Source organism: Arthrobacter sp. NPDC080082, assembly GCF_040686595.1.
Taxonomy (GTDB): Bacteria; Actinomycetota; Actinomycetes; order Actinomycetales; family Micrococcaceae; genus Arthrobacter.
Map to the genome: position 1 here is coordinate 89,365 of NZ_JBFBKQ010000002.1, position 57,671 is coordinate 147,035.

The following is a 57,671-nucleotide window of genomic DNA, read 5'->3' on the forward strand; positions in this document are numbered from 1 at the left end:
GGCCTCGCAGTTCATCAAGTACGAGCGCCCGCACGCCTGGCTGAACTCCGGCGGCGCCGGCACCATGGGCTACGCCGTGCCCGCGGCGATGGGCGCCAAGGTGGGCAACCCGGACCGCGTGGTCTGGGCGATCGACGGCGACGGCTGCTTCCAGATGACCAACCAGGAACTGGCCACCTGCGCGATCAACAACATCCCCATCAAGGTCGCCGTCATCAACAACTCCTCCCTGGGCATGGTCCGCCAGTGGCAGACCCTGTTCTACGAGGGCCGTTACTCCAACACGGATCTCAACACCGGCCACGACACCGTCCGCATCCCGGACTTCGTCAAGCTCGCCGACGCCTACGGCTGCGCGGCCCTGCGCTGCGAACGCGACGAGGACATCGACGCGACCATCCAGAAGGCCCTGGAAATCAACGACCGTCCCGTGGTGATCGACTTCGTCGTCAGCCCCAACTCCATGGTCTGGCCGATGGTGCCCGCCGGAGTGAGCAACGACCAGATCCAGGTTGCCCGGAACATGACCCCGGACTGGGAAGAAGAGGACTGACCATGACCCGCCACACACTCTCCGTCCTGGTCGAGGACAAGCCCGGCGTGCTGACCCGCGTGGCCAGCCTCTTCGCCCGGCGCGCCTTCAACATCAACTCCCTGGCCGTCGGCCCGACCGAGGTCGCCGGCATCTCCCGGATGACCGTCGTCGTCGACGCCGACGGCGAGCTGATCGAACAGGTCACCAAGCAGCTGAATAAGCTGGTCAACGTGATCAAGATCGTCGAGCTCACCCCAGAATCTTCCGTACAGCGCGACCACATCCTGGTCAAGGTACGGGCGGACGCCGCAACCCGGCTGCAGGTAACCCAGGCAGCCGACCTCTTCCGCGCATCGGTGGTCGACGTCTCCACAGAGTCGGTCGTCATCGAGGCCACCGGCCACCCCGACAAGCTCACGGCATTGCTCTCGGTGCTGGAGCCCTTTGGCATCCGCGAAATCGTGCAGTCCGGCACCCTGGCCGTCGGCCGCGGGTCCCGCTCGATGAGCGACCGGGCCCTGCGCTCCGCGTAGGCCGCGCCGCACCTGCAGCACAGCGCCACACGAATTCACAGACAACACCCCACGAATCCATTAATAAGGAGACACCCCAGTGACTGAAATGTTTTACGACGACGACGCCGACCTGTCGATCATCCAGGGCCGCACCGTCGCCGTGATCGGTTACGGATCCCAGGGCCACGCCCACGCCCTCAGCCTGCGCGATTCCGGTGTTGACGTCCGCGTCGGACTCAAGGAAGGTTCGAAGTCCCGCGCCAAGGCCGAGGCGGAGGGCCTGCGCGTCCTCAACGTCGCCGACGCCGTCGCAGAGGCCGACCTGATCATGGTCCTTACCCCGGACCAGGTCCAGCGCCACGTCTACGCCGAGGACATCGCCCCGAACCTGCAGGCCGGTGACGCCCTGTTCTTTGGCCACGGCTTCAACATCCGCTACGGCTACATCCAGCCGCCGGCCGATGTCGACGTCGCCCTGGTCGCCCCGAAGGGCCCGGGCCACATCGTCCGCCGCGAATTCGAGGCCGGCCGCGGCGTGCCGGACCTGATCGCCGTCGAGCAGAACCCGTCCGGCAAGGCCAAGGAACTGGCCCTGTCCTACGCCAAGGCCATCGGCGGCACCCGCGCAGGCGTCATCGAGACCACCTTCACCGAAGAGACCGAAACCGACCTCTTCGGCGAGCAGGCGGTCCTCTGCGGCGGCGCCTCGCAGCTGATCATGTACGGCTTCGAGACCCTGACCGAGGCCGGCTACAAGCCCGAGGTCGCCTACTTCGAGGTGCTGCACGAGCTCAAGCTGATCGTCGACCTGATGGTCGAGGGCGGCATCGCCAAGCAGCGCTGGAGCGTCTCCGACACCGCCGAGTACGGCGACTACGTCTCCGGCCCGCGGGTCATCACTCCCGAGGTGAAGGAGAACATGAAGGCCGTCCTCAAGGACATCCAGGACGGCACCTTCGCCAAGCGGTTCATCGATGACCAGGACGCCGGCGCACCGGAGTTCAAGGAACTTCGCAAGAAGGGTGAGGACCACCCGATCGAGGCCACCGGCCGGGAACTGCGCAAGCTCTTCTCCTGGATCAAGAACGAAGACGACTACACCGAAGGATCAGTCGCCCGCTAGGGAACTGACCGGCAGGGGGAGCCGGACACCCGCAACGGGGGTCCGGCTTTCCCTGTGTTTACCTGCACCATCTGTTTACCCGCACCATCGATTCACCAAAATCCCCACCTGAATACAAGAGAGCTAAAGAGGTCACCGGTGACAAGCACCAAACCTGTCGTACTCCTCGCCGAGGAACTTTCGCCCGCCACAGTCGAGGCCCTCGGCCCGGACTTCGAGATCCGCCAGACCGACGGCGCCGACCGTTCCCAGCTGCTCTCGGCGATCGCCGACGTGGACGCGATCCTGATCCGCTCGGCCACCCAGGTCGACGCCGAGGCCATCGCCGCGGCAAAGAACCTCAAGGTCATCGCCCGCGCCGGCGTCGGACTCGACAACGTGGACATTAAGGCCGCCACCCAGGCCGGCGTCATGGTGGTCAACGCCCCGACGTCAAACATCGTCTCCGCCGCGGAACTGACCGTCGGCCACATCCTGAGCCTGGCCCGCCACATCCCGCAGGCCTCCGCGGCGCTCAAGAACGGCGAGTGGAAGCGCTCCAAGTACACAGGTACCGAACTGTTCGAGAAGAAGATCGGCATCATAGGCCTCGGCCGCATCGGCGCCCTGGTCGCGGCCCGGCTGAAGGGCTTCGACACCAAGATCCTCGCCTACGACCCCTACATCACCTCCGCCCGGGCCGCCCAGCTCGGCGTGCAGCTGGTGACCCTGGACGAGCTGCTGGCCCAGTCCGACTTCATCACCATCCACATGCCCAAGACCCCGGAGACCGTCGGCATGCTCGGCGCCGACGCGTTCCGGAAGATGAAGCCCACCGCGTACGTCGTCAACGTCGCCCGCGGCGGCCTGGTGGACGAGGAAGCCCTTTACACCGCGCTGGAGTCCGGCGAGATCGCCGGCGCCGGCGTCGACGTATTCGTCAAGGAGCCAAGCACCGACCTGCCGTTCTTCAAGCTCGACAACGTGGTGGTCACCCCGCACCTGGGCGCCTCCACCGACGAGGCCCAGGAGAAGGCCGGCGTCTCGGTGGCCAAGTCCGTCCGCCAGGCCCTGGCCGGCGAGCTGGTCCCGGATGCCGTGAACGTCGCCGGCGGCGTGATCGCCCCCGACGTGCGCCCCGGCATCCCGCTGATCGAGAAGCTCGGCCGGATCTTCACCGCCATGACCCACGCGTCGCTGACCCAGTTCGACGTGGAGGTCGCCGGCGAGATCTCCGAACTGGACGTCAAGGTCCTCGAACTCGCCGCGCTCAAGGGCATCTTCGCCGACGTCGTCACCGAGCAGGTCTCCTACGTCAACGCCCCGGTGATCGCCGAGCAGCGCGGCATCAACGTCCGGTTGATCACCACCCCGGACACCGAGTCCTACCGCAACGTCCTGACCCTGCGCGGGGCGCTCAGCGACGGCAGCCAGATCTCCGTGGCCGGCACCCTGACCGGACCCAAGCAGATCGAGAAGCTGGTCGGCATCAACGGCTTCGAGGTCGAAATCCCGATCAGCGAGCACCTCGTGGTGGTCGCCTACTCGGACCGCCCCGGCGTGATCGGCACCATCGGCCACATCCTCGGCATGAACAACATCAACATCGCCGGCATGCAGGTGGCCCGGCAGGCCGAGGGCGGCCAGGTGCTCGCCCTGCTGACCATCGACAGCTCCGTGCCCCAGCAGGTCCTCGACGCCATCAAGGCCGGCATCGGCGCCGAGATGGTGCGCGAAGTGGACCTCGAGGACTAAGCACCCTTACCGGTTTGCCTGCGGCGGCGCGTCCGCCGCAGGCGTCCGGGAACCACCGGCCGGTCTGCGTACAATAGCTACGTCCGATTCCAGGATGTGGCCGGCAGACCGGCCTTTACTTTTGCACGCCCGGCAGGGGAAGCCTTCTCATCCGCGCCGAGAACCCGCGGACACGAACAGCGGCGTGTGCACGCAATCCAGCTTTCAGGAGCCCAATGAACGCCGTCCAAAGGTTCATCAGAAGCAGAGTGCTTTTGCTGACCGCGTCCATTTTGATCGTCGCCATGTGCCTGTCCGTCCTCGTGCAGGGACAGTCCCAGGCGGCGCTCAACCGCACCGTCGACCAGAACTCGCGCGGCCTCTACGACATCCTGGTCCAGGCCAAGCCCAGCTCGTCCGGAGCGCTGATGCAGCCGGACATCGCCACCGGCCAGGGCGGCATCGGCTTCGACCAGCTCGACGCCATCCGGAAGCTCTCCGGCACCTCCGTCGCCGCGCCGATCAGCCTGGTCTCGCGCGTCTCGCAGAACCTGGAGGCACCCCGCCTCGACGCCACCGACTACCTGGGCTACAACGCCGGCCTCGCCGGCACCGCCGGTGACCCCACCGCCACGGACCCCTCCAAGTGGCCCGCCGCGCAGTCCGTCTTGAGCGACACCCCCAAGAAGTACCGCCTGACCGCCAGCGCCGTCAGCTCCAACGGCTCCAGCGAACAGACGCTGTTCAAGACCACCGCCGAGGGCACCCTCGGCAAGGGCAAACTGGTCGAGGAACAGGTCGCCGGCGGCAAGAACGTCCGGATCGCGGGCCCGGCGGGGGAGACCGGCATCAAGTTCCCGGCCCCGGCCGGCGGCTCCGAACACACCCTCTTCAACCTCTCCGTGGCGCTGCCCCTGGCGCCGCAGGTCACCGAGTCCGTTGTCGCCGTCGACCCCGTCGCCGAACGCGCCCTGCTGGGTGGTGCCGGCGACTTCCTGGCACCCCTGGAGAAGGCCCCGCCCGCCGACGCCCGCGACGCCGGCGCGATCGGCCGCCACTTCGAGAGCCTCTTCACCAGCGGCATCACCATGGACCAGCTCAAGGAAGGCCCCGACTTCCTGGGCGTGAAGCTCAAGTACTGGGCGCCCCTGATGACCCAGTACCAGCAGGCCAAGAACGCCGGCCAGCTCACCGCCGACTCGCAGGCCATCCCGCTGATCGTCCGCTCCGGCACCTCCCTGGACCTGAAGTACTCGGTCAAGATCGAGGAAATCGACAACGCCGGCAACGTCACCAAGGACGTCGGCACCGTGACCCGGTCGCTGGACAAGGACTACCTGCCGTTCGTCTCGAAGGCCCCGTTCGACCTGGCCTGGCCCGGCTCCAAGGACCTCAGCTCGCTGATGGGGGACACCGGCGGCTTCGGCCAGGGCCTCTACAACCCCGCCATCTGGAGCACCGACTTCGCCACCGCGCCCAAGTACAAGGACGGCCAGACCGCCGGCAACGGCGCCGTCGAAAAGTCCGCCGTCCCCGGTGAATGGGTCACCGTGAACCGGCTCCCCGAGAAGGGCGCCAACGGTGCCGCCGTCGACCAGACCCAGCGCACCCCGGTGGACGAGCGCTCCTACCGGGAGAACCTGCAGACGGGCAAGAAGCCGGCGACGCCGCTGCCCATGGTCTACGGCACCTTTGATCCGGCCAAGGTCCAGGAGGCCGCCGGCGACGTCAACCGCCTCCCGCTGGGCGGCTACGACCCGACGCCGATGACCCTGACCAAGGACGGCTCCGGCAAGGACACCACCCCCACCGCCCTGAAGCCCTCGCTCAGCGCCACGGGCCTGGTGAGCCAGTCCGCCGGCGCCATCACCGACTACTACGGCCTGGCCGCCGCCCGCGGCTACGATAAGAACGCCTCCGTCATCGACGCCGTGCGGGTCCGCGCCCAGGTCGACGGCACCTGGAAGCAGGCGCAGCCCGAGGTCGAGAAGCTCGCCAACCAGATCCGGGACATGGGCCTGGAGGCCACCGTGGTGGCAGGCTCCGCCCGCGAGGACGCCAGTATCTTCGTGCCCGGTTACTCCAAGGACGACGCCGGCAAGGAATCCCCGCTGGGCACCGTCACCCAGTCGTGGGTGCGGCAGAACGCGGCCGACGCCGTGACCGGCTCGCTCTCGGGCACCAACCTCACCCTGCTGTTCCTGACCCTCTGCGGGGCCGCCCTGCTGACCGGCGCCTCCACCGTCAGCTACGTCCGCAAGCGCCGCCGCGAGGCCGGAACCCTGCGCGCCATGGGCTGGACCCAGCGCCGGATCCGCACCTGGGTGCTGGCCGAGTTCGGAGTCGGCGCCGCGGCGCTGGCCGCCGCCGGGATCATCCTGAGCCTGGTCAGCTGGAACCCCGCCACCGCGATCGTCTCCGCCTCGGTCCTGGTGCTCTACTGCGCCGCGGCCTTCTTCGCCGCCCAGCAGCTGCGCCACCGCGAGGTGATCGACCAGGAACCCCAGCATGACGAGCGGCTCATCCCGGTCGACTCCCCGCTGACCTTCGCCAGCCGGCAGCTGAGCACTAACAAGTTCAACACCGGCTCCCTGGCGATCGCCGTCGGCGTCTTCGGCGCCGCGGTGGGCGGCCTCGCCGCCCTGCTGATCGACATCCCGCGCGCCGCCGGCGCCAGCGCCCTCAGCGGCGTGGCCGCCGCCAGCATCGCCCTGCCCAGCATCATCCTGGGCATCTCCGGGGTTGCCGTGGGCCTGCTGCTGACCATGGTCACCGGCCGGTTCGAGCTCGCCGCCAAGCGCCAGTACCTGGGCACGCTGCAGGCGATGGGCTGGAACCCGGACATGCTGGGCCAGGTCCGCTTCTTCGAAAATGCCATGGTGGGAACCATCGCCCTGCCCCTGGGCGTCCTCGGTGCCCTGGGCGTGGGCCTCATCCTCGCCCCCTACGCCGCACTCTGGGCCGCCGTCGCCGGCCTGGTCGCGGTCCTCTGCTGGATCCCGATTGCAACGAAAGTAGTCCAATGACCAACGAGCTGAACCTTGACCGGGAAGCACACGACCGGATGACCACCAGCACCCGCCGTGCGGCGGCGCAGAAGACCCGCGCCAACACGATCGTGCGGCCGACGGACCACGCCACGCCGCTGGAGCTGAGCAACATCACCATCCACTACGGCGGCGGCAAGAACGGCGCCGAAGCGGTCAACGTCGTGGACGACTTCAACATGACCCTGCACGCCGGCGAGATGCACTGCGTCGCCGGCCGCTCCGGCTCCGGCAAGACCAGCATCCTCACCGTCGGCGCGGGCCTGACCCTGCCGACGTCGGGCCGGGTCTTCTGGGAAGGCGACTCGCTGGAGACCATGGGCGACGACGAGATCGCCGACCGCCGCCGCGCGCTGATCGGCTACGTGGACCAGGGCGGCGCCCTGATCGACGGCATGAGCGCGCTGGAAAACGTCCTGCTGCCGGCCGTCCCCGACGGAGAGGTCGAACAGCGCCGCGACATGGCCAAGGACCTCCTGGACCTGGTGGGCCTGGGCCGGCGCATGCGCCACCGCCCCGCCCAGCTCTCCGGCGGTGAACGCCAGCGCGTGGCGATTGCCCGTGCGCTGATCCTGGGCACGCGCGTGCTCGTGGTGGACGAACCGACCGCCAGCCTGGACCGGGCCTCGGCCAACCGCATCATCAGCATCCTCAAGGACACCACCTCGGACGGCATCGCCGTGCTGGTCGCTTCACATGACCACGAACTTGTCCGCCAGAGCGATACCCTCACCGAACTGATTTAGGTTTAACCCGTGACGCCTTCCGAAAAGCCCCCGTTCTACATCACCACCGCCATCACCTACCCGAACGGCGTGCCGCACATCGGCCACGCCTACGAATACATCGCCACCGATGCGATGGCACGGTTCAAGCGGCTGGACGGCTACGACGTCTTCTTCCTTACCGGGACCGACGAGCACGGGATGAAGATCGCCCAGGCTGCCGAGAAGGAAGGCATTTCGCCCAAGGAACTGGTCGACCGGAACGCGGAGATCTACCAGGCCGCCCATGCGGCCCTCGGCATTTCCTACGACCGCTTCATCCGGACCACGGACGCCGACCACTACGCCGCGTCGCAGGCCATCTGGAAGAAGATGGAAGCGAACGGGGACATTTACCTGTCCAACTATGAGGGCTGGTATTCGGTCCGCGACGAGGCCTACTACGGCGAAGACGAGACCGTGGTCAAGGATGACGGCCTCCGCTACTCGCGGGAGACGGACACGCCGGTCACCTGGACCGCCGAGGAGAGCTACTTCTTCCGGCTCTCGGCCTACCAGGACAAGCTGCTGGCCCTGTACGAGGCACACCCCGAGTTCGGGGCGCCGCAGTCCCGGTTCAACGAGGTCATCAGCTTCGTCAAGCGCGGCCTGGAGGACCTCTCCATCAGCCGGACCACCTTCGACTGGGGCGTCCCCGTCCCGGGCAGCGACGGGCACGTCATGTACGTGTGGGTGGACGCGCTCACCAACTACCTCACCGGCGTCGGCTACCCGGACCTCGACTCCGAATCCTTTAAGAAGTACTGGCCGGCCGACGTGCACGTGATCGGCAAGGACATCTCCCGGTTCCACGCCATCTACTGGCCAGCCTTCCTGATGTCCGCCGGGTTGGAGCTGCCCAAGCGCATCATGATTCACGGCTTCCTGCACAACAACGGCGTCAAGATGTCCAAGTCGCTCGGCAACGTGGTGGCGCCGGCGGACTTCGTCGCTCAGTACGGCCTGGACCAGGTCCGGTACTTCTTCCTGCGGGAAGTCCCCTTCGGGGCGGACGGGAACTACAACCACGAGGCGATCGTGGGCCGGATGAACGCGGACCTGGCCAACAATTTCGGCAACCTGGCCCAGCGGTCCCTGTCCATGGTCGCCAAGAACTGCGAGGGCAAGGTCCCCGTCCCGGCCGCCTTCAGCGCCGAGGACTCCGCCCTGCTGGGGCAGGCCGGGGCCCTGCTGGCGACCGCCCGGGCCGCGTTCGAGAAGCAGGAATTCAGCCGCGCGCTGGAGGCCATCTGGAATGTCCTGGGCGACACCAACGCCTACTTCGCCGAGCAGGCTCCGTGGGTGCTGCGGAAGACCGACGTCGAACGGATGAACACGGTCCTCTACGTCACCCTCGAGGTGCTGCGCAACGTCGCCATCCTGGCGCAGCCGGTGATGCCGACGGGGGCCGGCGCCATCCTGGACAGCCTGGGCCAGCCCGAGGGGGAGGCCCGCAGCTTCGCCGCGCTGGCCACGCCGATCGAGGCCGGTACCGCCCTGCCCGCGCCGGCTCCGGTCTTCCCGAAGTACGAGGAGCCCGCGGAGGCCTGAGCCACGGGCCCGAACTCCGCGAACACCCCCGGCACGCCGCCGGGGGTGTTCGTATTTTGAGACGGATTGCCCAGCATGCGGATGCCGTCACTACCCTGAAGGTATGAGCGAATCCACGATCGACCTGGCCGTTATCCCCGGCGACGGCATCGGCCCCGAGGTCGTAGCCGAAGCCCTCAAGGTGCTCGAGAAGGCCGCCTCGGCCGAGGGCATCGTGCTGCAGCAGACCCACTACGACCTCGGTGCCGCGCACTGGCTGGCCACGGGGGAGACCCTGCCCGAAGAGACCCTGGCGGACCTGCGCGGCCGCGACGCCATCCTCTTCGGCGCCGTCGGCGCCGCTCCCGGGGACACCCGGATCCCGTCCGGCATCATCGAGCGCGAACTGCTGCTCAAGCTCCGCTTCAGCCTGGACCACTACGTGAACCTGCGCCCCTCCAAGCTGTACGCCGGCGTCGGCAGCCCGCTGGCCAACCCCGGCGAGGTTGACTTCATCGTGGTCCGCGAGGGCACCGAGGGTCCGTACGTCGGCAACGGCGGCACCCTGCGCAGCGGCACCCCGCATGAGGTCGCCACCGAGGTCTCGCTGAACACCGCCCACGGCGTCGAGCGCGTGGTACGGGACGCCTTCCGCCGCGCCAACGAGCGCCCGCGCAAGAAGCTGACCCTGGTGCACAAGCACAACGTGCTGGTCTACGCCGGCCACCTCTGGAAGCGCACCGTGGAGGCCGTCGCCCAGGAGTTCCCCGAGGTCAGCCACGATTACCTGCACGTGGACGCCGCCACCATCTTCATGGTCACGGACCCTGCCCGCTTCGACGTGATCGTCACCGACAACCTCTTCGGCGACATCCTCACCGACCTCGCCGCGGCCATCACCGGCGGCATCGGCCTGGCCGCGTCCGGCAACATCAACATGGACCGCACCGCGCCGTCGATGTTCGAACCCGTCCACGGCTCCGCCCCGGACATCGCCGGCCAGCAGAAGGCCGACCCGAGCGCCGCGATCCTCTCCGCCGCCCTGCTGCTGGACCACCTCGGTTACGGCGCGGCAGCGCGGCGGATCGAGGCGGCCGTGACCGCCGACGTCGAGGCCCGCGACGGGAGCTTCCGCAGCACGGCGGCGATCGGCGACGCCATCGCGGCCGCCCTCTGACGCCCGGGCGTAAGCTAGTTTCGACTCACCAATTTGCTGCCGTGGTCCGAGGATGAACCACGTTCACACCGCCAGGCAGCCGACCATGGAGGAACCATGACCCAGACTGCCCATGGCGTCGAATTCGCGCAGCGGCTCTCGGCGACCCCGAAGTCCGCGGAAGAGCGCGCAGCCATCCTGGCGAACCCGGGATTCGGCGACTACTTCACCGACCACACCGCGATCGTCGACTATAGCGTCGACGCCGAGGGCAAAGGCGGCTGGCACGACGCCCGGATCGAACCCTACGGTCCGATCATGCTGGACCCCTCCGCCGCGGTCCTGCACTACGGCCAGGAAATCTTCGAGGGCCTGAAGGCCTACCGCCACGCGGACGGCTCCGTCTGGACGTTCCGGCCCGAGGCCAACGCCGCCCGGCTGAACAAGTCCGCCCGCCGGCTCGCACTGCCGGAACTGCCCGAGGAATACTTCCTCGCCGCCATCCGCGAACTGGTCTCCGTCGACCGTGACTGGGTTCCCTCCGGCGACGGCGAGGCCCTGTACCTGCGGCCGTTCATGATCGCCACCGAGGCGTTCCTGGGCGTCCGGGCGGCCCGCGAGGTCTCCTTCCGCGTGATCGCCTCCCCGGCCGGCAACTACTTCGGCGGCGAGCTCAAGCCGGTTTCCATCTGGATCTCCCGCGAATACGCCCGCGCCGGCCGCGGCGGCACCGGTGCCGCCAAGTGCGGCGGCAACTACGCCGCGTCGCTGATCGCCCAGCAGGAGGCCGAGGCCAACGGCTGCAAGCAGGTGCTCTTCCTGGACCAGTTCAACGACAACGCCGTCGAGGAGCTCGGCGGCATGAACGTCTTCTTCGTGATGAAGGACGGCTCCCTGGTCACCCCGGCGCTCTCCGGCACCATCCTCGAGGGCGTCACCCGCTCCTCGGTGATCCAGGTGGGCCGCGACATGGGCCGTGAGGTCACCGAACGGAAGATCACCCTGGACGAGTGGCGCGACGGCGTGGCCTCCGGTGAGATCGCCGAGGTCTTCGCTTGCGGCACCGCCGCCGTGATCACCCCGATCGGCGTGCTCAAGGACGCCACCGAGTTCATCGGCTCCGAGGACGCCAAGGCCGGCGAGACCACTATGGCCATCCGCGAACAGCTGCTCGGCATTCAGACCGGCACGGTCGAGGACACCCACGGCTGGCTGACCCGCCTGGCGTAAGCACTCCGGCCCTGCCCTCCGGGCGGGCGCGGTGGGAAGATGGGACTGTGATCCATGACGACGTCCGGGCCCCGGTCCGGAGTACCGACCTGACCGCCTTCCATCTGGCGCCCAACCCGGGGCCGATGAGCCTGCACGGGACCAACTCGTACGTGCTCTCGGCCCCGGGGGCCTCCGCCGTCGTGGTGGTGGACCCGGGCCCGCTGGATGAGGAGCACCTGGCCGCGCTCGGCCGGGCCGGGACGGTGGAACTGATCCTGATCACCCACCGCCACGCCGACCACACGGCCGCGGCCGCCCGGTTCGCGGAGCTGACCGGTGCCCCCGTGCGGGCCGCCGACCCCGCGCACTGCCACGGCGCCGAACCGCTGGCCGACGGTGAGGTGCTGCACGCCGCCGGCGTCGAGATCCGGGTGCTGGCGACGCCGGGCCACACCTCCGACTCCGTCTGCTTCCATCTCCCCGGCGACGGCGAGCACGGTTCTGTCCTCACCGGCGACACCGTCCTTGGCGTCGGGACCACGGTGCTGGACTACCCCGACGGGCGGCTGGGGGACTATCTCGACTCGCTCGACCGGCTGGAGCGGATCGGCCCGGCGACGGTCCTGCCGGCCCACGGGCCCATCCTCCCCGCGCTGGACACGATCGTCCGGGCCTACCGCGACCACCGCCAGGACCGGCTCTCCCAGATCCGGTCCGCCCTGGCCGAACTCGGCGGGGACGCCGGCGTCGTGGAGGTGGCCGACGCGGTCTACGCCGCCGTCGACCCCTCCGTCCGGCCCGCCGCCGAACTGTCCGTCGCCGCGCAGCTGGACTACCTGCGCGGACGGTAGGCTAGGGCGCATGCGTATCGCCCGGTTTGTAGTTGATTCTGATCCCCTTTACGGCATCGTCGAAGGCGAGCCCGGCAGTGAGGTCATCACTGTCATCCACGGCGACCCCTTCTTCAACGGCGTCGAACGGACCTCCGTGAAGCACCAGCTGGAGGACGTCCGCCTGCTCGCGCCGATCATCCCGCGCAGCAAGGTCGTCGGCGTCGGCCGCAACTTCGTGGAGCACGCCCACGAACTCGGCAACGAGGTGCCCGCCCAGCCGCTGCTGTTCCTCAAGCCCAACACCTCCGTGGTGGGCCCGAACGACCCCGTGGTCCTGCCCGAGTTCTCCGAGGAGATCTCCTTCGAGGCCGAACTGTGCGTCGTGATCGGCCGGATCTGCAAGGACGTCCCCGAGGAGCGTGTGGACGACGTCGTCTTCGGCTACACCTGCGGCAACGACCTCACCGCCCGGGACGTCCAGAAGACCGACCTGCAGTGGGCCCGTGCCAAGGGCTTCGACACCTCCGCCCCGCTGGGCCCCTGGATCGAAACCGAACTGGACACCGAGGACCTGCAGATCCAGGGCCGCCTGAACGGCGAACTGCGCCAGGACGGCAACACCAACCAGATGATCCGCGGTGTCCGCGAGCTGGTCTCGATCGTCTCGCACGCCTTCACCCTGCTGCCCGGCGACGTCATCATGACCGGCACCCCGGCCGGCGTCGGCCTCGTCCAGGCCGGGGACCGCTACGAGGTGGAGATCGAGGGCATCGGACGCCTCTCCAACCCGATCGTCCGCCGGTAGGAAACCGCGCCGATTTCGGACAGCCGCACCGTGGAGCCACGGTGCGGCTGTCCGTTTTCACAGCGGGAACGGGTACCGGGCACGCGGTAAAGTTGGTACCACTATGACTACTCCCACCGCGCCCGACGCCGTCTCCAGCTCTGCCACCACGGACCCGAACCGTGAAGCCTCCCGCGAAGTCACCGCGGACACCCCGGTCCGGGTCCGGTTCTGCCCCTCGCCCACCGGAACCCCGCACGTCGGCCTGATCCGCACCGCCCTGTTCAACTGGGCCCACGCGAAGCACACCAAGGGCACGTTCGTCTTCCGGATCGAGGACACGGACGCGGCGCGCGACTCGGAGGAGAGCTACCAGCAGCTGCTGGAGGCGCTGAAGTGGCTCGGCATCAGCTGGGAAGAGGGCGTCGAGGTGGGCGGCCCGCACGAACCCTACCGCCAGTCGCAGCGCCTGGACCTCTACAAGGACGTGGTGGCCAAGCTCGTCGCAGGCGGCTACGCCTACGAGTGCTACTCCTCCCCGGAGGAAGTCGAGGCACGCCACCGCGCCGCCGGCCGCGACCCGAAGCTTGGCTACGACAACTTCGACCGGAACCTCTCCGAGGAACAGCTCGCCGCGTTCCAGGCCGAGGGCCGGCAGCCGGTGTTGCGGATGCGGATGCCCGACGAGGATGTCACCTTCACCGACATGGTCCGCGGCGAGATCACCTTCAAGGCCGGCAGCATCCCGGACTACGTGATCGTCCGCGCCGACGGTTCGCCGCTCTACACCCTGGTCAACCCGGTGGACGACGCGCTGATGGGCATCACCCACGTCCTCCGCGGCGAGGACCTGCTCTCCTCCACGCCCCGCCAGGTGGTGCTGTTCCGGGCGCTGATGGAGATCGGCGTCGCCAGCTACCTGCCCGAGTTCGGCCACCTGCCCTACGTCATGGGCGAGGGCAACAAGAAGCTCTCCAAGCGCGATCCGCAGTCCAACCTCTTTCTGCTGCGCGACCGCGGCTTCATCCCCGAGGGCCTGCTTAACTACCTCTCGCTGCTGGGCTGGAGCCTCTCCGCGGACGAGGACATCTTCACCGTGGAGCAGTTGATCGAGAACTTCGACGTCCACGACGTGCTGGCCAACCCGGCCCGCTTCGACCTCAAGAAGGCCGAGGCCATCAACGGCACGCACATCCGCATGCTCGACGCCGAGGACTTCCGCGGCCGGCTGGTCCCGTACCTGCAGGCCGCCGGCCTGGTGGGGGAGACGCTTACCGCGCGCGAAGAAGAGATCCTCGCCGAGGCTGCGCCGCTGATCCAGGAGCGCATCTCGCTCCTCGGCGAAGCGCCCGAGATGCTCGCCTTCCTCTTCAAGGCCGACGACGCGGTGGACGTGGCCGACGACGCCCGCAAGGGACTCCCGGAGAACCTCACCGAGGTCCTCGACGCCGCCCTGGCCTCGCTGGAACCGCTGCAGGACTGGACCGCGGAGAGCATCCAGGCCGCCCTGAAGGAGTCGCTGGTCGAGGGCCTCGGCGTCAAGCCCCGGCTGGCGTTCGGCCCGGTCCGCACGGCCATATCCGGCCGCCGGATCTCCCCGCCGCTGTTCGAGTCCATGGTCATCCTGGGCCGGGACTCGTCCCTGGCCCGCCTGCGCGCCTTCCGCGGCTGATGATGGATGCCGCCACGCGGGGCGGGGACCGGGCGGCCGACGTGCTGGCGCCCGGTCTCACCGCCGTCACCGGGGTGCTCTTCGATATCGACGACACGCTGGTGGACCTGGAGTTCGCCATGACGGCGGCCCTGCGCGGCGTCAGCGAGCATCTGCTCCCGGGCCTGGATGAGGCCTCCTGGGAGAAGTTTGGCCGCATCTTCACGAAGGAAACCACGCACTACTACGACCGCTACCTGGCCGGCGAGCTGACGTTCAACGAGCAGCGCCTGCTCCGCGGCCGCGCCGCACTGGGGCACTTCGGCGTCGAGCTCGCCGAGGGGGAGCAGGCCCATCACTGGGTCAGCTCCTACGCTAGCCTGCAGCACAGCTACATCCGCGCCTTCGACGACGTGGTTCCGCTGCTGAACGCCCTGGACGCCGCGGGGATCCCGTACGGTGCCGTGAGCAACAACGTCCACGACTACCAGCGTGTGAAGCTCGACGCCGCCGGGCTGGAGCGGATCGGCGTGCTGGTCGGCACGGACACCGTGGGCGTCCCGAAGCCGGACCCCGCCATCTACCTCGAGGGTGTGCGCCTGCTTGGTACCGGCCCGGGCGAGACGCTCTATGTCGGCGACAACCGGCTGCTCGACGCGGACGGCGCGACGGCGGCCGGACTGCTGGGCGTGTGGCTTAACCGCGGAGGAGACCCCGCGCCGGAGTTCACCGGACGCGAGGTCTCCTCGCTGCTGGACCTGCTCGCCTGAGCTGATTCGCCTGACGTTTCGCCTGCGCGGTTAGGCAGGAGCCTTCCGTTAAGCCGGAGCCTGGGCGATCCGCCGGTTCCGCAGCGCCAGGTAGGCGCCGACGGCGCCGAGCGCCAGCAGAGTCACCAATCCCAGGGCCACGGCCACGTCGTTCTTGATCATGCTCGACGGCGACACCGCAGAGGCGCTGGAGAAGAGCGTGCCGGTTCCGGCGGCGATCTGCGCGTTGCCGTCGGCCAGCTTGTCGGCGCCGGTGGCGAGCTGTGTGGACCCCGCTGCGAGCTTACTGTTGCCGGTGTGAAGGTCGGAGGCGCCGGTGGCCAGTGCGGTGGATCCATTCAGCAGGCCCGGGTTTGCCGGGTCCGCGGGATCGCCCTTGATGCCCGTGTTCAGTGCCAGGGTTCCGTCCGCGAGCCGGGAGCTGCCGTCGGTCATCTTGGCCGTGGCCTTCAGCAGGCCCGGGTGCTCCGGATCGCCGGGTACGCCGTCCATGCCCACCCGGATTTTCGAGGTGCCGTCCGCCAGCAGTCGGGTGCCCAGGACGACGCCGGGGTTGTTCGGGTCCTGGCTGTTGAGCTTGGCCGCCAGGGTAGCGAAGCCGGCGGTGAGCTTCCCGGTTCCGGCGTGGAGCTGCCCGGCGCCGGTGTTCAACTGGGCGGCGCCGCTGCGGAGCTGGCCGGCCCCGGCCTGCAGTTGCGAGGCGCCCGCGTCCAGGCGGTGGGCGCCGTCCAAGATCTTGGTGATCTTGTCCCTGACCACGGACAGCGGCACCAGGCCCTGGACCGGATCACTGGCGGCGGCATTCAGCTGCTCCAGCGCCTGGGCCAGGGCAGCCGTTCCGGTTCCGGCCTCGGGGTTGTTGTTGGCGCCCCGGTAGCCCTTGAGCTGGTCGGTGCCGGCGGCGAGCTGGTCCGTGCCGGCGGCCAGTTGGCCCGTGCCCGCGGCCAGCTGGCCGGCTCCGGCGTTGAGCTGGGTAGCGCCGTCGGCCAGGTTGTTGTCCGCGTTGCCGGCGGCCGTGGGGGTCAGCGCGGCGGAGAGCTGGACAGCACCCGCCGCCAGCTTCTGGGCGCCGTCGTCCACCTGGTAGACGCCGGGGGCGAGCTTATTGTCCACATCCGTCTGGATCTTGACCGCCCCCTCGGAGAGCTGGGTCGCGCCCTGCTGCAGCTGATCCGCGCCGGGGGCGAGCTTGCCGGCGATGCCCTGGTGGATCTTCTCCGCGCCGTCCGAGAGCTTGCCAGAGCCGGTGTCGGCCTGGCCCGCGCCGTCGGCGAGCTTCCCCGCACCGTCCTTGAGCTGCTGTGCCCCGGCGGCGGCCTGGCCCGCGCCGTCGTTGAGACGGGCGGACCCGTCGGTGATCTTGCCCGTGACCAGGGTGTAGAAGCCCAGCAGGGCGATCAGCAGCAGCGCCAGGACGGCGATGGCGATTTGTTGGGCCCGGTTACGGGGCGGAGCGATGGCGACACGACTCTGTGGCACAACTTGTTCCTCTCGACGATCCAGCCGGCAACGGCTGCGCTGCCGGCCCCGCCAGTGTGATGCAGCTAACAGCCGTCTCCGGCCGTGGGGATGCTGCTTTTCGATTGGGGGAAGGGTTGGGTTACTCGTTGGTAACTTACCGAGAGTAAACTTACCGGCGCCGGATTGGCAAGGGTTTTCGCAGATTGACCGGAGTCGTCGGCCGCCAGGGGCGCCTTCGGAGGCGTACCGGCAGGGTCTTCGGGCCGATTTGTGCCGGACAAAAGTCTCGGGTAAAGTAATTACTCGTGCTGAGGCGCCGGGAGCGCGGGTTTAGTCCTGCGGAACCGGTCCGAAAGTCACAATGGGATATGGTGTAATTGGCAACACTACGGTTTCTGGTACCGTCATTCTAGGTTCGAGTCCTGGTATCCCAGCTCTGAAAATCCGCGGAATTCCGCGGAAAATCGGAGCATCTGAATCGGTTCAGCCGATTTGGAGAACGGCTGAAGGTATGAAACAATCTTCGAGCTGGAAAAGTGCAAGGCCCCATCGTATAGCGGCCTAGTACGCCGCCCTCTCACGGCGGTAACGCGGGTTCGAATCCCGCTGGGGTCACAAATTTCCCCCGGAGACCACGGTCTCCGGGGGATTTTTTATGCCCTGAATGCCGCTGCCCGGCCGCCCCGCGGACCGTCGACCTGCCATGATGAAGCTGTGAGCGACCACGAGAGCACCATTCCCGCCCGCGCAGGCCGGGCCGCCGCACGCCAGATGAACGCGGTAGAGCTGCTGGAGGACGCCCGCCGCGAGCTGGCCGCCGTGGTCCTGCCGCTGGACCTCCCTGGGGTGGAGGACCCCCGCCGCGACCTCCGCAACGCCGCCGCCCAACTGGACGACTACATCCTGCCCCGCTACCGCAGCCTCGACGCACCCTTACTCGCCGTCGTCGGCGGGTCCACCGGCGCCGGGAAGTCCACGCTGGTCAACGCCCTGATGGGCCACCCTGTCACCCGTGCCGGAGCGATCCGACCCACCACCCGCCAGCCCATCCTCCTGCACCACCCGGCCGACGCCGGCTGGTTCGAGGACCAGCGGGTGCTGCCCACGCTCGGCAGGATCCGCGGCACCGTCCTCGCCGGGCCGCCCCCGGAGCAGGCCGCGTCGGTCCCCGCCGTCGGCGGGGAGACTGCCGCGGTGACCTCTCTGGTCCTCGCCGGCGACGCGGCGGTCCCGGCCGGCGTCGCGCTCCTGGATGCCCCCGACGTCGACTCCGTCTCTGACGAGAACCGCCAGCTCGCCGGACAGCTGCTCGCCGCGGCGGATCTCTGGATCTTCGTGACCACGGCCAACCGCTACGCCGACGCCGTGCCCTGGCGTCTGTTGCTGGACGCCGCCGCCCGCGACATCACCGTGGCCGTGGTGCTGGACCGCGTACCGCCGGCGGCCGAGGACGAGGTGGCCGCCGACCTGCGGACGATGCTCGAGCGCCAGGGCCTGGGCTCGGCGCGGCTGTTCATCGTCCCGGAGGTGCCCCTGGACCGGGAGGGCATGCTGCCGCCGGCCACGGTGGCGCCGCTGCTCGCCTGGCTGCGCGGAATCGCGGCGGACGCCGCCGGCAGGTCCGCAATCGCCCGGCGGACCCTCAACGGCGCCATCAGGGGCCTCGCCGCCAGGTTCACCGCCGCTGCGGACGCCGTCGCGGCGCAGCAGGAAGCAGCCCGGCAGCTGGAGTTGGACGCCACGAACGCCTACGGGGATGCCGCCGGCCGCATCCAGGCCGCCACCCGCGACGGTGCCCTGCTGCGGGGAGAGGTGCTCGCCCGGTGGCAGGACTTCGTCGGCACCGGGGAGTTCTTCCGCGTCATGGAACAGAACATCGGCCGGATGCGGGACCGGGTCGGCGCGTTCTTCCGGGGCGAACCGGCCCCGGCGGTCCGCGTCGAAACGGCCATCGAGACCGGCCTGCAAGCGGTGATCCTCGACGAGGCGGCCAACGCCGCCGAGGAGACGGACCGGCGTTGGCGTTCCGACCCGGCCGGCCGCCGCCTGCTGGGGACCGACGACCTGTCCGGCACCTCGCCGGGCTTCGCGGACGCCGTCGCGGCCGAGATCCGGGCGTGGCAGGGAAGCCTGATGGAGCTGATCCGGACCGAGGGACAAGGCAAACGCACCCAGGCACGCTGGCTGTCCTTCGGAATCAACGGCCTCGGTGCGGCGCTGATGATCGTCGTCTTCTCCATGACCGCCGGCCTCACCGGCCTGGAGATCGGCGTCGCCGGCGGGACGGCCGTGATCGGCCAGCGCGTCCTGGAAGCGGTCTTCGGCGAGGACGCCGTGCGCCGGCTGGCCAGGACCGCCCGCACCGACCTGCAGGAACGCTGCCTGCGCCTCCTCGACGACGAGCGGCAGCGATTCCTGGACCGCCTCGAGGCCGCGGCGCCGGACGTCGTCCCGGCCGCGGACCTGCGGGCGCTGGCCGCCGCCCTGACCGCGCTGGCGGCCGGATGAACCGCCACGCCTCGGCCCGGGAGGCATCCCGGCTGGACCGACGGCTGGAAGCACTCGATGACGCCCGGCAATTGGCGGCCGGGGTGCTGCCGGACGAGACCTTGGACGAGGTCCTGCAGGTCTTGGAGCGTGCCAGCTCGCGGCGTTCCCTCTCCGCCGAACACACCGTGGTGGGCTTCTTCGGGGCCACCGGCAGCGGAAAGTCGTCGCTGTTCAATGCGGTGGCCGGCGCGGCCATCGCGACGGCGGCGGCCCGCCGCCCCACGACGTCGGAGCCGCTTGCCGGGATCTGGGGCGCGGAAGGCAGTGGGCAGCTTCTGGACTGGCTGGACGTGCGCCACCGGCATATTGCCGCGGCCGTGCCCGGCTTCGCGGACGACTCCACCGGGCTGATCCTGCTGGACCTGCCCGACATTGACTCCACCCGCGCCGAAAACCGGGCCATCGCAGAGCGCCTGACGGGCCTGGTGGACGTCCTGGTCTGGGTACTCGACCCGCAGAAGTACGCCGACGCGGCGGTGCATCACGACTTCCTCGCCCCGCTCGCCACCCACGCCGCCGTGACTTTGGTGGTCCTCAACCAGGTGGACCGGCTGCCGGAACACGACGTGCGGCCGGTCCTGGAATCCCTCCAGTCGCTGCTCCACCGCGACGGACTGGGTTCCGTGCAGGTCCTCGGAGCCTCGGCCCTCGTGGGGACCGGGGTGGATAAGGTCCGCGCCGCGATCCGCCAGGTGGCCATGCAGCGGCGCGCGCTGTCCCAGCGGCTGGCGGCCGACGTCGACCACGCGGCCCACCGGTTGGCCGAAGAATCCGGGACGGGTGAGGCCGCCGGCGTCCGGCCCGGCAGCCGGGAACGCCTGTCCCGGGAACTGGCCACGGCCGCCAACGTGCCGCTGGTGGTGGACGCGGTGGCCGCCTCTTACCGGCTGGAGGCGACGCGCCGGACCGGCTGGCCGGTGACCCGTTGGCTCGCCCGGCTCCGGCCGGACCCCCTGCGCAGGCTGAACCTGCGCCGGACCGGGGAACCGCCGCAGCTGAACCGGACCTCGCTGCCCCCCGCCGGTGCGCCGGAGCGCGCGCGGACCGACGCTGCGGTCCGGGACTTCGCCGACGCCGCCTCCGACGGCGCGCCCGGACCGTGGCGGGCGGCCATCCGCGCCGCAGCCCGGGAGGGCCGGGAGCAGCTCCCGGACGCGCTCGACCAGGCGATCGCCGGGACCGAACTGTCCGCGGGGCGGGGCTCCTGGTGGTGGCGACTCTTCAACGTCATGCAGTGGCTGGGGCTGGTGGCTGCGGTTGCCGGGCTGGGCTGGCTGGGGGTACTGGCGGCGCTGGGCTACTTCCAGCTGCCGGTTCCGGAGGTTCCCCGCGTCGAAGGCTGGCCGGTGCCCACGGTGCTGGTGGCCGGGGGAGCGCTACTGGGCGTGGTGCTGGCCCTGGCGGCGCGGACCCTCGCAGGAATGGCTGCTGGGGCGCGGGCCCGGGCCGCGCGCCGCCGGCTGGAGGCAGCGGCCGACGCCGTCGCCCGTGACCTCGTGGTGGCGCCCGTCGAGCTCGAAGCCAGCCGGCTCACCGCGTTCAACGCTGCACTGAAGGTGGCTGGCGGCTAGACGCGCCCTCCCCGCAGGTCCGCGGCGGCGTCGCGGACCTTGATCAGGGTGCGCAGGTTGCGCGTGGTGGTGGAGGACTTGTACTTCGGCTTCGAGGAGAGCTTGCTGAACGGGCTGTCCAGGGTGCCGCCGGCCGGGGCAAGCCACGCCACCGCCTCGGAGCCCAGCAGGGTCAGCTCCACGCCGTCCACTGCGGTTCCGGCGTCGTACAGTTCGGCGAGGACGCCGGCGTCGGAGGACAGCGTGACGTAGCTGTGCGTGCCGGCGTCGTCCGGCGGATACGGGCACGCGGCCACCAGCTCCGCCAGGCGTTCGGCGGGCAGTACCACCACCCAGGCGTCGTAGCCGAAAGCCTCGCGCAGGCACTCCTCGAACTCGGCCTTCACCCCGGCCGCGGGCAGGTCGCTGGTCAGGACCACGTTCCCGCTGGCCAGCAGTGTCTTCACGGAGCCGAAGGGCCGCTGCTTCAGGGCATCCTTCAGTTCGGCCATTTTGATGGTGATGCCGCCGACGTTGACCCCGCGCAGGAAGACCGCATAGCTGTTCATCCGCACAGCCTAGCGCCGGCCGCCGACGCCGGGGAGAATCAGTCGTTGGTTTTGCGCAGCGCCTCGGTCAGCGTGCGGGCGGCGGTGCAGACCACCTCGGCGTGCAGGCGGCCCGGCTGGCGGGTCAGGCGCTCGATGGGACCGGAGATCGAGACCGCGGCGATGACGCGTCCGGACGGACCGCGGACGGGGGCCGAGACGGAGGCGACCCCGGGCTCACGTTCACCGAGGCTTTGAGCCCAGCCCCGGCGTCGTACTCCGGCCAGAACAGTGGGCGTAAAGCGCGCGGCCTGCAGGCCTTCGAGCAGGCGGTCGTGGTCCTCCCATGCCAGGAGCACCTGGGCGGCCGAGCCTGCCTTCATTGACAGCTGGGTCCCGACCGGGATGGTGTCGCGCAGGCCGATGGGGCGTTCGGCGGAGGCGACGCAGACGCGCCAGTCGCCCTGGCGTCGGAAGATCTGGGCGCTCTCGCCCGTGGCGTCGCGCAACTGCATCAGGACCGGGCCGGCGGAGGCAATCAACCGGTCCTCGCCGGCGGCGGAGGCCAGCTCCACCAAGCGGCTACCGAGGACGAAGCGGCCCTGGATGTCGCGGCTGACAAGCCGGTGGTGGACCAGGGCCAGCGCCAGCCGGTGCACCGTGGGGCGGGCCAGGCCGGTGGCCGCGACAAGCTGGGCCAGGGTGGTGGGCCCGGCCTCAAGGGCGTCGAGTACGTGTGCCGCTTTATCGATGACGCCAACGCCACTAGAGTTGTCCATGTAATGATATTGCCGTCTCAATATCTGAGATGCAAATCATTGCGCTGGCTTATTCGGTCAGCGGGCTGATTCAGTGGATACATCAACGCCGCCGGGCGGATCCCGGCGGCACTGGCAGCAGCGAAAGCAGTGGAGGGAGCAGGCCGTGGGAAAGACATTGGCCGAGAAAGTCTGGGACGCGCACGTGGTGCGCAAGGGTGACGGCGAAGGCGCCAACGCCCAGCCTGACCTCCTCTTCATCGACCTTCACCTCGTGCACGAGGTGACTTCCCCGCAGGCGTTCGAGGGGCTGCGCCTGGCCGGCCGCCAACTCCGCCGGCCGGACCTGACGATCGCCACCGAGGATCACAACACCCCAACGCTCGCGATCGACAAGCCTATCGCCGACCTGACCAGCCGCACGCAGATCGAGACCCTGCGGAACAACTGCAAGGAATTCGGGGTGCGCCTGCACTCCCTGGGCGACGCCGAACAGGGAATCGTCCACGTGGTGGGCCCGCAGCTTGGACTGACCCAACCGGGCATGACGGTGGTCTGCGGCGATTCGCACACCTCCACCCACGGCGCCTTCGGTGCGCTCGCGATGGGCATCGGCACCTCCGAGGTGGAGCACGTCATGGCCACCCAGACGCTCTCGCTCAAGCCGTTCAAGACCATGGCCATCAACGTCGAGGGCACGTTGCGCCCTGGCGTGACGGCCAAGGACATCATCCTGGCGGTCATCGCGAAGATCGGCACCGGCGGCGGCCAGGGCTACGTGCTGGAGTACCGCGGCTCGGCGATCCGTGCGCTGTCCATGGAAGCCCGGATGACGATCTGCAACATGTCGATCGAGGCCGGGGCCCGCGCCGGCATGGTGGCCCCGGACCAGACGACGTACGACTACATGCAGGGCCGTCCGCACGCCCCCGAGGGCGCGGACTGGGACGCAGCGATTGAGTTCTGGAACACGCTGCGGACGGACGACGACGCCGTCTTCGACGCCCAGGTGGACCTCGACGCCGACACGCTGGAGCCCTTCGTGACGTGGGGGACCAACCCCGGCCAGGGCGTCTCGCTGTCCGACAAGGTGCCCTCGCCCGCGGATTTCGGCGACGAGAACGCCAAGGCCGCCGCGGAACGCGCCCTTCAGTACATGGGACTGGAGGCCGGGACGCCGATGAAGGACATCCGGGTGGACACCGTCTTCCTGGGCTCCTGCACCAACTCCCGGATGGAGGACCTGCGCGCCGCCGCGGAGATCATCCGCGGGCGCACCAAGGACCCCAACATCCGCATGCTGGTGGTTCCCGGTTCCGCCCGCGTCCGGCTGGAAGCCGAGGCGGAGGGGCTGGACAAGGTCTTCAAGGACTTCGGCGCAGAGTGGCGGTTCGCCGGCTGCTCGATGTGCCTGGGCATGAACCCCGATCAGCTGGAAGTGGGGGAGCGCTGCGCGTCCACCTCGAACCGCAACTTTGAAGGCCGGCAGGGCAAGGGCGGCCGCACCCATCTGGTCTCGCCGGTTGTGGCGGCGGCGACGGCGGTGCGCGGCACCCTGAGTTCGCCGTCGGATCTTGACCCCGAGCCCGTGTCCGCCGGACACCGCTCCAGCGCAGCCTAAGGAGAGACGATGGAAAAGTTCACCACCCACACCGGCATCGGCGTCCCGCTGCGGCAGAGCAACGTCGACACGGACCAGATCATCCCCGCCGTCTACCTCAAGCGGATCACGCGGACCGGCTTCGAGGACGCCCTGTTCTCCGCCTGGCGCAAGGACCCGTCCTTCATCCTTAACCAGGAACCGTTCTCCGCGGGATCGGTGCTGGTAGCCGGGCCGGACTTCGGGACAGGGTCTTCGCGTGAGCACGCCGTGTGGGCGCTCAAGGACTACGGCTTCAAGGCAGTGCTGTCCTCCCGGTTCGCCGACATCTTCCGCGGCAACTCGGGCAAGCAGGGGCTGCTGGCCGCCGAGCTGTCGCAGGACGACATCGAATTGATCTGGAAGGTGCTGGAGAACGCTCCGGGCACCGAGGTCCGGGTGGACCTGGTGTCCAAGACGGTCGAGTGCGGCAATGTCGTTGCTCCGTTCGAGATCGACGACTACACCCGCTGGCGCCTCTTGGAAGGTCTGGACGACATCGGGCTGACCCTTCAGCACGAGGACGACATCACCGCCTACGAGGCCACGCGGCCGGTATTCAAGCCCACGACGCTGCCCGCCAAGCTGGGCTGATTCTGTCGCTAGCAGCGGGTTGCCGCTTCCACCGCCGCCGGGTTTCTACCCGGCGGCGGTGTGGTTTAAGGCGGCGGTGTGGTTCAAAGGGCTCGCTGGTGACCTGCTAGGACGGCATCCGGACGCGGCGTCTGTTGCGCCCGTGGATTTGAGTTCGGGGTCTTGAGCGAAGGAGGTCGCCTAAGAGAGCCTCCGCACACGACCTCCTGGGCCCGCCGCTGCGGGTTCCCGGCATCGGCGGTGCGACAGAGAGATAGACGTGGCCGCTGGGCGTCCTCAGTTCGAGAGCGTGACGACGGTCGGGCGGTCTGGCGCCGGGTTCTGCCCTGTTGCCGGGCTCTGTCCTACCGACTGGCCGTGAGGTCCAGCCGGGGGTTTCTTTGGTGTGGTTGCAGGCTTCGCAGAGTCCGGCGCCGTTGGCTGCTGTGGTTTCTCCGTCCCGGTGCCAGGGGAGGATGAGGTCGAGGTGCCGGATGGGGGCGTCGCAGTACGGGGTCCGGCAGGTGGTGTCGCGGGTTTCGATGAACCGGCGCAGACCTGCGGGGAAGAGCCGGGCCCGGGCGTCCATGCCGGTCAGTTCGCCGGTGCCGGGTGCGGTGTAGAGCCTGCGGATCCACGTTGTGAACTCAGGGTTGTCGCCTTTGCCGGCCACGAGTTTCCTGGCCCACCCGGCCGGGACGACACCGTAGCCGGCGAGCCTCGCGGGTTCGCTGTCGCCGGCGAGGAGGGTCCGGTCGGTCATGACGAGCTGGACCTCGATGCCGGTGATCCCGCCCGGTGTGCCGGTGACCCGTTCGACCAAAGCATCCGCCATCAGCTGGCCTCGGGTCCGGGGGTTTCCTGTGGCGCGGGCGGTGTCGGCGTGCCGGGTCAGGGCGGCGTAGGCGGCGACTCCTGCGGCGACGGGGAGTAGGGCGGAGAGTGACACTGCGTTCGGTTTCGGCGTGGGCTGCCCGTTGGGTGACGGAGCGCGGGTCGTGCCGGTAGGCGGCGGCCTTGGCGGCGGAGATGATGGCCCGGTCTCCGGCGCCGTCGAAAGTGCCGGTGTCGGCGGCGATTTCCTCATCCACGGCGGCCCGGTCAGCAGAGTCGAGGCAGGCGGTTTCACGGACCAACAGTGTGGCACGCCATTCGTTCAGGCGCCCGGTGTCGAGGGCGGCTAAGGTGCGCGGCATCTCGGTCACCAGCGCCCGGGCCAGACCCAGGAGCCGTGAGCCTTTGGCCGGGGATTCCCGCCGCGCCAACGCGACCTCCGCCCCCACCCCGGTGCCGAGCTGGTCCGCGCGCAAGCCAAGGGCGGCTTGTTCCCGCCACCGGACCAGGTCCAGCGCCACGGCCAACCTCGCCTGCCGGGCCGCGATCGACGACTTCCGGTCCTCCAGCGCCCGGAGCTCATCGATGATCGCCGCCGCGTCTCCCACCATCGGGTCCGACACGCCGACTGAATCCTCGAAAAGCTTCCGACTGCCTTCCATGAACTAATTCAATCGGAGGGGTCTGACATTTAAGGATTGGGGCCGTGGGAGCGTAAAGAATGGGGTGCTGTGGTGCCGCAGGTCGGCTCCCCGAGAGCCGTCGTGTCCCCGAGAACGGGTTCGTCCCCTATCCCGACGCCCCCACCCTCGCCCGGACAGCAAGGGCCGCGCACAGAATGACCGCCATTCCGCCCGCGACGGTCAGCCAGCCCATCGGTTCGCCCAGGAGCAGCGCGGCCCAGCCGATGCTCAGCACCGGTTGCACCAGCTGGATCTGGCTGACCTTGGCCATCGGGCCCAGCGCCAGTCCGCGATACCAGGCGAAGAAGCCGAGGAACATGCTGACCACGGCCAGATACCCGAACGCCGCCCACTGTCCGGGATCGGCGTCGATCGGCTGCGCGACAACAGACAGAACAGTGAGGCCCGCCATGACCGGGAAGGCGGCAACCAGCGCCCAGGACACCGTCTGCCAGGAGCCCAGTTCACGGGCCAGCAGCCCGCCCTCCGCGTAACCGACGGCGGCCGAGGCCACGGCGCCCAGCAGCAACAGATCTGCCCAGCGCGGTCCATCGATCCCGCCGGACTGCAGCAGGCCAAATGCGACCGCGGCCAGTGCCCCGGCCGCGGTGGCAGCCCAGAACCGCGTCCCCGGCCGGGCACGGGTGCGGATCACGACGGCGGCGGCCGTCGCGGCCGGCAGCAGCGCGATCACCACCGCGCCGTGGCTGGCGGCTGCGGTGTGGAGGGCAAAGGACGTCAGCAGCGGGAAGCCGAGAACGATTCCCCCGGCAACGACGGCAAGGCGGAGCCACTGCCGCCGCGAGGGGAGCCGCTGGCCTGTGGCCGCCAGGACCAGCATGGCGAGGACCGCGGCCACCACCGCGCGGCCGGCCCCGATGAACAGCGGGGACATCCCGCCCACCGCCAGCCGGGTCATCGGGACGGTCAGCGAAAATGCCGCCACGCCCAGGAGCCCCCATCCGTATCCCGTGGACGGCCCGGCCGATAGCGGAGCGGGAATAACGGCAGTAGCGCTACTATTGTCTTTCATGTCTGACAATAGCAGTTCACGGATCGCCGATGGCCTCCGGGCCTGGGTGTCGGCCGCCGCGCCTGGGGCCCGGCTGCCGTCCACGCGGGCGCTCGTGGCCGAATACCAGGCCAGTCCCGTCACGGTGCAGTCTGCGCTCCGGTCCCTGGCCGCACAGGGGCTGATCGAGAGCCGGCCCGGCGTGGGCACCTTCGTCCGTCCCCGCGCCCAGGTCCGACCCTCCGACTACGGGTGGCAGTCAGCGGCCCTGGGTCCCGCGCCAGGCGCGCTTCGGCCCAATCCCGCCGCCATGCGCGACGTGCCAAACGACGTCACCGCCTTCAACGCCGGCTACCCGGACCGGGAGTTGCTGCCCGGCCGGATGGTGCGTGCTGCCCTGACCCGCGCCGCCCGGAGCGATGCGGCCGTCGCCCGCCCGCCTATGGCCGGGTTGCCGGAACTCCAGGCCTGGTTCGCGCAGGAACTCGGCGCATCATCGCTGCCGGACGTGCCGCCGCCCGTCGCGGCCGACGTCGTGATCCTCCCGGGATCCCAGAGCGGACTCAGCTCCCTCTTCCGCGCCTTGGTGGGCGCCGGCCAGCCGCTGCTCATGGAGTCGCCCACCTACTGGGGCGCCATCCTGGCCGCCGCCAGCGCCGGCGTACGGGTCATCCCGGTGCCGAGCGGGCCGGACGGGCCCGATGTCGAGGAGCTCGCCCGCGCCTTCGAGGAAACCGGCGCCCGCGCCTTTTACGCCCAACCGAGCTTCGCCAACCCCACCGGCGCGAACTGGACACGGAACCTCGGCGACCAGGTGCTGGATGTGGTGCGACGCCACGGGGCCTTTCTGATCGAGGACGACTGGGCCCACGACTTCGGCATCACCGCGGACCCTGCGCCGCTCGCCGCCCGTGACGGATCCGGCCACGTGGTCTACCTCCGGTCCCTGACCAAAAGCCTCTCCCCGGCAGTCCGGGTGGCCGCCGTCGTCGCCCGCGGATCCGCCCGGGAACGGATCGTCGCCGACCGGTTGGCGGAGTCCATGTACGTCAGCGGCCTGCTCCAGGCCGCTGCCGTCGACGTCGTCACCCAGCCCGGATGGCAGGCGCACCTGCGCGGCCTCAAGAGCCAGTTGAAATCCCGCCGTGACCTGCTGCTGGACAGCCTCCGCGAGTACGCGCCGGCGGCACACGTGGCCTACGTCCCGGCCGGGGGACTGAACCTCTGGGCCCGGCTCCCGGACGGAACCGCAATGGACCGCCTGGTCCGGGACTGCGAGGCCGGCGGCGTGGTGATCGCCGACGGTGCCGGCTGGTTCCCGGCCGAGGCCTCGGGCCCGTTCCTGCGGCTCAACTATGCCGGCCCAAACCCGGCGGCGTTCCCCCGGGCCGCCCGGGTGCTGGGGGAGGCCCTGAGGCGCAACGGCCGATAGTCAGCCAACTGCCCATCGGGCCGGGACGTGGCGCCGCCGAACCGTGCCGTATTTCAGATCGGTAACGCGACCTCCTACACTTAGCGGGAGCCTTTGTAAGGATTTGGGGGCGAGTAGTCGTGAGGAAACTGGTAAATGAGTAGTGTTCTGACAATCCGCGGAGGCGTCCCGCTGACCGGCCGCGTCACCGTCCGTGGGGCCAAGAATCTTGTCCCCAAGGCGATGGTGGCCGCCCTGCTCGGCAACGAGCCGTCCGTGCTGCGCAACGTCCCGGAGATCAAGGACGTTGAGGTTGTCACCAGCCTGCTCCAGCTGCACGGCGTCACCGTGGACAAGGACCCGGTCACCGGGGACCTGACCCTGGATCCGACCAACGCCAAGACGGCCTCCCACACCGCCATCGACGCCCACGCCGGTGACTCGCGCATCCCGATCCTGCTCTGCGGGCCGCTGATCCACGCGATCGGCGAGGCCTTCATCCCGGACCTGGGCGGCTGCAAGATCGGCGACCGCCCGATCGACTACCACCTGAACGTGCTCCGCCAGTTCGGCGCCGTCGTCGAGAAGCGCCCGGGCGGCATCCACATCTCCGCCCCTAACGGCCTCAAGGGTGCCAAGATCGCCCTGCCCTACCCGTCCGTCGGCGCCACCGAGCAGGTCCTGCTCAGCGCCACCCGGGCCGAGGGCATCACCGAACTCTCCGGCGCGGCCACCGAGCCGGAAATCGTGGACCTGATCGCCGTGCTGCAGAAGATGGGCGCCATCATCAGCGTCCAGACGGACCGCACGATCCGGATCGAGGGTGTCCAAGACCTCGGTGGTTATAACCACCGCGCCCTCTCCGACCGCAACGAATCCGCCTCCTGGGCCTCCGCCGCCCTCGTCACCCGCGGCGACATCTTCGTCGAGGGGGCCACCCAGCGGGACATGATGACCTTCCTCAACACCTACCGCAAGGTGGGCGGCGGCATGGACATTGGCGACGACGGCATCCGTTTCTACCACCCGGGCGGCAAGCTCAGCCCGCTGGTCCTCGAGACCGACGTCCACCCCGGCTTCATGACCGACTGGCAGCAGCCGCTGATCGTCGCGCTCACCCAGGCCGAGGGCGTCTCGATCGTGCACGAAACCGTCTACGAGAACCGCTTCGGCTTCACCGAGGCACTCGTGCGCATGGGCGCCAACATCCAGGTGCACCGCGAATGCCTGGGCAGCGTCCCGTGCCGCTTCGGCCAGCGCAACTTCCTGCACTCCGCCGTCATCTCCGGCCCCACGCAGCTCAAGGGCACCGACATCGACGTTCCCGACCTGCGCGGCGGCTTCAGCCACCTGATCGCGGCACTGGCCGCCACCGGCACCTCCCGCGTCACCGGCATCGACATCATCAACCGCGGCTACGAGCGCTTCACCGAAAAGCTCGCCGGCCTGGGCGCCGATTTCGATATCACCTCGGCCGGGTAGCGGACCCGATGAAAGAAACGGCCACAAGCCAGACCACCTTCGTGATCGTCGCCGGAATCGTCCGGCCCATCATGAACCTGCTGATGCGGAAGAAGTGGGAAGGCCTGGAGAAGCTGCCCGCCGGCGGCTTCATCGCAGCGCCCAATCACTGCACAGAGATCGATCCGCTGGTGATCGGGCACATGCTCTACAACCAGAAGCGCATGCCGCACTTCCTGGCCAAGGGCAGCCTGTTCAAGGTTCCGGTGGTGGGCGCGGTGCTCCGCAACACCAAGCAGATTCCGGTGGAACGCTCGACGGCGGGCGCCAACCAGTCCCTCCAGGTGGCCCGGGAAGTGGTCAACGAGGGCGGCGCCATCATCATCTACCCCGAGGGCACGCTCACCCGTGACCCGGAGCTTTGGCCGATGAAGGGGCACACCGGGGCCGCCCGGATGGCCCTCGAGTCCGGCATCCCCGTGGTCCCCATGGCCCACTGGGGCGCCCACGAGGTGTTTCCCCGCTACGCCAAGCGGTTCCACGTCTTCCCGCGCAAGACCTCCCGCGTCCTGGTCGGCGATCCCGTGGATCTCAGCGCGTTCGAGGGCCGGCCGCTGGACCGCGCCACGCTGACCGAGGCCACAGAGGTCATCATGGACGCCATCACAGAACTGCTGGCCACCCTGCGCGGCGGCCAGCCGCCGCTGGTCCGCTGGGACCCCTCGGCGCACAACCAAAGCACCCACGGCCGGTTCGTCGAACGCGGCGGTGCCGGCCCCTCCACTACCGGCCCCTCCACCACGGCTACCGACGGCGGCGCCCCTGGAACTGCTAACGACGGCGGCACCGCGTGACGGCGGAGCACGCGCGCAGCTGGGAGGGTTCGGCCCGGCGGGTCGCCGTCCTCGGCGCCGGCTCCTGGGGGACCACCTTCGCCAAGGTCGTCGCCGACGCGGCCACGGCCTCCGGCGTGGACCGCACCATCCGGATCTGGGGCCGCCGGGCCGACGTCGTCAACCAGATCAACGCCGAACACCGCAACGAGCAGTACCTCAAGGGCATCCTGCTGCCGGACAGCATCACCGCCTCCACCGACGTCGCCGAGGTCCTGGACGGCGCCGACTTGGTGATCCTCGCCGTTCCGGCGCAGACCCTGCGGCCGCAGCTTCGCGACTGGAAGAACCTGATCGCGCCCGATGCGCTCGTGGTATCCCTGATGAAGGGACTGGAACTGCACACCGATTCCCGGATGAGTGAGGTCATCCGCGAGGAACTCGACCTGCCGGCCGGCCGCGTCGCCGTCGTCTCCGGCCCCAACCTGGCGATGGAAATCGCCCGGGAGGAACCCACGGCGTCCGTGGTTGCCTGCTCCGAATCCGGCCCCGCAGGGTGGATGGCCCGCAGCTGCACCGCACCCTACTTCCGGCCCTACACCACCTCGGACGTGGTCGGCGTCGAAATCGGCGGCATCGTCAAGAACATCATCGCCCTGGCCGTCGGCATCTGCGAGGGCAAGCAGATGGGCGACAACACCAAGGCCTCCGTCATTACCCGCGGCCTCGCCGAGACCTCCCGCCTGACCCTGGCCCTGGGCGGGGAGGCCCGTACCATGGCCGGGCTCGCCGGGCTGGGCGACCTGGTGGCCACCTGCTCCTCGGCCCTGTCCCGCAACCACACCGCAGGCCGGCTGCTCGGCACCGGACTCACCCTGGACCAGGTCACCGCGGAGATGACGCAGACCGCCGAGGGCATCAAGTCCGCCCAGGCCGTCCACGAGCTCGCAGGAAAACTGGGCGTCGAGATGCCCATCACCGCCGCCGTCGTCGCCGTGCTGGCCGGAAAACTCCACGTAGACCAACTGGGACCGCTGCTGCTGTCCCGGGACCTGAAACCCGAAGGCGATTACTGACAGTGCCGGACAACACCCCGACCCCTGAAGCCCTGACCTCTGATGCCCTGACCTCGGACGCCCTGACCGGCTCCGCGCGGCCCCGCGTGGCCGTGCTCTTCGGTGGCCGCTCCAGCGAACACGCCGTCAGCTGCGTCACCGCTGCCGGCGTCCTGGGCGCGATCGACAAGGCCAAGTACGAGGTCATCCCGATCGGCATCGCCAAGACGGGCCAGTGGGTCCTGGCCTCCGGGGACACCCGGGACTGGTCCCTCTCCGCGTCCTCCCTCCCGGAGGTGGCGCCCTCGGAGCAGACCGTGACGCTGGCAGAGATCGGCGGCGAGCACCAGCTGATCGTGGCCGCCCCGAACCAGGTTCCGCAGGAACTCGGCTCCGTGGACGTGGTCTTCCCGCTGCTGCACGGCCCGTTCGGCGAGGATGGCACCATCCAGGGGCTGCTGGAGCTCTCGGACACCCGCTACGTGGGCGCCGGGGTCCTGGCCTCGGCCGTCGGCATGGACAAGCACTACATGAAGGTGGTCTTCGAGTCCGCCGGCCTGCGCGTGGGGCCCTACATCACCGTCACGGACCGGCAGTGGCTGACCGACCCGGAGAGCGTCCGCAAGCGCGTCGACGCCCTCGGCTTCCCGGTCTTCGTCAAGCCCGCCCGCGCGGGCTCGTCGATGGGAATCTCCAAGGTCGACTCACTGGACGGCCTGGACGCCGCGATCGAAACCGCCCGCGGGCACGACCCCAAGCTGGTGATCGAGGCCGGCATCGTGGGCCGCGAGATTGAGTGCGCCGTGCTCGAAGGTCGCGGAACGGACGCCCCGCGCACCTCCATGCCGGGCGAGATCTCGGTGGCCGGCGGCGGCCACGACTTCTACGACTTCAACGCCAAGTACGTCGAGGACGACGCCGCCTCGCTGAGCTGCCCGGCGGACCTGCCGGAAGAGGACATCGCCCGGGTCCGCGAGCTCGCCGCCGTGGCGTTCGACGCCGTCGGCGCCGAGGGCCTGAGCCGGGTGGATTTCTTCTACACCCCCGAGGGTGAACTGATCATCAACGAGATCAACACCCTGCCCGGCTTCACGCCCAAGAGCATGTACCCGCAGATGTGGAAGGCCTCCGGGCTGGATTACGCGGAACTGATCGACGAGCTCATCTACCTGGCCCTGCACCGCAAGACCGGCCTGCGCTAACAGCCCACACCCAAAACCTGCCCGCCGCTACTTGCCGGTGGGCAGGTTCTGCAGGTCCTGCTGGCCGACGCAGTTGCGGGTGGACCTCACCTTGCCGGCGGCGTTCGCCAGCTCCGCGAGGACCGTGGCGGAGCTGATCTTGTTGGGGTCCATCAGGATTTCGGTGGCGGGTTCGCGGCCGAACGTGGTCAAAGTCCACACCGGATCGCCCTCCTTGATGACCCAGTCCACGCCGTTGACGGTCACGCAGCGGTCCGTGGTGGGGCCGGGGACGTTCACGCCGCAGCGCAGCACCAGCAGCGAGGGATCCCCCCACGCGGCGGTGCCCTGGCTGTTGGTCTTGCGCAGCTTCGCGTCGCCGATCGAATCCGGCAGCGCCACCATCATGGGCGCGCACGCCGGGTTGGCCGCATCCTTGGCGGGGGCGACGTCGACGGCGGGGGAACAAGCGCTCAAGGCCAGCCCGGCAGCGGCGGCGGTGGCCAGGAAGCGGAGGGGGCGACGGGATCCGGACTGGCGGTGCTGCTGCATCCATCCAGCCTATCCCGGCCGGAGCGGGCGCCCGGACCGTCACTGTCTGACCCGGACGGTAGCGTAGGAACGTGCCTGACATCGTGAACACCACCCCGCTGACCGTGGCCGACCTCTCCGAGTCGCAGCTGCTGCAACGGATCTTTCCTCGCCTGAACGCCGGCGACGGCAACGTCCTGTTGCTGGGCCCCGGGGACGACGCCGCGATCGTCGCCGCCCCGGACGGCCGCACCGTGATCAGCATCGACACCCAGGTGGCGGACCAGGACTTCCGGCTGCAGTGGAACAACGGCTACCGGACCACCGGCTACGACGTCGGCTGGAAGGCCGCCGCGCAGAACCTCAGCGACATCAACGCCATGGGCGCCCGGGCCACCTCCCTGGTGGTCAGCCTGACCATGCCCCCGGAAACGACCGTGGGCTGGGTGGAGGACTTCGCGGACGGCATCAGCGCCGGCATCAGCGGACTCGGCGCCGGCGGCTGCGCGGTCGCCGGCGGGGACCTCGGCCGCGGACGCGAACTCTCCGTCTCCGTCGCCATCCTCGGCAGCCTCGACGGTCGCGCCCCCGTGCTGCGCTCCGGCGCCCGGCCCGGGGACACGCTCGCCCTCGCCGGCACCGTCGGGCACGCCGCAGCCGGCCTCGCCCTGCTCGAATCGGAGGTCCCGGTGGATCGCCTGACCCGGGAACAGCGCGCCCTGCTGGACACCCAGTGCCGGCCGCGGCCCCCGCTGGCCGCCGGGCCCTCCGCCCGCGACGCCGGGGCCACCGCGCTGATGGATATTTCCGACGGCCTGGTCCGCGACGGCGGCAGGATGGCAGAAGCCAGCGGCGCCGTCCTCGACCTGGACCCCGCCGCGCTGAAACAACTGGCCGCCCCGCTCCAGGACGCCGCCGCCCTCCTGGGGACGGACCCGCTGGACTGGGTCCTGGGCGGCGGGGAGGACCACGGGCTGCTGGCGGCCTTTCCCGCCGACGTTCAGCTGCCTCCCGGTTTCACTGCGATAGGCTCGGTAAAGGCCCGGGCAACGAATGACGGCCCGGCCGTGACCATAGCGGGCAAGCCCGCTGACACTGTGGGATGGGATCACTTTGCAGACTAAGATTGCCGCCAACGCGCAAGCGATGAAGCGGTGGTTGGGCAAGGCAGAAACGACGCTCGGAAACCACAGCGACCGCCTGAACGCCATCAACATCTTCCCGGTGGCCGACGGCGACACCGGCACCAACCTCTACCTCACCGTCCGTGCCGCCGCCCGCGCGCTGCAGGACATCGCCACGGACACCTCCGCCCTCCCGCAGCTGCCCGCCGGCGGCCAGCCATTCGCCGTGCCCGCCCCGGACCCGGCCCAGCACGACGTCGGGGCGCTCCTGGCCCGCGCCGGCCAGGCCGCCATCGAGCAGGCCCGCGGCAACTCCGGGACCCTGTTTGCCGTCTTCCTCTGCGCCGTCGCCGAGCCGCTGGCCGGCCACCCGCGGATGAGCTCCCCGTTGCTTGCCGCCGCCCTGAACCGCGCCCAGCTCCGGGCCTGGTCCGCGCTGAGCGACCCCGTTCCCGGAACCATGCTCTCGGTCATGGAGGCCGCCGCCCGCGCCGTGGCCGCCGTCGACGCCGAACACGGCGGGGACGACAGCAACCACACCCTGGGCCTGGCCCTGGACGCCGCCGTCGAGGCCGCGCTGGGCGCCGTCGTCCGCACCGAGGATCAACTCGAGGCACTGCACACCGCCAAGGTGGTGGACGCCGGCGGCGTGGGCATGCTGCTGGTCCTCGACTGCCTCCGCTCGGCCGTGCTGGGGGAGGAGCTCCAGGAGGCCCTGCTGGACGGACTGCACGGCTACGACGTGCAGGACCCCCACATCCACGCCGACATGCCGCGGGACGAGGGCGTGGAGGTCATGTGCACCATCTCGCTCTCCCCGCTGGACGCGGCCACCATGCGGCAGCGGCTGGACGAGATCGGCGAGTCGGTGATCATGAGCCAGGTGGGCAAGGACGCCGACGCCGAGGGTGCATACCGCTGGCGGGTCCACGTGCACGTCCCCGACGCGGCGCCCGCCGTCGCGCTCATCCGTTCCCTCGGCGAGCCCACCGAGACCAGCATCAGCGACCTCGCCGTCCCGCGGGACCCCGCGGAGGCGGCCGTTCCCGGCGCCGCCGGCAGCACGGACCCCGACGGACATGTCCGCTGAGCTGAACCTCGCCCTGGACCGCCGGATCGGGAAGCGGTCCGCCGCCGTCATCGAGAAGCACCTCGGCATCACCACCGTCGGCGGCCTGCTGAACTACTTCCCGCGCCGCTACGTCACCCGCGGCGAGCTGACCCCCATCAGCGAGGTCCCGCTCGATGAGGAAGTCACGCTGATCGCCCGGGTGCTCTCCAACAGCACCCGGCAGATGCGCGCCCGCCGCGGCTCCATCACCGACGTCGTGATCTCCGACGACGCCGGCCCGGCGGGCGCGAACGGTTCCGCGCCCCGGGCCGGGACGGCGCAGCCCGGCACGCTCAAGGTCAGCTTCTTCAACGGCTTCAGGGCCCGGGCGGAGCTGCAGCCGGGTGTCCGCGCGCTCTTCTCCGGCAAGATCACCCGCTACGGCGGGAGCCTGGGCCTGACCAACCCCGACTTCCAGCTCCTGGACGAGGACCCGGACGTGCCGGGCATGGACCCGGAGAAGCTCGCGGCCATGCCCATCCCGGTGTACCCGGCCACGGCCAAGCTGACCAGCTGGTCCATCCAGAAGGTCATCGCCACGCTGCTGGAGACCGCGGACCTGGCCGAGCTGCCGGACCCGCTGCCCGCCGCCGTCTCCGCCCGGGAAAAGTTCCTGCCGGTCGCCGAGGCCTACCGGCTGATCCACGCCCCGGAGGTCCACGCCGACTGGCGCCGCGCCCGGGACCGCTTCCGCTACCAGGAGGCCCTGGTGCTGCAGTCCGCCCTCGCCAGGCGCCGCTCCCAGCTGGCGGCCGAGGAGGCCACCGCACGCCGCCCCGTGGCGGAGGGGTTGCTGACCGCCTTCGACCGGCAGCTGCCGTTCACCCTGACCGCCGGCCAGGCCGCCGTCGGGAAGACCCTCGCCGCGGAACTGGCCGCGGACTCACCGATGAACCGGCTGCTGCAGGGCGAGGTGGGCTCCGGCAAGACGATCGTGGCCCTGCGCGCCATGCTGCAGGTGGTGGACGCCGGCGGCCAGGCCGCGCTGCTGGCCCCCACCGAGGTCCTCGCCGCCCAGCACTTCGAGTCGATCCGGCGGACCCTGGGCCCGCTCTCGCGCGACGGGCTGCTGGGCGGCTTCGGCCCCGACTCGGTGCAGGTGACGCTGCTGACCGGCTCCATGCCCACCGCCGCCCGCCGGCAGGCGATGCTGGACGCCGCTTCCGGCACCGCCGGCATCGTGATCGGCACCCACGCGCTGCTGAGCGAGAACGTCTCCTTCTACGACCTCGGCCTGATCGTGGTGGACGAACAGCACCGCTTCGGCGTCGAACAACGCGACGTGCTCCGCTCCAAGGCCAGCAAACCCCCGCACCTGCTGGTCATGACCGCCACACCCATCCCGCGCACCGTAGCCATGACTGTCTTCGGTGACCTGGAGACCTCCGTGCTGGACGAGCTGCCGGCGGGCCGCGCCCCGATCTCCACCCACGTGGTGGGACTGGCCGAACACCCGGCCTGGGCGCAGCGGATCTGGTCCCGGTCCCGCGAGGAGATCGACGCCGGGCACCAGGTCTACGTCGTCTGCCCCAAGATCGGCGATGACGACGACGGCGACTTCAGCCCCGGCGAGGCCGAACCCAGCGACGCGGACCTGGCCGGCGGCGGCGCCCGGGAGCTAGCGTCCGTCACCGGCGTCGTCGAACTGCTGCGGGACGAACCGGCCCTCGCCGGGGTGCCGGTGTCGCCGTTGCACGGCCGGCAGGACCCGGGGCTGAAGTCCGACACCATGGCCGCGTTCACCGCCAACCGGACCAAGCTCCTGGTCTCCACCACCGTGATCGAGGTGGGCGTGGACGTGCACAACGCCACCCTCATGGTGATCCTGGACGCGGACCGCTTCGGCATCTCCCAGCTGCACCAGCTCCGCGGCCGGGTGGGCCGCGGCGGCCTGCCCGGGACCTGCCTGCTGGTGACCACCCTGGAGCCGGGCCACCCCAGCCGGCGGCGCCTCGAGGCCGTGGCGTCCACCACCGACGGGTTCGAACTCTCCCAGGAGGACCTCAAGCTCCGCCGCGAGGGTGACATCCTGGGCGCGTCCCAGTCCGGCGGCCGGTCCACCCTGAAGCTGCTGCGGGTCCTCGAGCACGAGGACGTCATTGCCCGGGCCCGGCAGGACGCGCAGGCGATCATCGGCGGGGACCCGGGGCTGGCCCGCCACGCGGCGCTGGCCGCCGCCATCGACGATTATTTGAACCCCGAGAAGGAGGCGTTCCTTGAACGCGGTTAGTACTGAGGAGAGCCGCCCGTGAGCCGGATCATCGCCGGCGCGGCCGGCGGCACCACCCTGGCCGGGGTCCCGGGCTCCCTGACCCGGCCCACCACGGACCGGGTCAAGGAGGCGCTGTTCTCCCGGCTGGACGCGTTCGAAGTGATCTCCGACGCCCGCGTGCTGGACCTCTACGCCGGCTCGGGCTCCCTCGGCGTCGAAAGCGCCAGCCGTGGTGCCGCCGGCGTGGACCTGGTGGAGTTCGCGGCCAAGGCCTCCGAGGTCTGCCAGCGCAACGCGGACCTGATCAACACCGCGTTGCGGCGCAAGGTGGTCTCGGTGCACCGCTCCAAGGTTGAATCGTTCCTGGAACGGGCGGGGGAGGGAACCCGCTGGGACCTGGTGTTCCTGGACCCGCCCTACCCGCTCGAGGAGGACGCCCTGGCCGCCGTGCTGGCCAAGCTCCTGCCGCTCCTGGCCGAGGGCGCCGTCGTCGTGGTCGAACGCTCCGCCCGCACGCCGGAACCGTCCTGGCCCGAGGGGCTGGAACGGTTCGCGGAGAAGAAATATGGCGAGACCAGGCTCTGGTTCGCCGAGCCCGGCGTGCCGACGGAGGAGACCGCCGGCGACGCCGGGGAGTAGCCCCTACTTCAGGATGGTGCCGGGGACGTCCGGCTCCGAGGGAACGATCTTGTACTTGGCCATCAGCGCACCAAGCTTGGTCAGCGTCGGCTCGTCCACGGCGCCGTCGAACTTCTCCAGGCGCAGGGTCTTGGCGACGTTTTCCGGCATCTTCATGAACGCCGGCAGCAGCGCCCGGACCTTGTCGGGGTTGCTCTGGGCCATGCTGAGCGTCTCCGTCATGGCGGCCTTGAAGTCCTTGACCACCTCGGGGTTCTGCTGGGCGTAGTTGCCGCTGGTGAACGTCACCATGGTGGGGAGCCCGGGCAGCGCGGCCTGGTTGTTGTAGGTGACCAGCTTGTTGCCGTCCGCCAGCAGCTTGGACAGGAACGGCTCCGGGACCCAGACGGCGTCCACGTTGCCCTGCGCCAGCTGAGCGCCCATGTCCTGGAAGGGCAGTTCGAGGAACTGTACCGCGTTCGGATCGCCGCCCTGCTGGGAGACGACCTCCTTGATGGTCAGGTCGCCCTGGGCGTTGATGGTGTTGACGGCGACCTTTTTCCCGGCGAGGTCCTTGGCGGAGGTGATGCCGGAATTGGCCTTCGCGACCACGCCGTTGATGTCCTCGCCGGTGGCCAGGGAGTTGGAGTACCCGGTGACGATCTTCATGTCCAGGCCCTTGTTCTTGGCCAGGAGAACGGACAGCGGGTTGCCGACGGAGAAGTTCATGGTGCCGGTGGAGACGGCGGGAAGCATCGCCGCGCCGCCCTGCCCGCTCTGCAGCTCGACCTTGAGCTTGTGCTTGGCGAAGATGCCCTCGTCGATGCCCATCTGCACGGCAGCGGACGGCGCGATCGAAATCACGCCGACGCTGATGCTGCGGAGACCGTCCGCCCCTGCGGCAGGCGCCGCGGATCCGGTGCCGGACGGGGATCCTCCGCCGCAGGCCGTCAGGAGCACCGCGGCGGCAACGCCGACGGCGGCAAAGGTCAGTCTCTTCATAACAGTCCACTTCCTTGGGGTAAGTTATCCGGCCTTCGGAGCCCGCACGGCCGCTAACCGCCTTTCCGGCGGGCCCCGGATTACATAAATGACAACCCACATAATTGATAAAGTCAATCATTATTTTTCCAACGATCTCTGTGCGCGCCGCCGGAGGACCGCGGCAGGGGCCGCGGGTAATGTTGCTGCTGTCATGCGCCCCGCGCACCCGCCAAGAACTGCGAGGATTTGTGGCCGCACCACTCACGCCGGACCCGGACCAGGGGGAAGGCTCCGCCGCCGTTCCGGACCGCCTGCTGGCCAGCGAGCTGGCCGGCGAGATCGAGTTTCTGGCCGCCCGCGCCCGCTCGGTGGGCATCGGCCACGCCAACGCGCTGCTGGCGCCACTGGAGCTGAAGGTGCGTTCCTACTCCGTGCTGGCCCTGGCCTGCAGCGGCACCGACCCCTCGCAGCGGGAGCTCTCCGGCTTCCTGCGCCTGGACCCCAGCCAGATCGTCTCGCTGGTGGATGCGCTGGAGGCCCGCGGCTTGGTGGAACGCGCCGCCGACCCGCGGGACCGGCGGTCCAAGGTCATCCGGGCCACCGCCGCCGGCCGGGACCTGTACGGCCGGGCCGCGGGGGCGGTGCGGGACGCCGAGAACACGTCCCTGGCCGCACTCAGCGGCGCCGAGCGGGACCAGCTGAGGGAGCTGTTGCGGAAGATCGCCTTCGGCTGAGCAGCCGGGTTCTGCGGTCCCAGGCCCCTTACGCTTCCGCGATCGCGTCCAGCTCGACGCCGGTGAGCACCTTCGCCGGGTGCGGCCCGCGGGCGGTGAGCGCGGCCGTCCACTGCACCGGCCAGGGGCCCTGCGTGCCGGCAAGGATGATGTTGCCGGGGTAGCGGCCGGAGAACAGGCCGGACTCGGCGAACGCGGCGACGTCCGCCATGGCCCGGCGGAGCGCGGCCACCTGGCTGTGGACCAGGGTCAGGCCCGGCTCGTCGCCGACGTTGACCACCAGCACCCCGCGCGGCGTGAGGCGGGCGGCCGCCTCCCGGTAGAACTCCGTGCAGGCGATGTGGGCGGGCGCCTCGGAGCCGGAGAAGATGTCCAGAATGACGACGTCGAAGCGCAGCTCCGGCGGCAGGGTTGCCAGGGACTCCCGGGCGTCGCCGATGACCGTGTGCAGTTCTGTGCCCTCCGGCATGGGCAGCCGCTCCAGCACGAAGTCCAGCAGTTCGCGTTCGAGTTCCACCGCGTACTGCACCGACCCGGGCCGGGTCGCCTGGATGTAGCGGGCCAGGGTGAGGGCGCCGGCGCCCAGGTGCAGGGCGGTGACGGGTTCGCCCCACGGCGCGGCGAGGTCGACGATGTGCCCGATCCGCCGCAGGTACTCGTAGAAGATGTCGTCCGGTTCGGCGAGGTTGACGTGCGACTGTTCGGCGCCGCCGATGCTGAGGATGTAGCCGCCGTCGGTGAACTCGTCCCGTTCGATCGCGGCGTGCTGGCCGGTGGTGCGCAGGAACCGCGAGCCCTCCGGGGACCGGGCGCTCACAGCCGGTCCCGCAGATTCGCCAGGCGCTCCGCGGCCTCGGCGAGAACCGACGTCCGCTTACAGAACGCGAAGCGGAGCAGGCTGCGGGTCCGTTCGGCGCCCTCGGCGTGGCAGAACACCGGGACCGGGATCGCGGCGACGCCCACCAGCTCAGGCAGCCGCCGCGCCAGGTCCAGGGCGTCCGTGATGCCCAGCGGCGCGGTGTCCACGTTGACGAAGTAGGTGCCCTGCGGGGTGAAGACATCGAAGCCGGCGGCCCGCAGCCCCTCGCTGAGGATGTCCCGCTTCAGCCGCAGGGTGTCCGCGATGCCCGCATAGAACTCGTCCGGCAGGCCGAGCCCCAGGGCGATCGCACTCTGGAACGGGGTGCCGGAGCTGTAGCTGAGGAACTGCTTGACCGTGCGCACGGCCGAGATCAGCTGCTCCGGGCCGGAGATCCAGCCGATCTTCCAGCCGGTAAAGGAGAAGGTCTTGCCGGCGGACGAAATGGTCAGGGTGCGGTCCGCGGCGCCGGGCAACCCGGCGACGGGAAGGTGCGCGGGGCCGAAGGTGAGGTGTTCGTAGACCTCGTCGGTGACGATCACGGCGTCGTGCCGGCGGGCGAGGGCGACGACGCGCTCCAGCACCTCCCGGGGGAAGACCGCCCCGGTGGGGTTGTGGGGGTTGTTCACCAGCACCACCTTGGTCCGGTCGCTGAAGGCGGCCTCCAGGGCGTCGAGGTCCGGCATGAAATCCGGGGCCAGTAGCGGCGCGGTGATATGTGTGGCGCCGGCGAGGCCGATGATCGCGCCGTAGGAGTCGTAGAACGGTTCGAAGGTGAGGACCTCATCGCCCGGGCCCACCAGGGCCAGGAGCGCGGCGGCGATGGCCTCCGTGGCGCCGGTGGTGACGATCACCTCGGTCTGCGGGTCCGGGGTCAGGCCGTAGAAGCGTTCCTGGTGCAGCGAGATGGCCTCGCGCAGCTCGATGATCCCCTTGCCCGGTGCGTACTGGTTGGCCCCGGCCGCGATGGCGGCCTTCGCGGCGTCCTTGATCTCGGCCGGGCCGTCCTCGTCCGGGAAGCCCTGGCCCAGGTTGATGGCGCCGGTGGAGAGCGCCAGGGTGGTCATTTCCTCGAAGATGGTGACGCCCAGGGTCCCGTCGGCGCCGAGCAGGTTCGCTCCGGTGGCCGTCCGCTGCCAGGGTGCCGGATTCGGGCCCTGCGTCACGGCGTGCCCGCCGTCGTGTCCGGTGACTGGTTGGCCGCCGTGCCGGCGGGGGTGGCGGTCCGGCCCGTGAACTTGTCCATGGTGGTGTAGATGCCGAAGATCCTGCCGCCCACGAAGTCCCAGGCGCGCACCGGCAGCAGCCCGCGCAGCACCTTGCCCAGCTGCGCCGTCGCCGGGGCGATCAGCTGCGGCCGGCCCTCCTGCATGGCATTCCAGGCGCGGTTGATGGCATCCCCGGGGGTCATCAGGGGCGTGAACAGCGGTCCGCGGGCGCCGGCGAACATGCCGGTGGAGATGTAGCTGGGGCAGAAGGTGGTGACCTTGAGGTGGTCGAAGCCCTGCTGCTCGAGTTCGAGCCGCAGCGAGTCGCTCCAGCCGATGACCGCCCACTTGGAGGCGGCATAGACGCTCATCCGCGGATTGGAGACGGTGCCGGCCGCGGAGGCGATGTTCAGGATGCGGCGGGGACGGCCGGCGTCGGACATCATCGCCGGCAGGAAGGCGTGGGCGACGTACATCGGGGCGAGGGCGTTGATGTCCATGGTCAAGGCAATGTCCCGTGCCGGGTCGTGCTCCCAGAACAGGGCGCCGCGGACAATCCCGGCGTTGTTGACCAGCAGGGTCAGGGGGCCCTCCGCGGCGGCCTCGGCGGCGGCGTCGGCGATTGCCTCCCGGCTGGCCAGGTCCACCTGGCGGACGACGGCGCGCGCACCCAGAGCGGTGACCTCCGCGGCGGTCGAGGCCAGGCCCGCGGCGTCGACGTCCCAGAGGATGACGACGGCGGCACCCTCCCCTGCAGCGCGCAGGGCGTACAGCCGGCCCATGCCCATTGCGGCACCGGTCACCAGGACCGTCCCTCCCGAAACGCTGAACGGCGCGGACACAGGCGCGGCAGAAGAACTCTTCGATGCTGACATGCCGCCATGCTATCCCGGCCCGCAAGCCCCATGCGGTAGGTTCGGAGGATGAGACGCGCGGTGTGCCCAGGCTCCTTCGACCCCATCCACAACGGCCACCTGGAGGTCATTGCACGGGCCGCGAGCCTGTTCGATGAGGTCATCGTCGCGGTCTCCACCAACTACGCCAAGAAGTACCGCTTCACCCTCGAGGAACGGATCGGCATGGCCCGGGAGACGCTGGCCTCGCTGCGCGGAATCGTGGTCGAGCCCGTGGGGGAGGGGTTGCTGGCCGAGTACTGCCGCCGGCGGGGTGCCTCCGCGATCGTCAAGGGGCTGCGTTCCTCCTCCGACTTTGACTACGAGCTGCCCATGGCCACCATGAACCGCCAGCTCACCGGCGTCGAGACGGTCTTCCTCCCCGCCGAGGGGCACTACCTGCACCTGTCCTCCACCCTGATCAAGGAAGTCCACACCCTCGGCGGCGACGTCTCGGAGTTCGTGCCGAAGTCGGTTCTGCGGCGTCTGGGGTCCGGCGGGGCGGTTTGAGTCCGCTCGAAGAATCAGGCTAAGATAGTACGTCGGTCATATGTTCTACAGGAGTTCTCATTAAGCGAGATGCAAGTTCGCCCCTGGCGTTCGACGTCAAGGACCTCGGACGCAGTCCGGGAAGCATGCGGACACTGAAAGAACATGTACCCGCGCCGGGTGATCTCGGCGTGGCGCTCATTGGTGTGCAGGAAGGTTCGGATGTCGAGCTGGATCTGCGCCTGGAGGCCGTACACGAAGGAATTCTGGTATCGGGCACCGCACACGTCGAAGTAACCGGCGAATGCGGTCGATGCCTGGATCCCCTTGCGTATGACCAAGAGGTCAATGTGCAAGAACTTTTCTTCTACGAGGATGCTGAATTCTCTGACGGAGAAGACGAAGAAGAGCAACGTCGAGTCGAGCACGATCTAATCGATCTTGAACCGGTGTTGCGGGACGCAGTTGTCACCATGCTGCCGTTCCAGCCGGTGTGCCGGGAAGACTGCCAGGGCCTCTGCTCCGAATGCGGAGTTCGCCTGGAAGACGAGCCGGGGCACCACCACGAGGTCCTGGATCCTCGCTGGGCTGCCCTAGCCGACCTGGCTAAGCCTGACCGGCAAAACTGATTTGTAAGTGTTGGACTAGAGAGAAATGAGTTAGCCGTGGCTGTTCCCAAGCGGAAAATGTCTCGCTCGAATACCCGCGCCCGCCGCTCCCAGTGGAAGGCAACCGCCCCCCACCTGGTGAAGACCGTGGAAAACGGCCAGGTTGTTTACAGCCTGCCGCACCAGGCAAAGGTCGTTACCGACTCGGCTGGCACCGCGCTGTTCCTTGAGTACAAGGGCCGCAAGGTCGCAGACGTCTAATCCGCCAACAGGCTGACTAAGATGTCTTCAACTGAAGAGCTTCTGAAGCGTCTCGGTGTCTCTATTGACGCCGGGACGCTTCGTCTTGCTCTCACCCATCGTTCCTACGCCTACGAAAACGGCGGCATCCCCACCAACGAGCGGCTCGAATTCCTGGGCGACTCGATCCTGGGGTTCTCGGTCACGGACGCGCTCTACCGTGACAACCCAGACCTTCCCGAGGGTGAACTGGCCAAGCGTCGCTCCGCCGTCGTCAGCACCCGGGCGCTGGCCGGCATCGGCCGCAGCATCAGCCTGGGTGACTACATCTACCTGGGCCAGGGCGAGAAGCTCACCCAAGGCAAGAACAAGGCCTCCATCCTCGCGGACACCATGGAGGCGCTGATCGGCGCCACCTACCTCTCCAATGACCTGGAGACAGCCCGGCAGCTGGTCATGCGCCTGGTGGGTCCGCTGCTGAAGGACGCCGCCGCCCTGGGCGCCGGCACCGACTGGAAGACCAGCATCCAGGAGCTCGCCGCCAGCCGGCAGCTCGGCACCATCAACTACGCGGTGGAGGGGTCCGGCCCGGACCACGCCCGGACCTTCGAGGCCGTGCTGCGCATCGGCGGCACCGACTACGGCACCGGCACCGGCAACTCCAAGAAGGAAGCGGAACAAGAAGCCGCCGCCGACGCGTGGCGCCGGCTGTCCGCCCCCGCGGAGTCCGACGGCGACGCCGCTGACGGCGCGGGCCGCCGCGATTCCGCCGCCGCCCCGGCCGGCAGCTAGGAACGCCCTTGCCCGAGTTGCCCGAGGTCGAGGTGGTCCGGCGCGGCCTGGTGAGCTGGGTCCGCGGCCGGACCATCACCGGCGTCGAGGTGCTGGACCCGCGGTCCGTCCGCCGGCACGCCCTGGGCCCCGCTGACTTCATCGGCAACCTGCAGGGCGCCCGCGTCCTGGACGTGGTCCGCCGCGGCAAATTCCTCTGGCTGCCGCTCGCGGACGCCTCCGGAGAGGCGTCCGACGGCGCCTCTACGGCCGGTGGCGCCGATGCCTCAGGCGGCGCCGCGAACGTCGCCCTGATGGCGCACCTGGGCATGTCCGGGCAGCTCCTGATGCAGGACGCCGAGGTCCCGGACGAGAAGCACCTGAAGATCCGGCTGCGGCTCAGCCCGGCCGCGGGCATGCCGGAGCAGCTCAGGTTCGTGGACCAGCGGATCTTCGGCGGCCTGTTCCTGACCTCGCTGATCCCCACCGCGGACGGCGGCCCGGGAGGCCTGGCCGAGACCCCGCTGCCGCTGATCGCCGAGGAAGCCTCGCACATAGCCCGCGACCCGCTGGACCCGCACTTTTCCTTCGACCTGTTCTACCGCCGCCTCCGGGCGCGCCGGACCGGGCTGAAACGTGCCCTGCTGGACCAAGGCCTGGTCTCCGGCATCGGGAACATCTACGCGGACGAGGCGCTGTGGCTGGCCAAGCTGCACTACGCCCGCGCCACCGACCGGATGCGCCGCGCCGACGCCGAACGTGTACTCGACGCGGCCCGGCAGGTCATGACTGACGCCCTGGCCGCCGGAGGCACCAGCTTCGATTCCCTCTATGTGAACGTCAACGGGTCCTCCGGCTACTTCGAACGGTCCCTGAACGCCTACGGCCGGGAGGGCCAGGAGTGCCGGCGCTGCGCCGCGAACGGAATCGTCAGCCTGATCAAGCGCGAGCAGTTCATGAACCGCTCGGCGCACACCTGCCCGGTGTGCCAGCCGCGTCCGCGGAACGGCCGCTGGTAGCACCGTAGTGCGCCGCCAGCCGGGCCAGTCCCTCGTCAAGGCTGACCGCGGGGGTCCAGTCGAGGAGCTCGCGGGTCCGGCGCTGGTCGAACCAGTGCGCCGTGGACAGCTGCTCGGCCAGGAACCGGGTCATCGGCGGCTCCTCCACCCGGCCGGACCGGAGCCAGGCCTTCTCCACGAGTGACCCCACGGCCCGGGCCACGCGTCCCGGCACGGACCACGCCGGCGCTGGCACGCCGCCCGCGGCGCAGATTCCGGCCAGAAGCTCACCCACCGGCCGCGGCTCGCCGTTGCTGACCACCAGCGCCAGCCCGTGGACCCGGTCCATGCGGTGCAGCGCTGCCACAATGGCGGCCGCCGCGTTGTCGATGTATGTCGTGTCGATCAGGGCGCCGCCGGCGTCCAGCAGCGGCAGCCTGCCCTGTGCGGCGCGTTCCAGGACCCGTTCGACCAGCTGGGTGTCGCCGGGTCCCCAGACGATGTGCGGCCGTACGGCGGTGACCCGGAAACCGGGTGCGTCCGCCGCGAGGGCCAGCAGTTCGGCGGCTGCCTTCGTGCGGGAGTAGTCCCCGTGCGCCCGGGCCGGGTCCGCCGGTTCGGCATCGAGGCCCGCGATCGCCTGCCCGGAATTGGCTACCGACGGGGAGGAGACCAACACCAGGTCCCGAACGCCGGCGTCACGGGCGGCCGCCAGCAGCCGGGCGGTGCCAGCGATGTTGACCTCATCGAAGTCATCGGGACGGCCGGTGAAGGAGACCTTCGCGGCGAGGTGGATGACGCCGTCAATGCCTGCGACGGCACTGCGCACGGCGGCGTCGTCCGTCACGGAACCGTGCAGGTCTGCGGCTGCCGGAACCCCGGAGGGCCGGCGCTGGAAAGTGGTGACCTCGTGGCCCTGCTCCACCAGCAGCCGGGCGACGGCGCCGCCGAGCAGCCCGCTGGCGCCGGTGACCAGTATCCTCACGGCGTGCCGGGCCGCCCGCCGGCCAGCACGGAGCCCGCCCAGCGGGCCAGCCGGGTCCGGTCGATCTTGGCGTTGTGGCGGATGTCGGTGGGCTGGGCCGGGACGGTCAGGACGGCGGAGACCTCGACGCCGGCCCGCCGTGCGGCGGCGCGGACCCGGCCGGCGAGCCCGGGCTCGGCCGGTCCCGCCTTGCGGACGGCCGGAACGGTCTCGACGACTGCGGCGACCGCCTGGGTGCCGGCCGGCCCTACGCCGACGACGGCGGCGAGTCCGACCCCGGACAATGCCTCGATGGCCTGCTCGGCTCCGACGGGTGTGACGACGCCGCCCGGGGCGGTGACCACGTGCGCCAGCCGGCCCTCCACCCAGAGCCGTCCGGCGGCGTCGAGGTGCCCGACGTCGCCGGTGCGGTGCCAGCCCGCCGTCCGGGCGCTCTCGCGCTGGGTCAGCCACAGCCGGTCGTAGGAGTCCTTGACGTGCGCGGCGCGGACCAGGATTTCCCCGGTCACTCCCGCGTCCGTGACCGGCCGGTTGCCCGGCGCGGTGCCGTCCGCGGCGAGCGGGGCCACCGCCAGTTCGGCCCCGTGCACCGCCCGGCCCACGCAGATGCCGTTTCCGGCGCCGGGCACCGTCCCGGCGGCGGCATCGGCCGCGGCCTCCCGGATCTGCACCAGGTTGATGTCTGTCACGGGAAGGGCCTCGGTCATCCCGTAGGGGGTGTGGAGTCCGGCTGCGGGGACCAGGTCCTGAAGGTCCTCGAGCAGGCTTCGCGGTACCGGGGCCCCGGCCGAGAGCAGCAGGTCCACGGCGGCCAGGGCCTGCCGGCCCTCCGGGGTGAGGGTGTCCCGGGTGGCCAGGACGTTGCGCAGCGCGGCGGGGGAGGCGAAGACCACCGTGGCGCCGATGGCGGCGGCCGCATCGGCCAGGGCCCGGGCCGTCAGGGTGCGGGGCCGGGTCACGTCCATGTCCGGGGTGACGGACACGGCGCCGAGGGCGGGGCCCAGCAGGGCGAACGGCGCGAAGCCGGCCACCAGGCGTGTGCCGGGGCGGAGGTCCAGGGTGGCGGCGAGGGTGTCCCGCATGGCGGCGAGTTGCCGGTGCGTGTACTGAACGCCCTTGGCCGGGCCGGTGGACCCAGAGGTGAACAGCACGGCGGCGGGGGCGTCGGCCGCCGGGACGGGCGGCAGGCCGGCGTCGGCCGCCGCGCCGGTGTCACCGAGGCGTTCGAGGGAGGTTTCGACGCCGAGGATCCGGCGGCGGGCCGCCGGGAGGTCGCGGACGCTGAAGCGCCGGGCCTCCCAGCCGAGGGCGGCGGCCGCGGCGAGGGCCTTGTCGATGCCGATCAGCACGTCCGGGGTGGCTCCCCGCACGGCGCGGCTCAGGCCGCGGAGCCCGAGCCCGGCGTCGGCCACGACCACGACGGCGCCCACGCGGAGGCAGGCGTAGAGGACGACGGTGAGGTCCACTCCGGGCGGAACCATCAGGCTGACCCGGGTCCCGGCGGCGACGCCGGCGCCGCTGAGGCCTCGGGCCAGGTCGGTGACCCGCCGGTCCAGTTCGCGCCAGCTGAGTGAGCGGGACACGCCCCCGTGGGGCGCCATCTCGGCTACGGCCGTCTGGTCAGCGTCGGGGCCCGAGGCAAGGACGGTCAGCGGGGCCCAGAGCGGCCCGGTCCCGGCGGTCTCTGCGGCGGCCGGTGCGGCGGCTTCTGCCGTGGGAGCGTCGGAAACGTGTTCGGTGAGCCAGGTGAAGATGGGATCCGCGATGTTGCGGTCCTCGGCCATCAGGTGGCCGGCCCCCTCGAAGCGGTGCACCTGGGCGTGCGGCAGCCGGCCAACCAGGTCCTTGAGGTACCGGTCGGAGAAGATCGGGTCCCGGGGTCCCCACAGCATCAGCGCCGGGACAGTGAGTCCGCGCACCCCCTCGGCGACGGCCGTCAGGGCCGGGTAGCTGGGGTGGGAGGCATCGGCCGGGATGTCGGCCACGAAGTTGCCCACCCCGGCGCGGCGGCGGGCGTTGCGGTACGGGGCCATGAACGCCGCGCGGACCGCGGGGTCCAGCGCCGGGTGCGCCAGGGCGTGGGTCACGCGCAGGAAGGCGTCCGACGTCGTCGTGCCCCAGCGGTGCACCGCCGGATGCAGCGCGAGCCGCAGCGCCGCGGGGATGGGCACCCCTGCGGGCTGGTGGACGGCCGTGTTGGTGAGGACGACGCCGGCGAGCCGGTCCTGGTGGGCCAGCGCCCAGCCGAGGCTGATGACCCCGCCCCAGTCGTGGCCGACCGTGACGACCGGTCCCGTCAGGCCGAGTTCGTCGGTGAGGTTGCCGAGGTCGTCGATCCGGTCCTGCAGGCGGCGGAAGGTGCCGGTCCGTTCGGAAAATCCCATGTCCAGCTGGTCCACCGCCACCACCCGCCAGGGGTGGGCGGGGTCGGTTCCTGCGGCCAGCAGGGTCCGCCAGAGGTAGGACCAGGTGGGGTTGCCGTGGACGCACAGCAGGGTTCCGGCGGGGGTGAGGCCACGCTCGGCCAGCTGGGCCGCGTTGTCCAGGATGTGCCAGCGGCGCCTTGTGCCGTGCTTGTCAGGGCCCGGCGCGGTCCCGGCACCCGAGGTCGCGGGCACGTCGATCTCGCGGGACCAGGCGGGATCGACGCCGGGCCAGGTGGCGGCTACCAAGCGATTTCCACCATCGCGGTGTTCAGGCCGGAACCGACGCCCATGCACAGCACGCGGTCACCGCTGGTGAGGGTCTGCGCCTCTGCGGCGAGGGTCATCGGCAGGGACGCAGGGCCCACGTTGCCCCAGTGCGGGAAGGTGATCGGCACCTTGTCCGGGTCCAGGTCGATCGCGTCGATGATGGCCTGGGTGTAGGCGTTGCTGACCTGGTGGGTGACGTACCTGTCCATCGAGGCCCAGTCCCACTCCGGCTGGGCTTCGCGCCACGCGTCCACCACCAGCTGCAGGCCGCCGTCGAGCAGTCCCTTGGTGTCCGTGGCCATGCCGTCGATGCCGCCGACGCAGAGTTCGTGGTGTTCGGTGCCGGCGCGGACCACGCCGCCGACGACCCGGTGCGCGCCCGGGTGCTGGTCCGCGGGACCCAGGACGGCGGCCGCGGCGCCGGAGCCGAGGGTGAGGGTGGCGAACTCGCGGTTGAAGTCCTCGCGGGTGGTCTCGGGACGCTGCAGCCGGGCCAGGGTGGCCTCCTGGGTGGCCTGTGCGTCCTCGCCGTTGACGATCACGGCGTACTTGATCTGGCCGGAGTCGATCATGGTGGCGGCCAAGGTCATGCCGTTGACGAAGCCCAGGCAGGCGTTGGCCAGGTCGAAATTCATGGCCGAGGAAGGCAGTCCCAGCCCGTGGTGGATCTTGACCGCGACAGACGGTTCGAGGTTCCGGCGGGTGACCGAGGTGTTGATCAGGAGCCCGACGTCGGAGGCCGCGATTCCGGACTCGGCGAGGGCCTTGGCGCCGGCTTCCACGGCGGCGTCGTCGAACGCCGTCCCCGGGGCCCACCAGCGCCGGTGCGTGATCCCGGCGACCCGCTCCAGCAGGCGCGGCGGGAACTTCAACCGGCGCAGCGTCCCGGCCAGGGCCTGGTCGAAGTCGCGGGAACTCACGATCGTGGGCGCCTCGACGCTGCTCACCGAAAGCAACGCGGTGTTGGTGTGCCGGAAGGTGGCATTGCCTATCAAATCAAGCCTCTGTTCGTATCTGTCCTGCGCTCCTGCGGCTCACTGCGCCGTCAAGCACAAGCCCAAGTGCTTAACTATGCCCGCTGCACATCCATTCCTGCATATGCAGTCCACGGCATCGACGGCGGGGACAGAGGGGCCCAGCGCGCCGCCGGAACCGCGATGGCGCGGATTCTGACGGTGCCCCGCAGTAGATTGTATGTAGCCGGTAGCGGCTGCCACCGCTTCATTTACCTCACCCACAGCAGGAGACCGGAACCACCGTGCACCTCAAAAGCCTGACCGTCCGCGGATTCAAGTCATTCGCGTCCGCGACGACCTTTGAGTTCGAACCCGGCGTCACCGCCGTGGTGGGTCCCAACGGTTCCGGCAAGTCCAACGTGGTGGACGCCCTGTCATGGGTGATGGGCGAACAGGGCGCCAAGACCCTGCGCGGCGGCAAGATGGAGGATGTCATCTTCGCCGGCACCTCCGGCCGGCCCCCGCTGGGCCGGGCGCACGTGTCGCTGACCATCGACAACAGCGACGGCGCCCTCCCGATCGAGTACAGCGAAGTCACCATCGCGCGCACGCTGTTCCGCACCGGCGGGTCCGAGTACGCCATCAACGGTGCCCCCTGCCGGCTGCTGGACATCCAGGAACTGCTCTCCGACTCCGGCCTCGGCCGGGAAATGCACGTGATCGTCGGACAGGGCCAGCTGGACAAGGTCCTGCACGCCACCCCCGAGGACCGGCGCGGCTTCATCGAGGAGGCCGCCGGCATCCTCAAGCACCGGCGCCGGAAGGAAAAGACGGTCCGGAAGCTGGAGGCCATGCAGGCCAACCTGGCCCGGCTCGGGGACCTGACGGCCGAGATCCGGCGGCAGCTGACGCCGCTGGGCAAGCAGGCCGCCGTCGCACGCCGCGCGCAGACCGTCCAGTTCGAGGTCCGGGACGCGCGGTCACGGCTCCTCGCCGACGACCTGGTCCGGCTGCAGTCCACGCTTGCCCGGGACGTCGCGGACGAATCGGCGCTCAAGGCCCGGCGCTCCGTCGTCGAACGGGACCTGGACCTGGGCCGGCGCCGCCAGGCGGAACTGGAGCAGCAGGCCGCCGAGGCTACGCCCGCCCTCAACGCCGCCCGTGACAACTGGTACCGGCTCTCCTCCGGGCGGGAACGGCTCCGCTCCCTCGGATCGCTGGCCGAGGAACGCCGGCGCCTGCTCGGCGCCGCGGACCCGGGACCCGCGACGGGCCGGGACCCCGACCACCTGGACCAGCAGGCCGCCCGTGTCCGGACCGAGCAGGCCGGGCTGGAAGAGCAGATCCGGCTGCGGCGGGACGCGCTCGCGGACGCCACCGCCGCCAAGCAGGAGGCCGAGGCCGCGTCCGCCGCCGAATCCAAACGCCTCGACGCCCTGTTGCGGGCCGCCGCGGACCGGCGCGAGGGCCTGGCCCGGCTGGCCGGGCAGGTCGGCGCGGCCCGTTCCCGGGTCGAATCCGCGCAGGCCGAGGTGGGCAGGCTGCGCGAATCACTGACCGCCGGCGAGGAACGCCGGCGCCAGGCCCAGACTGAATTCACCGCCCTGGAGTCCCAGGTGGCGGGAGTCGAAGACGGGGAAGAGAGCCTCGACGCCGAGTACGAGGCCGCCAGCGAGGCACTCGACGCCGTCACCGCCGAGATCGACGCGCTGAAGGCCGCCGAACGCGATGCCGACCGGGAACGCGGTGCACTCGCGGCCCGGCACGAGGCCCTGCAGCTCGGCCTGAACCGTAAGGACGGCTCCGGCCACGTCGCCTCCTCCGGCCTCGCCGGGATTCTCGGCCCGCTCGCGTCGATGCTGGCCGTCGAAGCCGGCTACGAGGCCGCCATCGCGGCGGCGCTGGGCCACTGCTCCGACGCTGTCGTGGTGGCCGACCGGGCCGCGGCCACCGCCGCGCTCGGCCTGCTCCGGGAAGAGGACGCCGGCCGTGCGTCGCTGCTGCTCGCCGCGGCCGTTGCCGGGAGCCGGGACGACGTGCCCGGGACAGCGGCGCTGCCGGCCGGGGCACGCCCGGCGGCCGGACTGGTTGCTCCGGCGGCCGACGCGGCGGACGCCGTGCCCGTGCGTGGGCTGCTGGACCGGCTGCTGGCCGGCACCGCGGTCGTCGAGGACGACGACGCCGCCGCGTCCCTGCTGGCCGACCACCCGGAGCTGACCGCCGTCACCCGGGCGGGGGATGTCTTCACCGCGCTTGCCGTCCGCGGCGGCTCGGCTTCGGCCCCGTCGCTGCTGGAGGTACAGGCCGCCGTCGACGACGCCGCCGCCCGGCTGGCCGCCGTGACCGCGGAGCTGGAACGCACCCGCTTCGCCCTGGCGGCCGCGGCGCCCCGGCGGGCGGAAGCGCAGGAGCGCGCGGACGCGGCCCTGGACAAACTCCACGAGTCCGACGCCCGGCTCGCGGCCGTGGCCGAACGCCTCGGGCACTTGAATTCCGTGCTCCGCAGCGCCGCGGGGGAGAGCGAACGCCTGGCCGCCTCCCTGGCCCGCGCCGAGGCCGCGGTCACGGTCGAACAGGATGCCCTGGAAACGGTGGCCGCCCGGCTGGCCGCCGCGCAGGAGGCCCCTGCGGAGGAGGAACCTTCCCAGGACCAACGGGACGCCCTCGCCCAGACCGCGGCCGCGGCCCGCGCGGCCGAGATGGAGGCCCGGCTGGGCCTTCGCAGCGCCGAGGAACAGCTCACCGCCATCAGCAACCGTGCTTCCTCGCTGGAACGGGCCGCCGCCACCGAGCGGCAGGCCCGCGCCGAGGCAGCCGAACGCGCCCGCCGCCGCGCCCTGCAGGCCCGCCGCGCCGCCGCCGTCTCCGCCGCCGTCGCCCAGGTGGCCCGCTTCCTGGACGTGTCGGTCGAGCTGGCCCGCGTGGACCGGGACCTTGCCGAGGAGCGCCGCACCCGGCTGGACCAGGAACTGGCGGAGGTTCGGACCGGCAACGACGCCCTGGCCCGCGAACTGACGGAACTGACCGACTCCGTACACCGGGACGAGCTGGCGCGGGCCCAGCAGCGCCTCAAGATCGAGGCACTCGAGCTGCGCAGTGTCGAGGAACTCGGGCTCAGCCCGGACCAGCTGGTGGGGAGCTTCGGCCCGGACCAGCCGGTGCCGGTGCCGGCGGAGGAGACCGGGGACAAGTGGGCGGCCCTGCGCGCGCCCGTGGACGAAGACGGCCGCGCCATCCTCGAGGGCAAGCCCTTCGTGCGGGAGGAACAGGAAAAACGGCTGCGGAAGGCCGAACGGGACCTTGCCGCCCTGGGCCGGGTCAACCCGCTGGCCCTGGAGGAATTCGCCGCGCTGGAGGAACGCCACCAGTTCCTCAGCACCCAGCTCGAGGATCTCAAGGCCAGCCGCAAGGACCTGCTGGACATCATCAAGGACGTCGACGACCGGGTCCAGAAGGTCTTCGCTGAGGCCTTCGAGGACACCGCCCGGCAGTTCGTCCGGGTCTTCGCCCGGCTCTTCCCGGGCGGTGAGGGACGGCTGGTCCTGACCGACCCCAGCGACATGCTGACCACCGGCATCGAAGTGGAGGCCCGTCCCGCGGGGAAGAAGATCAAGCGCCTCTCGCTGCTTTCAGGCGGCGAGCGGTCCCTGACGGCCGTGGCGCTGCTCGTGGCCATCTTCAAGGCCCGGCCCTCGCCGTTCTACGTCATGGACGAGGTGGAGGCGGCCCTCGACGACACCAACCTGGGCCGGCTCATCACGATCTTCGAGGAGCTCCGCGAATCGAGCCAGCTGATCGTCATCACCCACCAGAAGCGCACCATGGAGGTCGCCGACGCCCTCTACGGCGTCACCATGCGCGGCGACGGCGTCTCCACCGTGATCAGCCAGCGGCTCGGCGCCGAGGTCTGAGCCGGGGCCGATTGGGCCGCTGACCGGCGGCTTTAGCGGTTATGAGAAGCTAGGGGAGTGAACGACATCCTCCCTATCATCCTGCCCATTATCGTTGCCCTGGTGGTCATCGGTGCCCTCATTCCGGTGCTCGTGAGGACCCGGAGGAACATCACTAACTACCCCACGCAGCGTGACGCCAACGACCCCGTCCAGGGCACCGTCAGCGGGACCCTGCTGGAGGACCGGACCGGCGCCCCCGCCCGGGACACCGAAGGCCTCGAGGACCTCGGAACCGTGGAGGTGCCGGACGACGCCGCCGGCTTGGAGACCCTCCCGGTCGAAACGCCGCTGCCGGTCGCCGGCCGGCTGACCCGGCTGCGCGAACGCCTCGCCAAGTCCAACAACGTCCTCGGCAAGGGGCTGCTGGCCCTCCTGTCCTCTGACAAGATCGACGAGAACGTCTGGGACGAGGTCGAGGAGACCCTGCTGCTCGCGGACCTGGGAACCGAGCCGACCATGCAGTTGGTGGACGCCCTCCGCGCCCGCGTCAAGGTCCTGGGCACCCGTTCCCCGGAAGAGGTCAAGGCGCTACTGCGCGAGGAACTGCTCAAGCTCGTCGACCCGACCATGGACCGTAGCCTGAACGTCCAGCGCCACGCGGACAAGCCGGCCGTGATGATGGTCGTCGGCGTCAACGGCGTCGGCAAGACCACCACCGTCGGCAAGCTGGCCCGCGTCCTGGTCGCCGAAGACAAGGACGTCCTGCTCGGCGCCGCGGACACCTTCCGCGCCGCCGCCGCCGAACAGCTGGCCACCTGGGGCCAGCGCGTCGGCGTCCCCACGGTCAAGTCCGACATCGACGGCGCGGACCCCGCCTCCGTCGCCTACGAGGCCGTGAAGGCCGGCATCGACCAGGAAGTCGATGTCGTCATGATCGACACCGCCGGCCGCCTGCAGAACAAGGTCGGCCTGATGGACGAACTCGGCAAGGTCAAGCGCGTCATTGAGAAGCTCGCCGAGGTCGACGAGGTGCTGCTGGTCCTGGACGCCACCACCGGCCAGAACGGACTGAACCAGGCCCGGGTCTTCGCCGAGGTCGTTAACATCACCGGCATCGTGCTCACCAAGCTGGACGGCACCGCAAAGGGCGGCATCGTCGTGGCGATCCAGAAGACCCTCGGCGTCCCGGTCAAGCTCGTGGGTCTGGGCGAAGGCGCGGACGACCTGGCCCCGTTCGACGCCGACAGCTTCGTGGACGCGATCCTGAACTAGGGCGATCCTGAGCTGGACCAGGTGCCCTAAGCGGCCGCCGGGGCTGCGGGCCGGAACGTTTCCCGCGCCAGCAGCCATCCGGCGGCCGCGGCCAGCAGTACCCCGCCGGTGACGCCGAAGGCCCAGCCGTAACCCAGCCGGTCCGCCAGCAGGCCTGCGATGACCGGCCCCACGATCGCGCCGCTGTCCTGCGTCATCTGGAACACCGCCAGCACCTTGCCGCCGGAGCGTTCGTTGCCGATCACGTCCGCGATCGCGGCCTGCTGCGCCGGGCCCAGCAGGCCGGAACCGATGCCGGCCACCGTGGAGGCCAGGAGGAACAGCGGCAGATCGTGCGTCAGGCCAATCGAGGCGGTAGCCAGGCCGGTGACCACCAGGCCGGCCAGCATCATCGGCTTCCGGCCGGCGGAATCCGCGAGCCGTCCCGAGAACGTCAGCGCCACGGCGTTGCCGGCCGCGAACACCGCCAGCGCCCAGCCCGCGGAGGACGCCCCGGCGCCCAGGGCCGCGACGGCGAACAGCGGCACCGTTGCCATCCGCACCCCGAACGTGGCCCAGCCGTTCGCGAAGCTGGAGGCCAGCCCTGCGCGGTAGGCGCTGTCCCGCACGGCGTCGCGCAGCAGCATGGCCGGAGCGGCTGTGCCGGCCTCCCGGGACCCGGAGGGGACGTGCGTGAGCTGGGTCTGGACGACGGCGGCGGCCAGCACCAGCGCGGCGGCGTAGGCCAGGAACGGCACCCGCAGGCCGAATCCGGCCAGCAGGCCACCGACGATCGGGCCGCAGACGTTGCCGATCAGGAAGGCCGAGGCGTACGCACCGGAAACCCGGCCGCGGCTCTCGGGCGGGGCCAGCCGGACCACCAGGGCCATCGACGCCACCGTGAACATCACCGAGCCGGCGCCGCCGAGGCCGCGGAACACCAGCAGCTGCCAGTAATCCTGGGCGAAGGCACACGCCGCCGTCGACGCCGCCACGATCAGCAGCCCGGCGACGTACACCGGCCGCTCGCCGAGGCGCACGATCAGCGCACCGCCTGCCGGGGCGAAGACGAGCCGCATGAAGGCAAAGATGCTCACAATCACCGCCGCCGCCGTCGCCCCGACATCGAACGTCGTCGCGAACTGGGGGAGCACCGGCGCCACCAGCCCGAAGCCCAGCGCGATCAGGAAGGCCGCGGCCAGCATCACCTTGATGTCGCGGGGGAGCCGCGGACCGCGGGAGGGCCTTAGGGCGGAGAGAAGGCTGGAATCCCTGGCGGGACGGGCTGTTTTGCTCATGGTGCTGCTTTCGATGCCTGGATGAGGCCGGTG

General features: G+C 70.3%; 47 protein-coding genes, 2 tRNA genes and 1 pseudogene (1 of these 50 running past the window's edge). 36 read left to right on the forward strand and 14 right to left on the reverse strand.

The window, feature by feature from the left end:
• The 13 genes from AB0O44_RS04705 to AB0O44_RS04765 all read left to right on the forward strand — a co-directional run.
• Positions 1-553 carry the 3' portion of an acetolactate synthase large subunit gene (locus tag AB0O44_RS04705; RefSeq protein WP_364134887.1) on the forward strand. It extends 1,349 nt beyond the left edge of the window, so only the last 553 of its 1,902 coding nucleotides appear in the window; its start codon lies off the left edge, out of view; the stop codon is at positions 551-553.
• A 2-nt stretch (positions 554-555) separates the two neighbouring features.
• Positions 556-1,068 (forward strand): acetolactate synthase small subunit, encoded by a 513-nt coding sequence (gene ilvN / locus AB0O44_RS04710; protein WP_290257479.1) that lies wholly within the window; start codon positions 556-558, stop codon positions 1,066-1,068.
• A 79-nt stretch (positions 1,069-1,147) separates the two neighbouring features.
• Positions 1,148-2,173: a ketol-acid reductoisomerase gene (gene ilvC / locus AB0O44_RS04715; protein ID WP_364134890.1), complete on the forward strand. Its 1,026-nt coding sequence runs from the start codon at positions 1,148-1,150 to the stop codon at positions 2,171-2,173.
• 138 nt (positions 2,174-2,311) lie between these two features.
• Complete coding sequence (gene serA, locus AB0O44_RS04720) at positions 2,312-3,907, forward strand: phosphoglycerate dehydrogenase (protein ID WP_364134893.1); 1,596 nt, start codon at positions 2,312-2,314, stop codon at positions 3,905-3,907.
• A 215-nt stretch (positions 3,908-4,122) separates the two neighbouring features.
• Positions 4,123-6,912 (forward strand): FtsX-like permease family protein, encoded by a 2,790-nt coding sequence (locus AB0O44_RS04725; RefSeq protein WP_364134896.1) that lies wholly within the window; start codon positions 4,123-4,125, stop codon positions 6,910-6,912.
• 38 nt (positions 6,913-6,950) lie between these two features.
• Positions 6,951-7,679 (forward strand): ATP-binding cassette domain-containing protein, encoded by a 729-nt coding sequence (locus AB0O44_RS04730; protein ID WP_290257870.1) that lies wholly within the window; start codon positions 6,951-6,953, stop codon positions 7,677-7,679.
• A gap of 9 nt (positions 7,680-7,688) precedes the next feature.
• Positions 7,689-9,248 carry a methionine--tRNA ligase gene (gene metG, locus AB0O44_RS04735; RefSeq protein ID WP_364134899.1) on the forward strand — a complete coding sequence of 520 codons (1,560 nt, stop codon included), beginning with the start codon at positions 7,689-7,691 and terminating at the stop codon, positions 9,246-9,248.
• Between the two features lie 103 nt (positions 9,249-9,351).
• A complete protein-coding gene (locus tag AB0O44_RS04740; RefSeq protein WP_364134902.1) occupies positions 9,352-10,404 on the forward strand; it encodes a 3-isopropylmalate dehydrogenase in 1,053 nt (350 codons plus the stop codon).
• 96 nt (positions 10,405-10,500) lie between these two features.
• Entirely contained in the window at positions 10,501-11,613 is a 1,113-nt protein-coding gene (locus tag AB0O44_RS04745) for a branched-chain amino acid aminotransferase (protein WP_364134905.1), read from the forward strand.
• A gap of 47 nt (positions 11,614-11,660) precedes the next feature.
• Positions 11,661-12,446, forward strand: coding sequence for an MBL fold metallo-hydrolase (locus AB0O44_RS04750; RefSeq protein ID WP_364134908.1), 786 nt, complete (start codon positions 11,661-11,663; stop codon positions 12,444-12,446).
• A 10-nt stretch (positions 12,447-12,456) separates the two neighbouring features.
• Entirely contained in the window at positions 12,457-13,233 is a 777-nt protein-coding gene (locus AB0O44_RS04755; RefSeq protein ID WP_290257489.1) for a fumarylacetoacetate hydrolase family protein, read from the forward strand.
• 103 nt (positions 13,234-13,336) lie between these two features.
• Entirely contained in the window at positions 13,337-14,884 is a 1,548-nt protein-coding gene (gene gltX / locus AB0O44_RS04760) for a glutamate--tRNA ligase (RefSeq protein WP_364134911.1), read from the forward strand.
• A gap of 2 nt (positions 14,885-14,886) precedes the next feature.
• Positions 14,887-15,633, forward strand: a complete 747-nt coding sequence (locus AB0O44_RS04765; RefSeq protein ID WP_364135777.1) for an HAD family hydrolase — start codon at positions 14,887-14,889, stop codon at positions 15,631-15,633.
• Positions 15,634-15,681: 48 nt separating this feature from the next.
• Here AB0O44_RS04765 and AB0O44_RS04770 read toward each other — a convergent pair whose 3' ends face one another.
• Positions 15,682-17,112: a hypothetical protein gene (locus tag AB0O44_RS04770; protein WP_364134914.1), complete on the reverse strand. Its 1,431-nt coding sequence runs from the start codon at positions 17,110-17,112 to the stop codon at positions 15,682-15,684.
• Positions 17,113-17,456: 344 nt separating this feature from the next.
• Between AB0O44_RS04770 and AB0O44_RS04775 the strand changes: the two genes are divergently transcribed.
• From AB0O44_RS04775 to AB0O44_RS04790, 4 genes are all read left to right on the forward strand, one after another.
• Positions 17,457-17,528 (forward strand) — tRNA-Gln (locus tag AB0O44_RS04775).
• 108 nt (positions 17,529-17,636) lie between these two features.
• Positions 17,637-17,709: transfer RNA gene (locus AB0O44_RS04780), tRNA-Glu, on the forward strand.
• A gap of 156 nt (positions 17,710-17,865) precedes the next feature.
• On the forward strand, positions 17,866-19,602 hold the full coding sequence (locus AB0O44_RS04785; RefSeq protein WP_364135780.1) for a dynamin family protein: 1,737 nt from the start codon (positions 17,866-17,868) through the stop codon (positions 19,600-19,602).
• On the forward strand, positions 19,599-21,215 hold the full coding sequence (locus AB0O44_RS04790) for a GTPase (protein WP_364134917.1): 1,617 nt from the start codon (positions 19,599-19,601) through the stop codon (positions 21,213-21,215). Before AB0O44_RS04785 ends, AB0O44_RS04790 begins: the two co-directional genes overlap by 4 nt.
• Here the strand turns inward: AB0O44_RS04790 and AB0O44_RS04795 are convergent.
• Complete coding sequence (locus AB0O44_RS04795; protein ID WP_364134920.1) at positions 21,212-21,763, reverse strand: DUF1697 domain-containing protein; 552 nt, start codon at positions 21,761-21,763, stop codon at positions 21,212-21,214. The two genes, AB0O44_RS04790 and AB0O44_RS04795, sit on opposite strands and share 4 nt — an antisense overlap.
• Before the next feature lie 38 nt (positions 21,764-21,801).
• On the reverse strand, positions 21,802-22,521 hold the full coding sequence (locus AB0O44_RS04800; RefSeq protein WP_364134923.1) for an IclR family transcriptional regulator: 720 nt from the start codon (positions 22,519-22,521) through the stop codon (positions 21,802-21,804).
• A gap of 145 nt (positions 22,522-22,666) precedes the next feature.
• Between AB0O44_RS04800 and leuC the strand changes: the two genes are divergently transcribed.
• Together leuC and leuD are read left to right on the forward strand one after the other, a co-directional pair.
• Positions 22,667-24,121 carry a 3-isopropylmalate dehydratase large subunit gene (gene leuC, locus AB0O44_RS04805; protein ID WP_364134926.1) on the forward strand — a complete coding sequence of 485 codons (1,455 nt, stop codon included), beginning with the start codon at positions 22,667-22,669 and terminating at the stop codon, positions 24,119-24,121.
• A gap of 9 nt (positions 24,122-24,130) precedes the next feature.
• Entirely contained in the window at positions 24,131-24,733 is a 603-nt protein-coding gene (leuD, locus tag AB0O44_RS04810; RefSeq protein ID WP_364134929.1) for a 3-isopropylmalate dehydratase small subunit, read from the forward strand.
• Between the two features lie 106 nt (positions 24,734-24,839).
• On the opposite strand, the pseudogene AB0O44_RS04815 reads toward leuD, so the two are convergent.
• A pseudogene (locus AB0O44_RS04815) lies at positions 24,840-26,157 on the reverse strand (HNH endonuclease).
• A gap of 178 nt (positions 26,158-26,335) precedes the next feature.
• The gene (locus tag AB0O44_RS04820) at positions 26,336-27,262 is read right to left on the reverse strand and encodes a DMT family transporter (protein ID WP_364134932.1); all 927 of its coding nucleotides are present in this window, start codon (positions 27,260-27,262) and stop codon (positions 26,336-26,338) included.
• Between AB0O44_RS04820 and AB0O44_RS04825 the strand changes: the two genes are divergently transcribed.
• The 5 genes from AB0O44_RS04825 to AB0O44_RS04845 all read left to right on the forward strand — a co-directional run bounded on the left by AB0O44_RS04825 (position 27,261) and on the right by AB0O44_RS04845 (position 33,203).
• The gene (locus AB0O44_RS04825) at positions 27,261-28,673 is read left to right on the forward strand and encodes a PLP-dependent aminotransferase family protein (RefSeq protein ID WP_364134935.1); all 1,413 of its coding nucleotides are present in this window, start codon (positions 27,261-27,263) and stop codon (positions 28,671-28,673) included. The genes AB0O44_RS04820 and AB0O44_RS04825 overlap by 2 nt on opposite strands.
• Positions 28,674-28,808: 135 nt before the next feature.
• Entirely contained in the window at positions 28,809-30,134 is a 1,326-nt protein-coding gene (gene murA, locus AB0O44_RS04830; RefSeq protein ID WP_290257501.1) for a UDP-N-acetylglucosamine 1-carboxyvinyltransferase, read from the forward strand.
• A gap of 8 nt (positions 30,135-30,142) precedes the next feature.
• The gene (locus AB0O44_RS04835; protein WP_364134939.1) at positions 30,143-30,967 is read left to right on the forward strand and encodes a lysophospholipid acyltransferase family protein; all 825 of its coding nucleotides are present in this window, start codon (positions 30,143-30,145) and stop codon (positions 30,965-30,967) included.
• The gene (locus AB0O44_RS04840) at positions 30,964-32,022 is read left to right on the forward strand and encodes an NAD(P)H-dependent glycerol-3-phosphate dehydrogenase (protein ID WP_364134942.1); all 1,059 of its coding nucleotides are present in this window, start codon (positions 30,964-30,966) and stop codon (positions 32,020-32,022) included. The genes AB0O44_RS04835 and AB0O44_RS04840 overlap by 4 nt, the downstream gene beginning before the upstream one ends.
• A 32-nt stretch (positions 32,023-32,054) precedes the next feature.
• Complete coding sequence (locus AB0O44_RS04845; protein WP_364135782.1) at positions 32,055-33,203, forward strand: D-alanine--D-alanine ligase family protein; 1,149 nt, start codon at positions 32,055-32,057, stop codon at positions 33,201-33,203.
• A gap of 27 nt (positions 33,204-33,230) precedes the next feature.
• On the opposite strand, the gene AB0O44_RS04850 is transcribed toward AB0O44_RS04845, so the two are convergent.
• On the reverse strand, positions 33,231-33,734 hold the full coding sequence (locus AB0O44_RS04850; RefSeq protein ID WP_364134945.1) for a DUF3515 domain-containing protein: 504 nt from the start codon (positions 33,732-33,734) through the stop codon (positions 33,231-33,233).
• A gap of 71 nt (positions 33,735-33,805) precedes the next feature.
• Here AB0O44_RS04850 and AB0O44_RS04855 point away from each other — a divergent pair, with 71 nt between their 5' ends.
• Genes AB0O44_RS04855 through rsmD form a run of 4 tightly spaced genes read left to right on the forward strand, consistent with a single transcriptional unit; the run spans position 33,806 to position 38,799 of the window.
• A complete protein-coding gene (locus AB0O44_RS04855) occupies positions 33,806-34,837 on the forward strand; it encodes a thiamine-phosphate kinase (protein ID WP_364134948.1) in 1,032 nt (343 codons plus the stop codon).
• A 22-nt stretch (positions 34,838-34,859) separates the two neighbouring features.
• Entirely contained in the window at positions 34,860-35,927 is a 1,068-nt protein-coding gene (locus AB0O44_RS04860; RefSeq protein WP_364135785.1) for a DAK2 domain-containing protein, read from the forward strand.
• On the forward strand, positions 35,917-38,178 hold the full coding sequence (locus tag AB0O44_RS04865; protein ID WP_364134951.1) for an ATP-dependent DNA helicase RecG: 2,262 nt from the start codon (positions 35,917-35,919) through the stop codon (positions 38,176-38,178). The genes AB0O44_RS04860 and AB0O44_RS04865 overlap by 11 nt, the downstream gene beginning before the upstream one ends.
• A gap of 18 nt (positions 38,179-38,196) precedes the next feature.
• On the forward strand, positions 38,197-38,799 hold the full coding sequence (gene rsmD / locus AB0O44_RS04870) for a 16S rRNA (guanine(966)-N(2))-methyltransferase RsmD (RefSeq protein WP_364134954.1): 603 nt from the start codon (positions 38,197-38,199) through the stop codon (positions 38,797-38,799).
• Positions 38,800-38,802: 3 nt separating this feature from the next.
• Here the strand turns inward: rsmD and AB0O44_RS04875 are convergent, their stop codons facing one another.
• Positions 38,803-39,780, reverse strand: a complete 978-nt coding sequence (locus AB0O44_RS04875; RefSeq protein ID WP_364134957.1) for an ABC transporter substrate-binding protein — start codon at positions 39,778-39,780, stop codon at positions 38,803-38,805.
• Positions 39,781-40,010: 230 nt separating this feature from the next.
• On the opposite strand from AB0O44_RS04875, the gene AB0O44_RS04880 reads away from it, so the two are divergent.
• The gene (locus tag AB0O44_RS04880; protein ID WP_290257511.1) at positions 40,011-40,496 is read left to right on the forward strand and encodes a MarR family winged helix-turn-helix transcriptional regulator; all 486 of its coding nucleotides are present in this window, start codon (positions 40,011-40,013) and stop codon (positions 40,494-40,496) included.
• 28 nt (positions 40,497-40,524) lie between these two features.
• On the opposite strand, the gene AB0O44_RS04885 is transcribed toward AB0O44_RS04880, so the two are convergent.
• From AB0O44_RS04885 to AB0O44_RS04895, 3 genes are all read right to left on the reverse strand, one after another.
• Complete coding sequence (locus AB0O44_RS04885; RefSeq protein ID WP_364134961.1) at positions 40,525-41,313, reverse strand: fused MFS/spermidine synthase; 789 nt, start codon at positions 41,311-41,313, stop codon at positions 40,525-40,527.
• A complete protein-coding gene (locus AB0O44_RS04890; RefSeq protein ID WP_364135787.1) occupies positions 41,310-42,422 on the reverse strand; it encodes an aminotransferase class I/II-fold pyridoxal phosphate-dependent enzyme in 1,113 nt (370 codons plus the stop codon). The genes AB0O44_RS04885 and AB0O44_RS04890 overlap by 4 nt, the downstream gene beginning before the upstream one ends.
• Before the next feature lie 95 nt (positions 42,423-42,517).
• A complete protein-coding gene (locus AB0O44_RS04895; RefSeq protein WP_364134964.1) occupies positions 42,518-43,438 on the reverse strand; it encodes an SDR family NAD(P)-dependent oxidoreductase in 921 nt (306 codons plus the stop codon).
• A gap of 48 nt (positions 43,439-43,486) precedes the next feature.
• On the opposite strand from AB0O44_RS04895, the gene coaD reads away from it, so the two are divergent.
• The 5 genes from coaD to mutM all read left to right on the forward strand — a co-directional run bounded on the left by coaD (position 43,487) and on the right by mutM (position 46,583).
• Positions 43,487-43,966 carry a pantetheine-phosphate adenylyltransferase gene (gene coaD, locus AB0O44_RS04900; RefSeq protein ID WP_290257515.1) on the forward strand — a complete coding sequence of 160 codons (480 nt, stop codon included), beginning with the start codon at positions 43,487-43,489 and terminating at the stop codon, positions 43,964-43,966.
• Positions 43,967-44,049: 83 nt separating this feature from the next.
• Complete coding sequence (locus AB0O44_RS04905) at positions 44,050-44,574, forward strand: DUF177 domain-containing protein (RefSeq protein WP_364135790.1); 525 nt, start codon at positions 44,050-44,052, stop codon at positions 44,572-44,574.
• Positions 44,575-44,610: 36 nt separating this feature from the next.
• On the forward strand, positions 44,611-44,814 hold the full coding sequence (gene rpmF, locus AB0O44_RS04910; protein WP_056738282.1) for a 50S ribosomal protein L32: 204 nt from the start codon (positions 44,611-44,613) through the stop codon (positions 44,812-44,814).
• A gap of 21 nt (positions 44,815-44,835) precedes the next feature.
• Complete coding sequence (gene rnc / locus AB0O44_RS04915) at positions 44,836-45,585, forward strand: ribonuclease III (RefSeq protein WP_364134969.1); 750 nt, start codon at positions 44,836-44,838, stop codon at positions 45,583-45,585.
• An 8-nt stretch (positions 45,586-45,593) separates the two neighbouring features.
• Entirely contained in the window at positions 45,594-46,583 is a 990-nt protein-coding gene (gene mutM / locus AB0O44_RS04920; RefSeq protein ID WP_364134972.1) for a bifunctional DNA-formamidopyrimidine glycosylase/DNA-(apurinic or apyrimidinic site) lyase, read from the forward strand.
• On the opposite strand, the gene AB0O44_RS04925 is transcribed toward mutM, so the two are convergent.
• The 3 genes from AB0O44_RS04925 to AB0O44_RS04935 are packed head-to-tail and all read right to left on the reverse strand — an operon-like array spanning position 46,519 to position 51,235.
• The gene (locus AB0O44_RS04925) at positions 46,519-47,547 is read right to left on the reverse strand and encodes an NAD-dependent epimerase/dehydratase family protein (RefSeq protein ID WP_364134975.1); all 1,029 of its coding nucleotides are present in this window, start codon (positions 47,545-47,547) and stop codon (positions 46,519-46,521) included. The genes mutM and AB0O44_RS04925 overlap by 65 nt on opposite strands.
• The gene (locus AB0O44_RS04930) at positions 47,544-50,219 is read right to left on the reverse strand and encodes an alpha/beta fold hydrolase (protein WP_364134978.1); all 2,676 of its coding nucleotides are present in this window, start codon (positions 50,217-50,219) and stop codon (positions 47,544-47,546) included. The genes AB0O44_RS04925 and AB0O44_RS04930 overlap by 4 nt, the downstream gene beginning before the upstream one ends.
• Complete coding sequence (locus tag AB0O44_RS04935; RefSeq protein WP_290257521.1) at positions 50,213-51,235, reverse strand: 3-oxoacyl-ACP synthase III; 1,023 nt, start codon at positions 51,233-51,235, stop codon at positions 50,213-50,215. The genes AB0O44_RS04930 and AB0O44_RS04935 overlap by 7 nt, the downstream gene beginning before the upstream one ends.
• Positions 51,236-51,498: 263 nt before the next feature.
• Between AB0O44_RS04935 and smc the strand changes: the two genes are divergently transcribed.
• Both smc and ftsY read left to right on the forward strand, forming a co-directional pair.
• Positions 51,499-55,107: a chromosome segregation protein SMC gene (gene smc, locus AB0O44_RS04940; protein ID WP_364134982.1), complete on the forward strand. Its 3,609-nt coding sequence runs from the start codon at positions 51,499-51,501 to the stop codon at positions 55,105-55,107.
• Between the two features lie 57 nt (positions 55,108-55,164).
• Positions 55,165-56,361 carry a signal recognition particle-docking protein FtsY gene (gene ftsY, locus AB0O44_RS04945; protein ID WP_364134985.1) on the forward strand — a complete coding sequence of 399 codons (1,197 nt, stop codon included), beginning with the start codon at positions 55,165-55,167 and terminating at the stop codon, positions 56,359-56,361.
• A 26-nt stretch (positions 56,362-56,387) separates the two neighbouring features.
• Here ftsY and AB0O44_RS04950 read toward each other — a convergent pair whose 3' ends face one another.
• The gene (locus tag AB0O44_RS04950) at positions 56,388-57,638 is read right to left on the reverse strand and encodes an MFS transporter (RefSeq protein ID WP_364134988.1); all 1,251 of its coding nucleotides are present in this window, start codon (positions 57,636-57,638) and stop codon (positions 56,388-56,390) included.
• Positions 57,639-57,671 lie beyond the last annotated feature (33 nt).

Coding starts and splice junctions, on each gene's coding strand:
- ilvN (WP_290257479.1), top strand. CDS start 556: ATGACCCGCCACACACTCTCCGTCCTGGTCGAGGACAAGCCCGGCGTG.
- AB0O44_RS04725 (WP_364134896.1), top strand. CDS start 4,123: ATGAACGCCGTCCAAAGGTTCATCAGAAGCAGAGTGCTTTTGCTGACC.
- AB0O44_RS04730 (WP_290257870.1), top strand. CDS start 6,951: ATGACCACCAGCACCCGCCGTGCGGCGGCGCAGAAGACCCGCGCCAAC.
- AB0O44_RS04740 (WP_364134902.1), top strand. CDS start 9,352: ATGAGCGAATCCACGATCGACCTGGCCGTTATCCCCGGCGACGGCATC.
- AB0O44_RS04745 (WP_364134905.1), top strand. CDS start 10,501: ATGACCCAGACTGCCCATGGCGTCGAATTCGCGCAGCGGCTCTCGGCG.
- AB0O44_RS04755 (WP_290257489.1), top strand. CDS start 12,457: ATGCGTATCGCCCGGTTTGTAGTTGATTCTGATCCCCTTTACGGCATC.
- gltX (WP_364134911.1), top strand. CDS start 13,337: ATGACTACTCCCACCGCGCCCGACGCCGTCTCCAGCTCTGCCACCACG.
- AB0O44_RS04765 (WP_364135777.1), top strand. CDS start 14,887: ATGGATGCCGCCACGCGGGGCGGGGACCGGGCGGCCGACGTGCTGGCG.
- AB0O44_RS04785 (WP_364135780.1), top strand. CDS start 17,866: ATGAACGCGGTAGAGCTGCTGGAGGACGCCCGCCGCGAGCTGGCCGCC.
- AB0O44_RS04790 (WP_364134917.1), top strand. CDS start 19,599: ATGAACCGCCACGCCTCGGCCCGGGAGGCATCCCGGCTGGACCGACGG.
- AB0O44_RS04795 (WP_364134920.1), bottom strand. CDS start 21,763: ATGAACAGCTATGCGGTCTTCCTGCGCGGGGTCAACGTCGGCGGCATC.
- AB0O44_RS04800 (WP_364134923.1), bottom strand. CDS start 22,521: ATGGACAACTCTAGTGGCGTTGGCGTCATCGATAAAGCGGCACACGTA.
- leuD (WP_364134929.1), top strand. CDS start 24,131: ATGGAAAAGTTCACCACCCACACCGGCATCGGCGTCCCGCTGCGGCAG.
- AB0O44_RS04825 (WP_364134935.1), top strand. CDS start 27,261: ATGTCTGACAATAGCAGTTCACGGATCGCCGATGGCCTCCGGGCCTGG.
- AB0O44_RS04820 (WP_364134932.1), bottom strand. CDS start 27,262: ATGAAAGACAATAGTAGCGCTACTGCCGTTATTCCCGCTCCGCTATCG.
- murA (WP_290257501.1), top strand. CDS start 28,809: ATGAGTAGTGTTCTGACAATCCGCGGAGGCGTCCCGCTGACCGGCCGC.
- AB0O44_RS04835 (WP_364134939.1), top strand. CDS start 30,143: ATGAAAGAAACGGCCACAAGCCAGACCACCTTCGTGATCGTCGCCGGA.
- AB0O44_RS04850 (WP_364134945.1), bottom strand. CDS start 33,734: ATGCAGCAGCACCGCCAGTCCGGATCCCGTCGCCCCCTCCGCTTCCTG.
- AB0O44_RS04860 (WP_364135785.1), top strand. CDS start 34,860: ATGAAGCGGTGGTTGGGCAAGGCAGAAACGACGCTCGGAAACCACAGC.
- AB0O44_RS04865 (WP_364134951.1), top strand. CDS start 35,917: ATGTCCGCTGAGCTGAACCTCGCCCTGGACCGCCGGATCGGGAAGCGG.
- AB0O44_RS04875 (WP_364134957.1), bottom strand. CDS start 39,780: ATGAAGAGACTGACCTTTGCCGCCGTCGGCGTTGCCGCCGCGGTGCTC.
- AB0O44_RS04890 (WP_364135787.1), bottom strand. CDS start 42,422: ATGACCACCCTGGCGCTCTCCACCGGCGCCATCAACCTGGGCCAGGGC.
- AB0O44_RS04895 (WP_364134964.1), bottom strand. CDS start 43,438: ATGTCAGCATCGAAGAGTTCTTCTGCCGCGCCTGTGTCCGCGCCGTTC.
- coaD (WP_290257515.1), top strand. CDS start 43,487: ATGAGACGCGCGGTGTGCCCAGGCTCCTTCGACCCCATCCACAACGGC.
- rnc (WP_364134969.1), top strand. CDS start 44,836: ATGTCTTCAACTGAAGAGCTTCTGAAGCGTCTCGGTGTCTCTATTGAC.
- AB0O44_RS04950 (WP_364134988.1), bottom strand. CDS start 57,638: ATGAGCAAAACAGCCCGTCCCGCCAGGGATTCCAGCCTTCTCTCCGCC.